The organism is Sphingorhabdus sp. EL138 (assembly GCF_945862485.1).
In the GTDB taxonomy this organism is placed as follows: domain Bacteria; phylum Pseudomonadota; class Alphaproteobacteria; order Sphingomonadales; family Sphingomonadaceae; genus Sphingorhabdus_B.
In genome coordinates this window covers 1-42287 of sequence record NZ_CAMAYF010000018.1, presented here as the reverse complement: position 1 = coordinate 42287, position 42287 = coordinate 1, and the positions used below count along the sequence as shown (strand labels likewise).

Annotated in this window: 38 protein-coding genes and 1 tRNA gene; 23 read left to right on the top strand and 16 right to left on the bottom strand. The window is 54.9% G+C overall.

The window, feature by feature from the left end:
- The first annotated feature begins 95 nt into the window (after positions 1 to 95).
- The 17 genes from rpsB (at position 96) to Q0O33_RS08060 (ending at position 18515) form a co-directional block, all read left to right on the top strand.
- A complete protein-coding gene (rpsB, locus tag Q0O33_RS08140) occupies positions 96 to 968 on the top strand; it encodes a 30S ribosomal protein S2 (RefSeq protein WP_295498088.1) in 873 nt (290 codons plus the stop codon).
- A gap of 151 nt (positions 969 to 1119) precedes the next feature.
- Positions 1120 to 2046 carry a translation elongation factor Ts gene (gene tsf / locus Q0O33_RS08135; RefSeq protein ID WP_295498086.1) on the top strand — a complete coding sequence of 309 codons (927 nt, stop codon included), beginning with the start codon at positions 1120 to 1122 and terminating at the stop codon, positions 2044 to 2046.
- A gap of 144 nt (positions 2047 to 2190) precedes the next feature.
- Positions 2191 to 2916, top strand: coding sequence for a UMP kinase (pyrH, locus tag Q0O33_RS08130; protein ID WP_295498083.1), 726 nt, complete (start codon positions 2191 to 2193; stop codon positions 2914 to 2916).
- Positions 2917 to 2919: 3 nt separating this feature from the next.
- Entirely contained in the window at positions 2920 to 3477 is a 558-nt protein-coding gene (gene frr / locus Q0O33_RS08125) for a ribosome recycling factor (RefSeq protein ID WP_125230387.1), read from the top strand.
- A gap of 41 nt (positions 3478 to 3518) precedes the next feature.
- A complete protein-coding gene (gene uppS, locus Q0O33_RS08120) occupies positions 3519 to 4235 on the top strand; it encodes a polyprenyl diphosphate synthase (protein WP_295498080.1) in 717 nt (238 codons plus the stop codon).
- Positions 4232 to 4969 carry a phosphatidate cytidylyltransferase gene (locus Q0O33_RS08115; RefSeq protein ID WP_295498077.1) on the top strand — a complete coding sequence of 246 codons (738 nt, stop codon included), beginning with the start codon at positions 4232 to 4234 and terminating at the stop codon, positions 4967 to 4969. The genes uppS and Q0O33_RS08115 overlap by 4 nt, the downstream gene beginning before the upstream one ends.
- 4 nt (positions 4970 to 4973) lie before the next feature.
- Positions 4974 to 6140, top strand: a complete 1167-nt coding sequence (locus Q0O33_RS08110) for a 1-deoxy-D-xylulose-5-phosphate reductoisomerase (protein ID WP_295498075.1) — start codon at positions 4974 to 4976, stop codon at positions 6138 to 6140.
- Positions 6130 to 7251, top strand: coding sequence for an RIP metalloprotease RseP (gene rseP / locus Q0O33_RS08105; protein ID WP_295498073.1), 1122 nt, complete (start codon positions 6130 to 6132; stop codon positions 7249 to 7251). The genes Q0O33_RS08110 and rseP overlap by 11 nt, the downstream gene beginning before the upstream one ends.
- Before the next feature lie 152 nt (positions 7252 to 7403).
- The gene (gene bamA / locus Q0O33_RS08100) at positions 7404 to 10025 is read left to right on the top strand and encodes an outer membrane protein assembly factor BamA (RefSeq protein WP_295498094.1); all 2622 of its coding nucleotides are present in this window, start codon (positions 7404 to 7406) and stop codon (positions 10023 to 10025) included.
- Complete coding sequence (locus Q0O33_RS08095; protein ID WP_295498071.1) at positions 10025 to 10720, top strand: OmpH family outer membrane protein; 696 nt, start codon at positions 10025 to 10027, stop codon at positions 10718 to 10720. Before bamA ends, Q0O33_RS08095 begins: the two co-directional genes overlap by 1 nt.
- Positions 10721 to 10725: 5 nt before the next feature.
- Positions 10726 to 11187, top strand: coding sequence for a 3-hydroxyacyl-ACP dehydratase FabZ (gene fabZ / locus Q0O33_RS08090; RefSeq protein WP_295498069.1), 462 nt, complete (start codon positions 10726 to 10728; stop codon positions 11185 to 11187).
- Positions 11188 to 11447: 260 nt separating this feature from the next.
- Positions 11448 to 11675: a 50S ribosomal protein L31 gene (gene rpmE, locus Q0O33_RS08085; protein ID WP_125230382.1), complete on the top strand. Its 228-nt coding sequence runs from the start codon at positions 11448 to 11450 to the stop codon at positions 11673 to 11675.
- Positions 11676 to 11770: 95 nt separating this feature from the next.
- Positions 11771 to 11847, top strand: a tRNA-His gene (locus Q0O33_RS08080).
- A 110-nt stretch (positions 11848 to 11957) separates the two neighbouring features.
- Positions 11958 to 12992: an amino acid dehydrogenase gene (locus tag Q0O33_RS08075; RefSeq protein WP_295498066.1), complete on the top strand. Its 1035-nt coding sequence runs from the start codon at positions 11958 to 11960 to the stop codon at positions 12990 to 12992.
- 517 nt (positions 12993 to 13509) lie between these two features.
- A complete protein-coding gene (locus Q0O33_RS08070) occupies positions 13510 to 15447 on the top strand; it encodes a potassium transporter Kup (RefSeq protein ID WP_295498064.1) in 1938 nt (645 codons plus the stop codon).
- 239 nt (positions 15448 to 15686) lie between these two features.
- Positions 15687 to 17357 (top strand): 2-isopropylmalate synthase, encoded by a 1671-nt coding sequence (leuA, locus tag Q0O33_RS08065; protein ID WP_295498062.1) that lies wholly within the window; start codon positions 15687 to 15689, stop codon positions 17355 to 17357.
- Between the two features lie 186 nt (positions 17358 to 17543).
- Positions 17544 to 18515, top strand: coding sequence for a nitronate monooxygenase family protein (locus tag Q0O33_RS08060; protein WP_295498060.1), 972 nt, complete (start codon positions 17544 to 17546; stop codon positions 18513 to 18515).
- 80 nt (positions 18516 to 18595) lie between these two features.
- Here Q0O33_RS08060 and Q0O33_RS08055 read toward each other — a convergent pair whose 3' ends face one another.
- The 5 genes from Q0O33_RS08055 to miaA form a co-directional block, all read right to left on the bottom strand.
- On the bottom strand, positions 18596 to 19225 hold the full coding sequence (locus Q0O33_RS08055; protein ID WP_295498058.1) for a YceI family protein: 630 nt from the start codon (positions 19223 to 19225) through the stop codon (positions 18596 to 18598).
- 78 nt (positions 19226 to 19303) lie between these two features.
- Positions 19304 to 20323 carry a ketol-acid reductoisomerase gene (gene ilvC / locus Q0O33_RS08050; protein WP_295498056.1) on the bottom strand — a complete coding sequence of 340 codons (1020 nt, stop codon included), beginning with the start codon at positions 20321 to 20323 and terminating at the stop codon, positions 19304 to 19306.
- A 99-nt stretch (positions 20324 to 20422) separates the two neighbouring features.
- Positions 20423 to 20938, bottom strand: a complete 516-nt coding sequence (ilvN, locus tag Q0O33_RS08045; protein ID WP_295498054.1) for an acetolactate synthase small subunit — start codon at positions 20936 to 20938, stop codon at positions 20423 to 20425.
- Entirely contained in the window at positions 20938 to 22680 is a 1743-nt protein-coding gene (locus tag Q0O33_RS08040; protein ID WP_295498052.1) for an acetolactate synthase 3 large subunit, read from the bottom strand. Before Q0O33_RS08040 ends, ilvN begins: the two co-directional genes overlap by 1 nt.
- A 104-nt stretch (positions 22681 to 22784) precedes the next feature.
- Positions 22785 to 23708 carry a tRNA (adenosine(37)-N6)-dimethylallyltransferase MiaA gene (gene miaA / locus Q0O33_RS08035; protein WP_295498050.1) on the bottom strand — a complete coding sequence of 308 codons (924 nt, stop codon included), beginning with the start codon at positions 23706 to 23708 and terminating at the stop codon, positions 22785 to 22787.
- On the opposite strand from miaA, the gene serB reads away from it, so the two are divergent.
- A complete protein-coding gene (gene serB, locus Q0O33_RS08030) occupies positions 23701 to 24591 on the top strand; it encodes a phosphoserine phosphatase SerB (RefSeq protein ID WP_295498048.1) in 891 nt (296 codons plus the stop codon). The two genes, miaA and serB, sit on opposite strands and share 8 nt — an antisense overlap.
- Positions 24592 to 24664: 73 nt before the next feature.
- Positions 24665 to 25204 carry a superoxide dismutase family protein gene (locus Q0O33_RS08025; protein ID WP_295498046.1) on the top strand — a complete coding sequence of 180 codons (540 nt, stop codon included), beginning with the start codon at positions 24665 to 24667 and terminating at the stop codon, positions 25202 to 25204.
- 2 nt (positions 25205 to 25206) lie between these two features.
- Here Q0O33_RS08025 and Q0O33_RS08020 read toward each other — a convergent pair whose 3' ends face one another.
- Positions 25207 to 25917: a murein L,D-transpeptidase catalytic domain family protein gene (locus Q0O33_RS08020; protein ID WP_295498044.1), complete on the bottom strand. Its 711-nt coding sequence runs from the start codon at positions 25915 to 25917 to the stop codon at positions 25207 to 25209.
- Between the two features lie 132 nt (positions 25918 to 26049).
- On the opposite strand from Q0O33_RS08020, the gene Q0O33_RS08015 reads away from it, so the two are divergent.
- The 3 genes from Q0O33_RS08015 to Q0O33_RS08005 all read left to right on the top strand — a co-directional run bounded on the left by Q0O33_RS08015 (position 26050) and on the right by Q0O33_RS08005 (position 29234).
- Positions 26050 to 26856 (top strand): L,D-transpeptidase family protein, encoded by an 807-nt coding sequence (locus Q0O33_RS08015; protein ID WP_366048464.1) that lies wholly within the window; start codon positions 26050 to 26052, stop codon positions 26854 to 26856.
- Between the two features lie 93 nt (positions 26857 to 26949).
- Positions 26950 to 27402, top strand: a complete 453-nt coding sequence (locus Q0O33_RS08010) for a MerR family DNA-binding transcriptional regulator (protein ID WP_295498042.1) — start codon at positions 26950 to 26952, stop codon at positions 27400 to 27402.
- A gap of 32 nt (positions 27403 to 27434) precedes the next feature.
- Positions 27435 to 29234 (top strand): acyl-CoA dehydrogenase C-terminal domain-containing protein, encoded by a 1800-nt coding sequence (locus Q0O33_RS08005; RefSeq protein ID WP_295498040.1) that lies wholly within the window; start codon positions 27435 to 27437, stop codon positions 29232 to 29234.
- A 61-nt stretch (positions 29235 to 29295) separates the two neighbouring features.
- Here the strand turns inward: Q0O33_RS08005 and cysK are convergent, their stop codons facing one another.
- The 6 genes from cysK to Q0O33_RS07975 all read right to left on the bottom strand — a co-directional run bounded on the left by cysK (position 29296) and on the right by Q0O33_RS07975 (position 36614).
- Complete coding sequence (gene cysK / locus Q0O33_RS08000) at positions 29296 to 30216, bottom strand: cysteine synthase A (RefSeq protein WP_295498038.1); 921 nt, start codon at positions 30214 to 30216, stop codon at positions 29296 to 29298.
- Complete coding sequence (locus Q0O33_RS07995) at positions 30213 to 31541, bottom strand: MFS transporter (RefSeq protein WP_295498036.1); 1329 nt, start codon at positions 31539 to 31541, stop codon at positions 30213 to 30215. The genes cysK and Q0O33_RS07995 overlap by 4 nt, the downstream gene beginning before the upstream one ends.
- A gap of 87 nt (positions 31542 to 31628) precedes the next feature.
- A complete protein-coding gene (locus Q0O33_RS07990; protein WP_295498034.1) occupies positions 31629 to 32774 on the bottom strand; it encodes an aspartyl/asparaginyl beta-hydroxylase domain-containing protein in 1146 nt (381 codons plus the stop codon).
- Between the two features lie 41 nt (positions 32775 to 32815).
- The gene (locus Q0O33_RS07985) at positions 32816 to 35131 is read right to left on the bottom strand and encodes a UvrD-helicase domain-containing protein (protein ID WP_295498032.1); all 2316 of its coding nucleotides are present in this window, start codon (positions 35129 to 35131) and stop codon (positions 32816 to 32818) included.
- An 89-nt stretch (positions 35132 to 35220) separates the two neighbouring features.
- Complete coding sequence (gene rsmD, locus Q0O33_RS07980; RefSeq protein WP_295498030.1) at positions 35221 to 35769, bottom strand: 16S rRNA (guanine(966)-N(2))-methyltransferase RsmD; 549 nt, start codon at positions 35767 to 35769, stop codon at positions 35221 to 35223.
- Positions 35769 to 36614, bottom strand: a complete 846-nt coding sequence (locus Q0O33_RS07975; protein ID WP_295498028.1) for a pseudouridine synthase — start codon at positions 36612 to 36614, stop codon at positions 35769 to 35771. The genes rsmD and Q0O33_RS07975 overlap by 1 nt, the downstream gene beginning before the upstream one ends.
- Positions 36615 to 36706: 92 nt before the next feature.
- On the opposite strand from Q0O33_RS07975, the gene Q0O33_RS07970 reads away from it, so the two are divergent.
- Complete coding sequence (locus Q0O33_RS07970; RefSeq protein WP_295498026.1) at positions 36707 to 38275, top strand: MFS transporter; 1569 nt, start codon at positions 36707 to 36709, stop codon at positions 38273 to 38275.
- On the opposite strand, the gene Q0O33_RS07965 is transcribed toward Q0O33_RS07970, so the two are convergent.
- The 4 genes from Q0O33_RS07965 to trpB all read right to left on the bottom strand — a co-directional run.
- Positions 38260 to 39600, bottom strand: a complete 1341-nt coding sequence (locus tag Q0O33_RS07965; protein WP_295498024.1) for a bifunctional folylpolyglutamate synthase/dihydrofolate synthase — start codon at positions 39598 to 39600, stop codon at positions 38260 to 38262. The two genes, Q0O33_RS07970 and Q0O33_RS07965, sit on opposite strands and share 16 nt — an antisense overlap.
- Positions 39601 to 39741: 141 nt before the next feature.
- Complete coding sequence (gene accD / locus Q0O33_RS07960; RefSeq protein ID WP_295498023.1) at positions 39742 to 40596, bottom strand: acetyl-CoA carboxylase, carboxyltransferase subunit beta; 855 nt, start codon at positions 40594 to 40596, stop codon at positions 39742 to 39744.
- Positions 40597 to 40598: 2 nt separating this feature from the next.
- Complete coding sequence (trpA, locus tag Q0O33_RS07955) at positions 40599 to 41384, bottom strand: tryptophan synthase subunit alpha (RefSeq protein WP_295498021.1); 786 nt, start codon at positions 41382 to 41384, stop codon at positions 40599 to 40601.
- 97 nt (positions 41385 to 41481) lie between these two features.
- The coding region (gene trpB, locus Q0O33_RS07950; RefSeq protein WP_295498019.1) for a tryptophan synthase subunit beta at positions 41482 to 42287 on the bottom strand (806 nt) is incomplete at its 5' end.

The following is a 42287-nucleotide window of genomic DNA, read 5'->3' as shown; positions in this document are numbered from 1 at the left end:
CCACATGGGAAACGCACATACCGGTGCTGATCTTTGCCTTTCAGGCAATAGTGACGTTCTAGTTTCCCAGAGGCTCAACCGGAAGGAGAAGTACCATGGCGGCACCTGTCGTTACCATGCAGCAATTGCTTGAAGCTGGGGCCCATTTCGGCCACCAAACACACCGTTGGAACCCGCGTATGAAGCCGTATATCTTCGGCGCGCGCAACGGCATCCACATTCTCGATTTGTCACAGTCCGTGCCATTATTTGCACGTGCGCTCGATTTCGTTGCCCAGAGCGTTTCGTCTGGCGGCAAGGTATTGTTCGTTGGAACTAAGCGTCAGGCCCAAGGCCCCATCGCCGACGCTGCCCGCGCATCGGGTCAGCATTTCGTCAACCATCGCTGGTTGGGTGGCATGCTCACCAACTGGAAGACAATTTCAAATTCGATCAAGAAGCTCAAGACCCTTGAAGAGCAGCTTTCGGGCGACACGCACGGTTTCACGAAGAAGGAAATCCTTCAAATGACCCGTGAGCGCGACAAGCTGGAAATGAGCCTTGGCGGTATCCGTGACATGGGCGGCATTCCTGACGTCATGTTCGTCGTTGACGCCAACAAGGAAGAGCTCGCCATCAAGGAAGCCAATGTTTTGGGCATTCCAGTGATCGCGATTCTCGATTCGAACGTATCGCCTGATGGCATCGCATTCCCCGTTCCTGCAAATGATGACGCAGCCCGCGCCATTCGTTTGTATTGCGACGCCGTTGCCACTGCGGCAACTAAGGGCAATGTAAATGCTAAGGTTGCCAAGGGTATAGACCTTGGTGCGGAAGTTGAGCCAGCGGCTGAACCGGCCTTGGTTGAAGAAGCTGCGCCTGTTGCAGAAGAAACTGCGCCCGTGGCCGAAGAAACTGCACCAGTAGCCGAAGAAGCTGCGCCTGAAGCGGAAGCTGCTCCAGCCGAAGCGCCTGCCGCAGAAGCGTAATCAATTTGTCGTCACCCCCGCGTAGGCGGGGGCCAACCCCTGACTTTGCATAGATCGTAAGCGCAGGTGTTGGATCCCCGCTTTAACGGGGGTGACGAACTTTAATGAGGTCGATTGGCCTCTCGCAAACCATATTCGAAAGGACAAATTTATGTCTGCAATTACTGCTTCAGCCGTCAAGGAACTGCGTGAGCTTTCCGGCGCTGGCATGATGGACGCTAAAAAGGCGCTTGAAGAAACCAATGGTGATATCGAAGCCGCTGTTGATTTGCTGCGCGCCAAGGGCCTTGCAACCGCTGCCAAGAAATCCAGCCGCACCGCGGCTGAAGGTCTTGTCGGTGTTGCTGTTGAAGGGACCAAGGGTACGGCCATTGAAGTCAACAGCCAGACCGACTTCGTCGCCAAGAACGAACAGTTCCAAGAATTTGTGGCTGCCGTGAGCCAAGTTGCCCTTGGTTTGGCTGCCAACGAAGCCGATGCCGTTTTGGCTGCGCCTTATGGCGGTGGTGAAACGGTGCAGGAGCGTCTGACCAACAATATCGCAACTATTGGTGAAAATCAGGTTATCCGCCGCGTGAAGTCGCTTTCGGTTAGCAATGGTCGTGTGGTTTCTTATGTGCACAACGCTGCGGCACCCGGCATGGGTGGCATTGGCGTTCTGGTGGCGCTTGAGAGTGAAGCTGACGCTGCGACGCTGGACGGTCTTGGTAAGCAATTGGCGATGCACATTGCCGCTGCATTCCCGCTGTCGCTGGACGAAACCGGCCTGGATGCCGAAACGCTTGAGCGTGAGCGCGGCATTGCCCGTGAAAAGGCATCGGAAAGCGGTAAGCCTGCCGATATCGTCGAAAAGATGGTTGAAGGCGCGGTAAAGAAATTTGCCAAGGAAAATGCTTTGTTGAGCCAGCCATTTGTGATGGACGGCAAGACACCGATTTCCGACGTTGTGGCGGCCGCTGGTAAAGAAGCTGGAAAGCCCATCGTGCTGAAGGACTATGTTCGCTTCCAGCTTGGTGAAGGCATTGAAAAGGAAGTGTCTGACTTTGCGGCTGAAGTGGCTGCTGCGGTCGGCGCATAACAACAAAAGTGCGGTTCGCATGCCGATCAAGCGGGGTGCGAGCAGAGTTTACATGTCGCTATTAAATTACGGCATAAGCACTTGGCGATGTGGCGCGCGGCTTCTATAGCTGGGCGCCATTATCGTATCAGGGTGAGGGACATTATGGGCGCGCACGGCTATCGTCGCATTCTGCTGAAATTATCAGGCGAAGTGCTTATGGGCGACCAAGCCTATGGCATTGACCCAGACACGGTCGCACGCGTGGCCGAAGAGGTAAAGGCGGCGCAGGATACTGGTCTGCAACTGTGCCTGGTTATCGGCGGAGGGAATATCTTCCGTGGGATGTCGGGCGCGGCCAAGGGCATGGACCGGGCGCAGGCGGACTATATGGGTATGCTTGCCACCGTTATGAACGCGCTGGCCATGCAGAACGCGCTGGAACAGCTTGGCGTTCCGACCCGTGTTCAATCCGCGATTGAGATGGACAAGGTCTGCGAACCGGTCATTCGTCGCCGTGCGGAACGGCATTTGGAAAAGGGACGCATCGTCATTTTCGCCGCCGGCGTTGGTGCACCATTCTTCACAACCGATAGCGGGGCTGCGTTGCGCGCGGCCGAAATGCAGTGCGATGCCTTGTTTAAAGGGACGTCGGTCGATGGTGTTTATGACGCTGATCCCAAAAAGGTTCCAACAGCAAAGCGTTATGAAACATTAAGTTATGATCGTGTCTTGGCAGATAATCTGAAGGTTATGGATGCCAGCGCGGTATCTTTGTGCCGTGACAACAACATCCCAATCGTGGTCTTTTCGATACGCGAGCAGGGCAATATTCTGAAAGTGCTCGACGGAAGCGGCACTTCAACTGTGGTAACAAGCGAAGGAATTTAATCCATGCCGCAATATGATAAAACCGATGTAGAGCGCCGGATGAAGGGCGCTGTCGAATCATTCAAAAGCGACCTTTCGGGCCTGCGGACGGGCCGCGCCAATGTGACCTTGCTCGATCCCGTAGTGGTGGAAGTATATGGATCACATATGCCATTGAGCCAAGTTGCAACGGTCAGCGCGCCAGAGCCGCGTCTATTATCGGTGCAGGTATGGGATCGGTCAAATGTGACACCGGTGGAAAAGGCGATTCGTTCCGCTGGATTGGGTCTTAACCCGATTACCGATGGTCAAACGCTGCGCCTACCAATCCCCGACCTGACCGAAGAACGCCGCAAAGAACTTGCAAAGCTGGCCGGCCAATATGCGGAAAAAGCGAAAATTGCGATCCGCAACGTCCGTCGCGATGCCAATGACGGGCTAAAGACGGATGAAAACAAAAAGGAAATCAGCGAAGATGACCGCAAACGGCTGGAAACTGAAGTCCAGAAAATGACCGATGAAATGATCAAGGCGGTCGATGACGCAGCAGCGCACAAGGAAAAGGAAATCCTGAGCCAGTGATTTTGGCTAACCCTGTACACTGCATCGGGTTTTGGTAACTAATGGCTGTCGCTGACGCTCAAGAGCGCATTGCCGCCGGAACCGGCAAAATGCCGCGCCATGTTGCAATCATCATGGATGGCAATGGCCGCTGGGCGAAAAAGCGCATGTTGCCGCGGGCGATGGGGCATAAGCGCGGCGTAGAGACCGTGCGGAATATTGTCCGTGCGGCCGCTGAGCTTGGGCTGGAAACGTTAAGCCTTTACGCCTTCTCCAGCGAAAATTGGAAACGGCCGGAGGATGAGATCAGCGATCTAATGGGCCTGATGCGCGATTTTATCAAATCTGACCTTGATGAATTTGCTTCTAATGATGTGCGCCTTAAAATTATTGGCAATTATAAGGCATTGGCGCCAGATATTGTTGAAATGCTCGATGAGTCTATCGCGCGGACGTCGCAGAATAGCCGCACGACATTGGTGGTTGCGCTAAATTATGGCGCACAAGACGAGATGGTCCGTGCGGCCCGTGCTGCCGCTGCCCAAGGCGAAATTAATGCGGCGAGCATTGAAGCCAATCTCGATACGGCCAACTTACCGCCGCTGGATTTGCTTATCCGGACATCGGGCGAACAACGGCTCTCCAATTTCATGCTGTGGCAAGCGGCATATGCTGAACTCTGGTTTACCGAAACCTTATGGCCGGATTTCAACAAGGATGAGCTTGCTGCCGCCCTCAACGAATTTGCGCGGCGTGAACGGCGCTATGGTGGTCGATGAACGATAAAGTCGCGACGCTGCTAAAGCCCCGCTCAGACTTGGGCATACGGACATTGTCGAGCGTCGCAATGATGACGGTTGCGATAGTTGCGATCTGGTTGGGCGGCTTTACCTTTATGGGCCTCGTTGTCGCGATAGGCCTTGGTGTTTTTTTTGAGTTTACCAAATTGGTACTTGGTTTTGCGCAAAGTCGGCAGGCGCAGATATTTTGGCTATTGGGCGGCCTGACCTATGTCGGCTTGGCCTGTTTCACCTTGATGCTGTTCAGCGCGCCTTTTTTTGGCATGACGCCCGCAATCATGCTGATCGCAGGGGTAATTGGCACCGACGTCGGCGCGTATTTTGCCGGGCGCAGCATCGGCGGAGCCAAGATCGCGCCACGGATTAGCCCATCGAAAACATGGTCGGGGCTATTCGGCGGCATGATTGGTGCTGGCCTTATGATGGTTTTAATTCAGGCAGGCATTTACGCCTTCAGGGGCGGTGAAGCTGGTGATGGCGATGTTTATCTGGCCTATGGCTGGTTTCGCCTGATGCTGACGGGGGCCGCGCTTGCGGTGGTCGCGCAAATGGGCGATTTCTTTGAAAGCTGGATGAAACGGCGGGCAGGGGTAAAAGATTCTGGCCGATTGATACCCGGTCATGGCGGGTTATTCGACCGGACGGATGGCCTGATCGCTGTCGCTTTTGCCGCCGGTGTCGTCACGCTATTTCAAAGTGTGGCGGGTAGCTGATCCCATGACCCGCAGCGTTTCCATCTTTGGCGCAACAGGCTCCGTCGGGCTATCGACACTGGATCTCATTCGCCAGCATCGCAGCAAATATCGCGTTGTGGCGCTAACGGCGAACGGCAATGCCGCTACCATAGCCCAGTTGGCGCGCGAATTTGATGCCGAACTGGCGGTCGTTGCGGATGAGACGGCCTATGCCGAACTGAAGGACGCATTGGTAGGGACGGGCATAGAAGCTGCAGCAGGCGCTGACGCGCTTGTGGAGGCCGCCAGGCGCAATGCCGATTGGACCATGGCCTCTATCGTCGGTTGTGCTGGATTACCCTCTACAATGGCTGCAATCGAGGCTGGGAAGACTGTAGCCTTGGCCAATAAAGAAGCATTGGTCTCCGCTGGCGCCCTGATGATGGCTGCAGTGCGCCGTTCGGGTGCAACGCTTTTGCCCGTCGACAGCGAACATAATGCGATATTCCAGTGCCTATCGGGCGGCAAAATTGACCAAGTACGCAAGATTACCCTGACCGCGAGCGGCGGACCGTTTCGTTCCTTCTCACTAGAAGAGATGCGCGGCGTAACGCCAGCGCAGGCCGTGGCGCATCCCAATTGGGACATGGGCGCAAAGATCAGCATCGATTCCGCGACAATGATGAACAAGGGCCTTGAGTTGATTGAGGCCTATCATTTGTTTGCTGTGGGCTTGGATAAAATCGATATCCTCGTCCATCCACAATCGGTCATCCATTCGATGGTCGAATATGTTGATTGTTCGACTTTGGCGCAGCTTGGATCGCCAGATATGCGCATTCCCATTGCCAGCGCGCTGGCATGGCCCGAGCGTATCACGACAAGCTGCAAACCTCTGGATTTAGCGACCATTGGCCAGTTGACCTTTGAGCAGCCCGATGTTGAGCGCTTTCCGGCGCTTCGACTTGCCCGCGCGGCTATAGCCGAAGGCGGAGCAAAGCCGGCCATTTTGAACGCTGCCAACGAAGTCGCTGTAGCGGCGTTTTTGGCAGGCCAAATTACATTCTTGGAAATTGCGGCGTTGGTCGAAGCGACATTGACGGTTTATGTGCCAGAGGCGCCTGCAAATTTGGAAGATCTGTTCAGCATCGATGCAGACGCACGGCAATATGCCCGTGCCGTATTGGAGAAATTGACGCGTGGCCACTGAATCACCCCATATTCTTTTGACGTTAGTCGCGTTTTTGGCGCTGATTGGGTCGCTTGTCGTGGTACATGAGCTTGGTCATTATGCCGTGGGCCGTTGGTTCGGCGTGAAGGCGGAGAAATTCTCTATCGGCTTTGGTCCGCAAATTTGGGGCAGGGTCGATAAACGCGGCACTTTGTGGCGCATCGGCCTGTTACCCTTGGGGGGCTATGTCCAATTTGCAGGCGACATGAACCCTGCAAGCCAAGCGGACGAAAGCTGGAAGCAGTTACCAGAAGAGGAACGCAACCAAACGTTCCAATCGAAAACCTTGTGGCAACGCGCGTTGATTGTGTTTGCTGGACCAGCGGTGAATTTCATCTTGGCGATCATGATCGCGATGGGTTTCCTATTGGCCTTTGGGAAATCTGTGACGCCGCCCGTGGTGGATGTTGTGCAGCCCAATAGCCCCGCCGCGGTGGCCGGGTTGCAGGTTGGTGACCGTATCCTGACATTGAATGACCGGACAGTCGAAACCTTCGACGCGATGGCTAACGAAGTCATTATGATTCCTGGCGAAAGAATCGTCATGGAGATCGAACGCAACGGCACGCGCCTGTCAAAGGAAGCGACGGTCGCTGCGGTTATCGAAGTTGATCGGTTCGGCAATGAATACCGTATTGGTCGCCTCGGCGTTGGGGCCAGCAAAATGGAAGTCCGCGAAGTCGGTCTGCTAGAAGCGCCATGGGCTGCGGTTCTGCAAACGGGCGATATTTTACGCCAACAAGTCATCGGCCTTGGTCAGATTATTTCGGGCCGACGGCCCATTTCCGAACTGGGCGGCCCTTTGAAAATCGCAAAAGTATCTGGCGAGGCCATGAGCCTAGGCATTCTGACTTTTATTAGCCTTGCGGCATTAATCTCGATTAACTTAGGGTTCATCAATCTGCTGCCAATTCCGATGCTCGATGGAGGACATTTGTTGCTCTATGCTGTAGAAGCTGTGCGTCGGCGGCCAGCCACGCCCGTAGTGCAGGAGTGGGCTTTTCGTGCAGGATTTGCGATGCTGGCGGCATTCATGATCATGGTCACATTCAATGACCTTGCGTCTTTCGGTCTTTTCGAAAGTGGTTAAGGGCATTGCATACTTGATTGCGCGCGCTGCATCGGGCAGGGACGCAAAACTATTTTAGCGAATAGGCCAACGCTCGGTGGGGGCGGACATCAGATCGGATGACAATGATAAGTAGACCTTGCGGCAACTTCAAAAGCTTTGGCCTATATTTGATGGGCTCGACGGCGCTTGCCGCGACGGGCACTATGACGCCCGCTTTTGCGCAGACCGCGCCGGCGGCACCCGCTGCCCAGCCTGAGGTGGGTGCAGCCGTTGAAACCATTCAATCTATCACTGTAGCCGGGACGCAACGACTCGAAGCCGATACTGTTCGATCATATATTCGCTTGCGCACAGGGCAGCCATGGACGCAGGTCGCGGCTGACCAAGCGTTGAAGGACCTGTATGCGACCGAATTGTTCGCGGATGTTGCTGTCCGCAATAACGCCGGTGCGGTTGTTATTGATGTGCGCGAAAACCCGGTGGTGAACCGCATCATTCTTGAAGGCAATAAGCGCATCAAGAATGACAAAATTGAACCAGAAATCAAACTTGCACCGCGCCAGATTTATTCGCGATCCAAAGTGCGCGCTGATGTTGCGCGCATTATTGAACTTTACAAGCGACAGGGCCGCTTTGCGGCGGTCGTTGAGCCTAAATTGGTTCAGCTCGACCAAAACCGCGTAGACATTGTTTTCGAAATTACCGAAGGGCCAAAGTCCAAGGTTCAGCAGATTAATATCATCGGCAACGACAAGTTTTCCGATGGCCAGTTACGCGGCGAGATGGTCACTAAGCAAGCCCGTTTTTACAAATTCTTCAGCTCCGGCACCAGCTATGATCCGGACCGCTTAGCGTTCGACCAGCAAAAACTGCGTCAATTCTACCTGACAAAAGGCTATGCCGATTTCCGCGTGGTTTCTGCAGTCGCCGAACTGACTCCTGATAAGCAGGACTTCATCATTACTTATGTGGTGGAAGAAGGTGACAGGTATAAATTTGGCGACGTCAAGGTTGAGAGCCAAATTCGCGATTTTGATTCAGAGCGGCTGACGATGACGTTGCGCATGAAAAAAGGCGACTGGTATGACGCCAAGATGGTGGAAGATACCGTTGAAAGCCTCTCGGAAACCGCAGGTCTTTTTGGGTATGCTTTTGCCGATGTAAACCCTGATTTCCAGCGGGACAAAGATACGCTGACGATGGGTATCACGTTCAACGTTGCGGAATCCCCGCGTGTGTTTGTGGAACGGGTCGACATTAACGGTAACACGTTGACTCAAGACAAGGTGGTGCGCCGCGAATTCCGCCTGAACGAAGGCGATGCGTTTAACAGCATTCAGGTAAAGCGGACTGCAGAGCGTATTAAGTCGCTGGGATATTTCCAAGAAGATCTCGAAGTTGAACAGGAACAAGGCAGCGGCCCAGACCGCATCATCCTGAGCACCAATGTGGAAGAAAAAGCGACAGGCGAATTGTCCTTGTCGGCCGGATTTTCATCGATCGAAAACTTCATCTTCCAAGGTTCTATCAAGCAGCGAAATTTCCGCGGTTTGGGGCAAGAGCTGCGGACGAATATTTCTTATTCGTCTTATTCCAAATCAGCAGAAATTGGCTTTACCGAGCCCTATTTGTTTGATCGTTCCATCGCAATATCGGGCGACATTTTTCGTCGTGATTTAAACAGCTTCAACTTCTTCAACAACCAACGCAATACGACCTATGAGCAAGCCACAACGGGTATACAGGTACGCGTTGGGGTGCCCGTGAACGAGTATATTTATTTTCAGGCGCGCTATGGGTTGAGCCAGGATGATATTTCGCTTGATGCGAATACCTTCTTCTCCGATCCAGATGGTTTAGGCCCACTTCCAGCGTCGTGTGACCCAATCATTGCCGGGCGTTTTCTGTGCGATGCACTCGGTAAGCGTGTGACGTCCTCCATTGGTTACACGTTACTTTATGATGATCGCGACAACCGCATCCGTCCAACGCGCGGCCAGAGCTTCGGTATAAGCCAAGATTTTGCTGGGCTTGGCGGTGACGTCAAATATGTAAAAACGCGCATTAATGCCGACAAATTTTGGAAGCCATTCGGTAATTTCGTTTTCGGATTGTCGATGGAAGGTGGGTATATCCATTCGTTGGAAGACCGCGGTTTGACCTCGCAGGGTATTGACGATGTTCGGCTGACCGACCGTTTCTATCTGGGTGAACCGCAAATGCGCGGTTTCGACATTCGTGGCATCGGCCCAAGGGTGCAGCGCGTGTTCTTCGAAAGTCAGATTGTAAACGGGGTAGCCGTGAATGCGCCGCTGACGGATCGTAACCAGATCCAAGACGATGCTATTGGCGGCCGTTTCTATTATCTTGGCCGCGCCGAACTTCAAATTCCGCTAGGCAGTGGCGCCAGAGAGCTGGGCTTACGTCCTTCCATGTTCGTCGATGTAGGTTCTGTGTTTGATGTGACACGACCTATTTTGCAGACGGTGCAACAGCGTGAAATTCTGTCCAACGGCACGCAAGGCGCGCCACTTTATTATTTCGTAGATTCCGCTGGTACGCTTCAAACATCCACCACAGCTAATAATGCCGATGGCTCGCCCCGCGTTGCCGCGCTGCGTTTCGAAGAACGCTTTTTCGGCGACAGTTGGAAGCCACGCTTGTCGGTTGGCTTTGGCGTAAACTGGAATTCACCCTTTGGTCCGTTCCGGATCGATATTGCCCGCGCTCTGCTCAAGCAGGAGGGTGACGACACAAAATTATTTACATTCAACGTAGGAACGCAATTCTAATGAAAATTCGCAAACACATTCTCGCCGCAGCCTCTTTGTCAGTCGCTGCCATTTCGGTACCAGCGTCGGCCCAAGTTGCAGGTATCGCAACCTCTGACACGGCCGTTGCAATCACCCGTTCTAAGGCGCTTGGTACTGCCTACCTGCAAATTGGCACCCAATATGCCAGCGTGGCGCAGCAATTGCAGGCCAAACGCGTAGAGATCAATAATCTGAATGCGCAGCTTGATATCAACAAGGACAAGGAACTGACTCAGGCCGAGTTGGACGTCGCTATTAAGGCGAACAGCCCCTTGCTGAAGCAGCTCGACGCAAAACAGATGGAATTGAACACACTTCAGGATCCTATCGTGCTTGCGCAGCTCTATGCCGTGGAGCAGATTGCGTTGAAATATGACGCTGCACAGCAAGCGGTCATTACCGCCAAGAAAATAAATGTCATCCTTGCGCCGGATGCGTTTGTATGGGCACCAGAAGCGGTTGATGTAACCCCTGCGATTACAGCTGAATTGGACAAGGTTGTTCCTTCTGTGTCGACCACGCCACCCGCTGGCTGGCGTCCGTCGCGCCAGATTGGCGCTTTGTATCAGCAGATTCAGCAGCTGATTAACGCAGCAACGCAGCAAGCCCAAGCTGCTGCTGCTGCGCAGGCACGTCCGGCTGCAGCCCCAGCAGCGCAGCCTGAAAGCCGCTAGACTTTATGTCCGGGGGCGATTTCAGCAACTATGATGTGCGCCGGGTCATGGCGGTGCTTCCGCACCGCTACCCCATGCTTTTGGTCGACCGCGTAGAAGAGCTTGTCGTTGATGAGCGTATATGCGCGGTCAAAGCCGTGAGCATGAATGAAGGATTTTTTCAGGGACACTTCCCCGGAAGGCCCATCATGCCGGGTGTTCTGATTGTTGAAGCACTGGCCCAAGCGGCTGGTGTTTTGGCGATGGAAAGCCTTGGGTTGATTGGTTCGGGTAAGCTTGTGTACTTCATGTCCATAGACAATACCAAGTTCCGTGCGCCGGTTGAGCCGGGATGCCTGATGCATTTACATGTTGAATTTATGCAGAAACGTGCCCGTGTTTGCAAATTTGCCGGACGCGCTATGGTTGGTGATCAAATTGCTGCTGAGGCCGAATTTATGGCGATGATTGCCGAGCCACCTGCTTGATGTATTGACACCGAACTCTCTCTCGTAATCCCTAACTTGGTTCGGGATGACGCGCGCACTTGGCCTGTTATCCTGAACCAAGTTCAGGATGACGAAATTGGGGTTAGGATAACGAACGGGTGAGCGACGAGTTGTAAATCCGCCACACCCGCATTCTGCAATATTTCCATGTTGCTATCGCGCCCACTCCCCGCTATGCGCGGCGCTTCCGAATTTAGGGTTACCGGTCGGAAACCGGTGACTGAACAAAGGATTTATGTATGAAAGCCGACATTCACCCCGATTATCACATGATCAAGGTGCAGATGACCGATGGTACCGTCTTCGAAACACGCTCGACTTGGGGCAAGGAAGGTGACACACTCGCTCTGGATATCGATCCGACGTCGCACCCAGCATGGACTGGCGGTTCGGGCCGTATGCTTGACACTGGCGGCCGCGTTGCCCAGTTTAACAAGCGTTTTGGTGGCCTCAGCCTCAAAAAGTAAGATTTTCATTGTGCTGGGCTAAGGCTCGGCACAGTAAATATTAAAGGTCTAAACTTAGACCGAAAAGGGATCGCGCCTGCCTCAGTGGCGCTATGGCGACCGTAGCTCAGTTGGTTAGAGCGCTGGTTTGTGGTACCAGAGGTCGGGGGTTCAAGACCCCTCGGTCGCCCCATTTCTTCCACGCCAATATCTGTGTGACATTTGCTAGGCGTAATATTATTACGCTTGAACGTAATATGATTCCGAGCGCCCAAGGGCCAGTTTCGCACAAGGAAATATATCATGCCCGCCATTTGGGACCTGCCTGATTTTGACTCGCACGAGGCGGTGCACGTCTTTGACGACAGGGTGACGGGGCTAAGGGCCATTATCGCCGTGCATTCTACCCATTTGGGACCAGCAGCCGGCGGAACCCGTTTTTGGCATTATGGCGATTCCCAAGCGGCGATTACCGACGCGCTGCGCCTGTCGCGCGGCATGAGCTACAAAAATGCGATGGCGGGGCTTTCTGCCGGAGGGGGCAAAGCAGTAATTCTTGCCAATCCTGCCCGCACCAAAAAGCAGGATATGCTCGACGCCTTTGCGCGGGCTGTGGATTCGCTCGGCGGGAAATATATTACGGCACAGGATGTCGGTATGTCTGAAGCAGACATGGTTTCCTTGTCGAAGGTTACGCCGCATGTTGCCGGACTGCCCGGACAGGGCGGCGATCCGGGCCCTTACACAGCGCGGGGCGTATTTCTGGGCGTTCAGGCCGCTGCAAAGCATGTGCTTGGTACAGATAGCATGTCGGGCGTGCATGTCGCTATTCAGGGCGTGGGCAGTGTTGGCGGCGGTCTGGCGCGTTATCTTGCGGAACAAGGGGCAAAGCTGACATTGGCCGATGTCGATGCGCAACGTGCCGCCGACCTGGCTGCGGAACTGGGCGGCACCAGCGTCCCTGCCGACGCGATCATGACCGTCGATGCAGATATCTTCAGCCCCTGTGCTTTGGGGGCCATACTTACGCAAGCCAGTGTGAACGCCTTAAACGTTCGTGCCATTGCTGGCGGGGCGAACAATCAATTGGCCACAGGGCCAGAGGGCCGGATGCTGGCGGATAGGGGTATCCTCTACGCGCCAGATTATGTCATTAACGCAGGCGGCATTATCAACGTTTTGCGCCACATAGAAAATGCCGATGATGCGGAAATCAACAGCCGCATCGACGCCATTCCGGCTCGTCTTTCTGCGATCTGGTCAGAAAGTGATTCAACCAGCCTGACTCCTGCCGAAGTTGCCGACAATATGGCACAAAAGCTTATTGGCAGATTATAGCAAATCCGTTGGGGTAACGCTTTTGCCTTGCTAAAGGCGCTGCCTAATCATGCATCGCGTTGCCAATCCTGACCTATTCTTGGGTATTGTAAAGCCGCTTACGCCGGCATTACTCAGGTCAGAGAAGGACAAATGCCGCCGCCGGCACAATTGGCTTTCGGTAATGCGCGAGCAATTTGACCCAATTATCCTGCGTCATATAATTTTGCCGGGTTCGCGCGCTTGTTTGCCGGGGACCTTGATAGGGCGATTGTGCTCTAGGAAAAAACCCGTTTCACCGGCAACGCCGAATGCCAAATGGAAACCGCGGATTGAGTCGCAGCTGCAGGCGGCAAAGGCCCTGCAAGCGCGAGCAGCACAAGCAGTATCAAATTCTACTTCTAAATATATGATTATATGATATTTTTTTAGTTATTGAGTGCGGCAATGCTGTGTTGTGAAGGGCCGTGCTCCATGCTATTGCCCGCGCCCCAGTCACGGATAAAGTGGCGTTTGGGACAAAAGCCGGGGAAACAATATGGTTGGACCGCAAGCAGACGATTTCGGTCATAGTGACCAGGATCACCATCACAGCCATGCCCCAAAAGGTTCGCTGCTGGCTTTATGCGTGGGCACAATTGGCGTTGTCTTCGGCGACATCGGCACAAGTCCGATTTACGCGTTCCGGGAAACCTTTGCCGGCCACCACCCGATAACCCCTGACCCGATGCACATCAAAGGCGTTTTGAGCCTTGTGTTCTGGTCAATGATGATCGTGGTGACGTTCAAATATGTCTTCACCATCATGAAAGCCGATAACAAGGGCGAGGGCGGAAGCCTTGCCCTGTTGGCGCTCATTAACCGGCAGACGGCTGGCGCGAAATGGACCGCGCCTTTTGTCATGCTCGGGGTGTTTGCAACCGCACTATTTTATGGCGATTCCATGATTACACCCGCCATGTCGATCTTGTCAGCGGCCGAAGGTCTAAAATATGTGCACGAAGGCTTCAGCGCATGGATATTGCCAATATCGGTTGTGATTATCGGCGCGCTATTTGCATTCCAGTCACGCGGGACGGCTAAGGTGGGAGCTTGGTTTGGGCCGATAATGTTGATCTATTTCGCAACATTGGCGGGCTTGGGGCTGATGCATCTGACTAAGATGCCGATGATCATCTTCGACGTTTTGAACCCCATGAACGCGTTCTATTTTTTCTATATTGATGGTTTTCGGGCCTTTGTAGCGATGGGCACGGTTGTTCTTGCTGTGACGGGTGCAGAGGCGCTGTACGCCGATATGGGCCATTTCGGACGGCGACCCATTAAGTTTAGCTGGCTGTTCTTCGTGCTGCCCGCGCTGATGCTCAATTATATGGGGCAGGGGGCAATGATATTGTCCATGACACCCGAAGAGGCACAGGTTGCCATTCGCGACCCGTTCTTCCTTATGGTGCCAGAATTGATCAGCACGCCGGTTATTTTCCTTACGATTATGGCGGCCATCATTGCCAGCCAGGCTGTCATTTCCGGCGCGTTTTCGTTGACGCAGCAGGCGATTCAGTTGGGCTTTATGCCACGCCTCAGCATATTACACACCAGCGAAAAAGCGGCTGGGCAGATATACATTCCGGCGATTAACTGGGGCCTTGCGGTTATGGTTTTGCTGCTGGTTTTATTCTTCCAGTCATCGTCCAATCTTGCCGCAGCTTATGGCATTGCAGTGACGGGCGCTATGTTCATCGACACCTGTTTGATTGCGGTCGTCTTGCTGTCGTTGTGGAAATGGCCAAAGTGGAAAGCGCTCCCTATCCTTGCTTTGTTCTTCATCGTCGACTTTGCCTATCTGGGCGCCAATTTGTTGAAGGTGCCATCGGGCGGATGGGTGCCTTTGGTCATTGGTTTAGTTATCTTCACCTTATTGACGACTTGGTCGCGTGGCCGCGCTTTGATGCGCGAGCGCATGGCAGAGAGCACGATGCCCATGGAGATTTTCATAAAGTCTGCCGCCAACAGCGCGACCCGCGTGCAAGGAACGGCGATTTTCATGGCATCGGCGGCCAGTGGCGTGCCATCGGCCTTGCTTCATAATATTAAGCACAACCGCATCTTGCATGAACGCGTCATCATCCTGACCGTGCAGATTGAGGATGTGCCCTATGTCGTCAGCACTGACCGCATAATCTGTAAGGATTTGGGGGAAGGTTTTTACCGCGTAAAAATGCGCTTTGGCTTTTTGGAAGAAACCAATGTGCCAGCGACGCTCGACTTGGTTGATTTGTGCGGTCCCAAATTTGACATGATGCACACCAGCTTTTTCCTGTCGCGTCAAACATTGATAGCATCCAAAATGCCCGGCATGGCGATATGGCGGGAAAAAATATTTGCATGGATGTTGCGCAATGCTGCCAATGCTATGGAGTTTTTCAAATTGCCAAGCAATCGCGTGGTCGAATTGGGCAGCCAGGTTGAAATCTGATCTACCTTAGCTTTCGCAATTAAATTTCTGCCAAGCATTTTAAGACTGGACGGATGTTGCTCGATATGGCTATTCCCGCCCTGTAATGAAATCGCGCAACGCCCTTTCGCTCCTCCTACTACGACTTACACGCCCTTAGGCGTGCCTGTTTTGCCGACCATGTTCGGCAACCCGCCTAAGGGCTTTCCCACCGCCAAATTTAGCCCCCAAACCGGGCGTCTCAGCGAAGTTGCCATATCATGATGCTTTCCGACCCATCGCGTAAATACCGACCTTTCCCCCAAGTGGACCTGCCCGACCGCATATGGCCGACACGGACCATAGACCGCGCGCCGCGCTGGCTTTCCACTGACCTACGCGATGGTAACCAAGCGCTCATCGATCCCATGGGGACGGAAAAAAAGAAGCGATTTTTTGACCTGCTGCTGAAGGTTGGCGTGAAAGAAATTGAGGTTGGCTTCCCAAGTTCGGGCGCTACAGATTTCGATTTCATTCGCGGGCTTGTCGACAGCGGGAGCATTCCGGATGATGTTACAATCCAAAGCCTGACGCAGTCACGACGTGATCTGATTGAAAAAACGTTCGAGAGCATGGCAGGCGCGCCGCGCGCAATTGTGCATGTCTACAATGCCGTCAGCCCTGCGTGGCGCGATATCGTCTTCAACCTCGACAAAGCCGGCGTGAAGGCGATCGCGATCGAAGGCGCGCATATCCTGAAAGAGCAAGCGGCGAAATATCCGCAAACCGATTGGCATTTTGAATATAGCCCCGAAACTTTCTCGACAGCTGAACTCGAATTCAGCCTTGAAGTGTGCGAGGCGGTGATGGATGTGCTGCAGCCCACGGCGGCAAAGCCACTGATCCTCAATTTGCCAGCGACGATTGAGGCGGCCATGCCCAATGTCTATGCTGATCAGATCGAATGGATGTGTCGCAATATCAGCGCGCGGGATCATGTCGTCATCAGCCTGCATCCGCACAACGACCGGGGCAGCGGCATTGCCGCCGCCGAGTTTGGCTTGCTGGCGGGCGGAGACCGCATCGAAGGTTGCCTGTTCGGCAATGGTGAGCGCACCGGCAATGTCGATTTGGTGACGTTGGCGCTGAACATGTATACGCAAGGGCTGCACCCCGGCCTCGATTTCAGTGACATTGATGAGGTCATTCAGACCGTCGAATATTGCAACCAGTTGCCCGTGCACCCGCGACATCCCTATGCTGGCGAATTGGTATTCACTGCCTTTTCAGGATCGCATCAGGACGCGATTAAAAAAGGGTTCACGGCTCAAGAACGGCAGAATGACGAAATCTGGCGCGTGCCCTATTTGCCAATCGATCCCGCCGATTTGGGCCGCAGTTACGAAGCCGTCATCCGCGTGAATTCGCAAAGCGGCAAGGGCGGCGTCGCTTGGGTGATCGAGCAGGACCAAGGTTTGAAGTTGCCCAAACGGATGCAGGCGAATTTTTCGATCACCGTGCAGTTATTGTCGGACACAACGGGGCGGGAGCTGACAAGTGCTGACATTTGGGAGGCGTTTGAAAAGCGCTATCATCTAAAGGGGGATGGCCGGTTCCGGCTCATCGATTTCCACGAAACCCAAAGCCAGCGGCAAAAGGACGAGCGCATCTTTGCGGGCAACATCCGGATAGATGGCGTCGAACAAAGCGTCAGCGGACGTGGCAATGGCCTGATTTCTAGCCTTGCCAACGCATTGCAAGACGCGCTGGGCGGGCCGCTCGATATTATCGACTATAGCGAGCACGCCATTGGCCATGGCACCGATGCCCGCGCCGCCGCGTTTGTCGAATGCCGCGTTGGCGACGGTCCAATTTTATTTGGTGTCGGCATTAGCCAGGATGTTGCTACAGCATCTGTTAGAGCCATTCTAAGCGCAGCTAACGGGGCTTAGTGTCTATGTGCGCTTGAATCTCTGGTAGCCTTCACCTGAACTTAACTCAGGCATTGGGCGCTATAATGCCCGTGCGTTGCAGCACCTTCCCCTACGGAACAGCCCGCTCAAAAAGGTGGGTTTGACAGCCGCGACGCGCTGTGGCTAACCCACGTGCAACTGATGAATTAATAAGGGATTCGACGCATGGCACTTCCGGCAATTTTCGATAATCTTCGGCTACCAGTGATTGGCTCACCGCTGTTCATCGTGTCTGGGCCCGATCTGGTGATCGCGCAGTGTAAGGCTGGCGTGGTTGGCTCGTTTCCGGCGCTCAATGCGCGCCCCGCAAGCCAGTTGGACGAATGGCTACACCAGATTACCGAAGAGCTGGCGGCACATAATCGCGACAATCCTGAACGTCCCGCTGCGCCTTATGCGGTGAACCAGATTGTCCATAAGTCAAATAACCGGTTGCAGGAGGATATTGCTATTTGTGCCAAATGGCAGGTCCCAATCACCATCACATCGCTTGGCGCGCAGGAAGAATTGAACAAAGCCGTCCATAGCTGGGGCGGGATTGCGTTGCATGACGTCATCAATGACCGGTTCGCACGCAAGGCGATTGAAAAGGGCGCCGATGGCCTCATTCCCGTTGCGGCTGGCGCTGGCGGCCATGCGGGCGTGACGTCGCCTTTCGCCTTGATGCGCGAAATCCGCGAATGGTTTGACGGGCCTGTCGCTCTGTCCGGCTCTATCGCGCATGGTGCCTCGGTACTCGCGGCGCAGGCCATGGGCGCAGACTTTGGCTATATCGGCAGCGCGTTCATTGCCACTAAGGAAGCAAACGCGGTTGACGGTTATAAAGAGAATATCGTTGAGGCGAAGGCCGCCGACATTGTTTATTCCGACCTCTTCACGGGCGTCAGCGGCAATTATCTACGCCAGTCGATCGAGCGCGCTGGCATGGACCCTGACAACCTTCCCCAAGGCGATATTTCCACTATGGACTTCGGTTCCGGCGGCAACAGTGAAGCCAAGGCATGGAAAGACATTTGGGGTTCAGGCCAAGGCATTGGTGCGGTTAAAGCTGTGAAAACCGTTGCTGAATTCGTTGACCAGCTTGAGGCCGAATATCGCGCAGCGAAAGCCAGCCTTGATGCCCGTTATTTGGGGTAATCGCGCTTCGATAATTGAGCGTACAGACCATGCCCCCCGATCAAGTCGGGGGTGACATGTGTCTTTGATTTCCTAAAGCTTTAGCTTGCCTTTTCAAACGCGACGCTGATGTCGAGCGTTACGTCATCCGAAATCATCGGAACGGCATAGCTTATGCCGAATGCGCTGCGCTTGATGACGGCTGTGGCGTGAAAACCAACGGTGGCCTTCTTGTTGAAAGGGTTATTACCAGCCCCTGAAAATTTGGTGTCGAGAACGACTGGCTTGGTGACGCCGTTCAACGTGAGGTCGCCGGTGATTTTTGCAGTGGTCCCACTTGCAACGACACTGGTTGAAACGAATTTGGCATCCGCCGGGGCTGGACCAAAAAAGTCGGCTTTGCCGCCGTCCTTGCCAGCGCGCAGCAGATGGCCGGTCAGGCCAGTACTTGCCGTTGTGACCTTGCCGACGGGAATAGTGATATCCACCTTGGCGGCATTTGGATTGGCGGGGTCAAGTGTCAGTGTTCCCGTCGCATCGCCGAAAATGCCGAAATAATCGTTGAAACCAAAATGGCTGACGCGCCAGCCGATCAGCGTATGGCCGGGGTCAGTGTTGTACGTCCCTGCAGTGACACGGGCGACGTCCATTGTTCCGGGCATTTGCGGGGCGCTTTGCGCGATCAATGGCACAGCGAATAAGAGGGGGAGGGCACATAAAAGCTTACGCATAACTTTGCTCCAGATAGCAAAAAGGGGAAGCATCAGTGTCGATGCCTCCCCTAAAACTGTCAAGCTAGGAAAAAGGGTTCAGTTCTTTGCTTGATCCACCAACTTATTCTTGGCAATCCAAGGCATCATCGCGCGCAGCTTTGCGCCCGTTTCTTCGATGGGGTGCGCCGCAGCAGCCTTGCGTGCGGCTTTCAATTCTGGCTGACCCGCGCGGTTATCGAGCACGAAATTCTTGACGAAACGACCCGATTGGATGTCCGCAAGAACGCGCTTCATTTCCGCCTTGGTTTCGTCGGTGATGATACGTGGACCCGTGGTGATATCGCCATATTCTGCGGTATTCGAAATCGAATAACGCATGTTTGCAATGCCGCCTTCGTACAAAAGGTCCACAATCAGTTTGGTTTCATGCAAGCATTCGAAATAGGCCATTTCTGGTGCATAGCCTGCCTCGGTCAATGTCTCGAAACCAGCTTGGATAAGGTGCGTGATACCGCCGCACAAAACGGCCTGTTCGCCGAACAAATCGGTTTCGCATTCTTCGCGGAAGTTGGTTTCGATGATGCCGCTGCGTCCGCCGCCCACGCCGCTGGCGTACGCTAGAGCGATGTCATGGGCGTTGCCGCTGGAATCCTGTGCAACTGCGATCAGGCACGGTACGCCGCCACCCTTTTGATATTCGCTGCGTACGGTATGGCCGGGGCCTTTTGGCGCGATCATGATCACGTCAATGTCGGCACGCGGTTCAATAAGGCCGAAATGGATGTTGAGGCCATGAGCGAACGCCAAAGCCGCGCCGGATTTCATGTTTGCGTGCAGATCATCGGCGTAAATTGCGGCCTGATGCTCATCGGGTGCCAGCACCATAAGGATATCGGCCCAAGCGGCCGCATCAGCATTCGCCAAAACCTTGAAACCAGCGGCTTCCGCCTTTTTGGCTGTTGCCGATCCGGCACGCAGGGCAATCGCGACATCCGCTACGCCGCTGTCACGCAGGTTTTGCGCATGGGCATGGCCTTGGCTACCATAGCCTACAATCGCGACCTTTTTGTCTTTGATAAGGCCCAAGTCGCAATCGGCGTCATAATATACTTTCATTCTTCCGTCCCTTTATCTTTCTCGTCATGCTGAACTTGTTTCAGCATGACGCGCTTTGGTTTGTTATCCTGAAACGCGTTCAGGATGACGATATGGTAATTAACTGACCCCGGCACCCCGCATAAGGCCAACAATACCGGTACGGCCAACTTCGACCAGCCCGACTTCGCGCATCAAAGTTACAAACGTGTCGATCTTGTCAGGGCCACCTGTGATTTCAAAAATGAAGCTGCTGACCGTGGCATCGATGACGCGTGCGCGATAAATGTCGGCAAGGCGCATCGCTTCAACGCGTTGATCGCCCGTACCGTTGACTTTGACCAAGGCAAGTTCCCGCTCCACATGCGGCCCAGCCTCGGTAAGGTCAGTGACTTTGTGGACGGGAATGAGCCGCTCGCATTGCGCGATAATCTGGTCGATCACGGGCGGCGGGCCTTTGGTAACGATAGTTATCCGGCTGGTCGTGTGGTCTTCGCTAATATCGGCCACGGTAAGGCTATCGATATTGTAGCCCCGCGACGTGAACATGCCGGCGATGCGAGCCAGGGTGCCCGCTTCATTATCGACGGTGAGGGTCAGCACGTGCCGTTCGGTAAGTTCTTGCTTAATATGCATTATACGAGCGCCTTTGCTTCGTCATCCATGGTGCCCGATACTTGGTCTGCTTTCAGGATCATGTCCGTATGGGCTGCGCCCGATGGGATCATCGGGAAACAGTTTGCCGTTTTGTGTACACGGCAATCGAACATCACTGGCCCGTCATGCGCAAGCATCTCGGCAATGGCATCATCGAGCTTGGCCGGGTCAGCACAACGAATGCCTTTCCAGCCATAAGCTTCGGCCAGCGCGACGAAATCAGGCAGGCTGTCCGAATAGCTTTCGGAGTAGCGGCTTTCATAGGTCAGCTCTTGCCACTGGCGGACCATCCCCATCCATTCATTGTTGAGGATGAAGACCTTTACCGGCAAACGATATTGCGTTGCTGTTGCCATCTCTTGAATGTTCATCTGGATCGATGCTTCACCGGCGATATCGATCACGAGCGCATCTGGATGCCCCATTTGCGCACCAATTGCCGCAGGCAGGCCATAACCCATCGTACCAAGTCCACCGCTTGTCAGCCATTTATTTGGCGCATCAAAGTGAAAATGCTGCGCCGCCCACATTTGATGCTGGCCAACCTCAGTCGTGATGATCGGGGCTTTGTCCTTTGTGGCTTCAAACAGGCGCTCAATCGCATATTGCGGCATGATTTCCTGCGTGCTGCCGGGGTAATTTAGGCACCCAACGGCGCGCCATCCAGCGATACGTGACCACCAATCGTCCAGCGGCTGTTTTTTGTATTTCCGGCCTTTCCAGACATCGATCATCTGACGCATGGCCGTGCCAACATCCGCAACGATGGGTAGGTCAACGCGGACGGTCTTGTTCATTGAGCTGCGGTCTATGTCGACATGAATTTTGACGCTGTCCGGTGAAAATGCGTCCAATCGGCCCGTTACGCGGTCGTCAAAGCGGGCGCCGAGGCAGACCATGACGTCGCATTGGTTCATGGCCATGTTGGCCTCATATGTGCCGTGCATGCCCAACATGCCCAACCAAGCGTCGCCGGAGGCGGGATAGGCGCCAAGGCCCATCAACGTCGATGTCACCGGCGCTCCAGTCAATTCTGCCAACTCACGCAGCGCTTCGCTTGCGGCAGGGCCCGAATTGATGATACCGCCGCCCGTATACAAAATCGGTGCCTTAGCATTGGCAATCAATTCCACCGCGCGGTTGATTTCGGCATAGTCGGCCTCACCCGCATAAGTGAAGCGCGAACGGGCAGGGCGCTTCACATCGGTACTTGCCGTTGCCACCTGCACATTTTTGGGAATGTCGATGACAACCGGACCGGGGCGTCCTTTAGTAGCGATGGAGAAAGCCTCCCGCACAATAGTTGCGAGTTCGGCCGGGTCCTTCACCAGATAATTATGCTTGGAACAATGGCGCGTAATGCCGACGGTATCTGCTTCTTGAAAGGCATCTGAGCCGATCAAATTGGTCGCGACCTGGCCTGTCAGGACGATCAAAGGGATAGAATCCATAAACGCGTCGGCAATGCCGGTAACAGCGTTGGTCGCACCGGGGCCGGAGGTGACTAGCACAACACCTGGCTTACCCGTTGCACGGGCATAGCCCTCCGCCGCATGGGCAGCGCCCGCCTCATGCCGGACGAGGATATGCTTAATCTTCTTCTGCTGAAATAAGGCGTCATAAATAGGCAGAACTGCGCCACCGGGATAACCGAATACGGTATCCACGCCCTGTTCAACCAGGATATCAATCAAAATTTCTGCGCCGGATTTTTCGGGCACTGGACAGTCCTTATAAGTTAAGCCGCTTCCCCATGTTGCACTGCAATAGGGTAAGCAAGAGCGGGCTAGCTAATGATTAGAAAATGACTTGTCAAATACATTCATTAAAATATTATTTCAAAATCACCTATATTTGAATCATTTATTACTGCACTTGCGCGGTGCCAATCCGCAGGAGCTTGATTGCGAAACCAAGTAAACTGCCGCTTTGCATATTGTCGGGTGGCAATTTGGCCGCGCGCAATCGCTTCGTCCCGATTCATCATGCCTTTAAGATAGGCCGAAATCTCCGGCACGCCGATGGCGCGCATAACGGGTGCATCTTGCGGCAGATTGCGGGCAAGCAACGCCTCCACTTCATCAATTGCACCATGCGCCATCATTTGTTCAAAGCGAGTGTCGCAGCGCGCGTATAGCCAATCGCGTGGGGGTAAGAGCAACAAAGGACGCAAAATGATGTCCGCTGATATGCCGCCAATCTTGGTTGCGCGCCATGCCAAGATGCTGCGCCCGGTGCTTTGCACGACCTCAAGTGCACGGGTGATGCGACTGACATCCGTGGGGGCCAAGGTTGCGGCAACCGGCGCATCATATGTTTGAAGCGCGGCATAAGCTTCTTCCACTGGCATCGCGCGGATTGCGGCCCGCAATTCAGGGTCAACTTCCGGTATGGGCGCAATGCCGTCCAGCAAGGTGCGTAGGTAAAGGCCGCTACCGCCGACCAATATCGGCGTGGCGCCTGCGGCATGGGTGCGCGCAATAGCCTGCTTGGCATCTTTGGCCCAGCGCGCGGCGGAGCAGGGGTTGACGCCATCGATATAGCTAAAAAGATGATGGGGAGCTCTGCGTTGTTCATCGGCAGTGGGCTGCGCGCTCAATATCGGCAGATCAGAATAAACTTGCGCGCTATCGGCGTTGATTATCTCGAAATTGCCAGATCGGGCCAGATGCAGCGCTAATGCCGTCTTGCCGCTTGCTGTCGGACCCGCAATAAGCGCGACCATATTTTGAGGATTCGATATGCCCATTTGCACTCTGATAGCAGCAGACAATCTGGAAAGCGGCAACTTTTCCGAGGCGAAGGATCGATTGGCCGAAGCCGGCTGTATCCCCAAGGCTTTTGACTGGCTCGCAGAAGGCAAAGCAGCCGACATATTGTTTGAAGGCGACCTATCCGATGGGCGCTTGGCCCTCGCGGGTATTGAGGACCGTTTTGATATTGCCATCCAGCATGAGGGGAGCCGCCGAAAAATGTTGTTGGTGTCCGATATGGACAGCACCATGATTACGGTCGAATGCATTGACGAATTGGCGGACTATGCCGGCATTAAGCCAGAGATTGCCGCGATTACCGAACGCGCAATGGCCGGTGAGCTCGATTTTGCCGAGGCTTTAAAGGCGCGGGTCGCTCTGCTGGCGGGGCTGGACGAGGATGTCATTGCGCAGTGCCTGCGCGAACGCGTGCAGCCAATGCCGGGAGCCGATATCCTCGTGCGTACGATGACCGGATGGGGCGCGCATGCGGTACTCGTGTCGGGTGGGTTTACAAGCTTTACGGGTCCTGTGGCTGATAGGCTGGGCTTTCATGAGGTGCATGCCAATCTTCTGGAGATTAAAGACGGACGCCTAACGGGGGCACTGGCGGCCGATATCGTGGATGCATCGACAAAGCGTATCGTGTTGCACGCCGCGGCAGAAGCACGCGGCGTTGACCTTGAGGCGGCGCTGGCGGTTGGTGATGGCGCGAATGATTTGCCAATGATCGCTGCAGCGGTGTCCGGCGGGGGCCTTGGTGTTGGCTATCATCCGCGCCCGCAATTAGCGCAAGCAGCAAACTTTTCCGTACGACATAATGATCTAACAGCGTTGCTCTTTGCGCAGGGCGTTAAGCCCGACAAATGGGCCGACTGAACGCATGAAACAAATTGAGTGCCGCATGGTTGATGTTATGTTGCGCTCGCACAGCCAGATTTAGGAGAAGAATATGCTTAAGTTTCTGCCGATTTTTGTTATTCCCATCCTCGCGAGCTGTGCGACCATGCCAGCTACAAAGGCAGTTGAGGCGTCCGAAGTTGTAACGGCTGATCTTGCCCGTGCCGACGGCAGCTGGGCCGGTGTTGCGACCATATCGCAGCGGCGCGATGGTGTGTTTTTAAGCCTGTCTGCCCAAGCGCCTGCGGCCGGAACATTTGGCATGCATCTGCATGCCGTTGGGAAATGTGAAGCACCTGACTTCGCCAGCGCGGGGCCGCACTGGAACCCGGATATGAAGCAACATGGCCACGACAACCCCATGGGCGCGCATGATGGTGATTTGCCCAATGTGAATGCGGGCGCTGATCGGAAAATCATATTGGAGTATAAATTGAAGGATATAATGCTGTCAGGACCAACCGGTCTGTTGGATGCCGATGGCGGCGCGCTTGTCATCCATGAGAAAGCCGATGACTATAAAACCGATCCAAGCGGCAATAGCGGCAAGCGGATTATCTGCGGTGTGTTTAAGTCGGGAAACCGGAGCTGAGCTTACACCTTATCAGCGAATAAGAGGCATCCTGGGGCCACGCGCTCCAGGATCACGTTGATATCATCCTTCGCAAAAGCAAAGCAGCCTTGGCTTCGGCCAATCTTGCCTTGGTCGTAAATGAGCGAACGGTTCACATACCAAGCAGGGTGAATGACAATCGCGCGGGCCTCGGCTTGGTCATTCTGCGGATCAAGCCCGATTAACCGGCGGGATTCGCCATATTGACCAATATAGGTCTCACCGACGAGATAGCTGCCCGCCGATGTAGCCTCCGACCCACGCACGTTGGAAAAATGTTGGACCCAGCCGCTATGGCTTGGGTCTGAACCCTTGCCATGGGCGACCAAGAATGTGTCGGATTTTCCACTACGCAGATCGACAACATAAAAGCGCGGATCGCGCGATGGCTTGGAAAAGTCCGCTATGGCCAGCAAATCATGGTTGTGAATGCGCGCCTTATGCGCCGCCAAAGCGGCCTTTGCGCGATCAAGCAATAAAGGCGATGGGCCGCCCGGTTCGGTGCCTGTGCCTGGCCGAAAGACGATGTCGGCCGCCTTTGATGGAACCGTAAGTAAGCTCGCGCCTAAAACCGCCGAATGAATGAATTGCCTGCGTCCTATGTTCATGAAGGCAAGATAGGGCTCAACGCTGGCGATAAATAGGGCCTTTAAGGCATTTGAGCGCAAAAGCAGGACGGTTAAGCGCATCATGTCGGAACCTATGGGTCCCGGCCTAATTTATACCGGTGCGGAAAAATTGACGTCGAATTTTTAAGCGGATGATGGTATGCCCATTAAGATGCTGTTTTGTACGGCGCAATATCCGGCAGTTAGGGCAATTTCATGGGTTTCGGCGCGGGCATCCGCACATTGCAGGGCATAATCGCGCTTTTGTTGATGAGTGCAGTGCCGGCCATGTCTGGAGCGCAAGTATTGGAGCAGGCGCCGCCTGCACCTATCCAGCAAGGTCAGAGGCCTGAAGTCGTTCCGGCGGATCCCTCGTCGGCCACGCCACCGCAATCGGTAGTCCCGCCGCCTGTGGCAAACCCACCTGCCGCGAAAACCCCTATTGCAACGCCCACACCAAAGCCCCGCAAAAAAGGGCCTGTTGACGCGCTGAAGCCCGGACAGTTTCGGTGGGCAAAGCAGGAGGTCTATACAGGACCGATGAAAATCGTCGTCGTGCTCGATATTCAGCGGATTTATGTGTTTCAGAATGATGAGTTAATTGGCTTCAGCACTATTTCGTCGGGGAAAAAGGGTAAGGAAACGCCGACAGGTGTTTTCAATATTCTGCAGAAAAATGTGGACCACAAATCCAACCTCTACAGCAACGCGCCGATGCCATTTATGCAGCGGCTGACCTGGGATGGTATTGCCATTCACGGGGGTGATTTGCCCGGATATCCGGCATCACATGGCTGTATCCGTTTGCCCTTAGTTTTTGCCAAGAACTTGTTCGGCGTCACACAAATGGGGCAAGAGGTCGTCGTTCTTCAAGACACGTCAACGCCCGTCAAGCGGCCGGAGCCCCCGCCAGCCACAGATGCTTTGGCTGGACCAGAGGATGCCACCGTCGATCCCACACTGCCTCCACCAGTACTGGCACCAAAGCCCGCAGAAGCATTTCCGCCCGAGCCATCCGTTTAACCTGCTTTATTCCTACCGCAACCGTCACGTCCCCGATTGACGTTTACGCTAACGTAAACTAGTGACGTTAGGGCAACGAAGAGGGAGGGCGCAATGGAATCTGTAACGCGCGAAGAAAAGCGGGCCGATGCGACCATCGACACGCCCGACGCATATAATCGGGATTCGTTTACGATATCCGACCTATCAGTCGAATTTGAGGTAACCGCGCGGGCATTGCGTTTTTACGAAGATCAGGGGCTGATTTCGCCGGAACGTATGGGCTTGGCGCGCATTTATTCAAAACGGGACCGGGCGCGGTTGGCATGGATATTGCGGGCAAAGCGGGTCGGGTTCAGCCTGGCAGAAATCCGCGAGATGATCGATTTGTACGACCTGAATGACGGTCGCAATATTCAACGCCGTGTGACTATTGAAAAATGCCGCGACCGGATCAATCTGTTAAAGGCACAGCGCGACGACATTGAGAGCGCAATTAAAGAGCTGACCGAATTTGTTTCAACGGTGGAACAGGTCGAGGCCGCGGAAAAATCTGCCGCGGCGTAACGCCCTATTCACCGCTATCTAAAGGACCGAAAATGCCAAGCTATACCGCCCCCGTTCGCGACACGCAGTTCATCCTTAACGAAGTTTTGGGCGTTGAGCGCTACGCCAATCTGCCTGGTTTTGAAAATGCCAGCGCTGATATGATTGATGCGATCCTCACCGAAGGCGCAAAGTTTGTGGAAAATGTGCTGTTTCCTTTGAACCAAGTCGGTGACCTGCAAGGCTGCACACGCCATGAGGATGGCAGCGTGACCACGCCCGACGGTTTCAAGGACGCCTATAAGCTATATTGCGAAGGTGGCTGGGGCACATTGTCGAGCCCCGTGGAGTTTGGCGGGCAGGGCATGCCGCACATCGTCTCCATGGCCTTTGAGGAGCTTATGGCGAGTTCCAACATGGCGTTTGCGATGTACCCCGGTCTGACACAGGGCGCGGTGTCCGCGATTTTGGTCAAGGGCAGTAACGAGCAGAAGGCCAAATATGCCCCAAACATGATTTCGGGCAAATGGGGCGGAACCATGAACCTGACCGAGCCGCATTGCGGAACTGACCTAGGCCTTATCCGCACCAAGGCAGAGCCCAATGGAGATGGCAGCTTTGCCATTTCGGGGACCAAGATTTTCATCTCGTCGGGTGAGCACGATCTGACCGAGAACATCATTCATTTGGTGCTCGCAAAAACACCCGGTGCACCAGACAGCGTGAAAGGCATATCTTTGTTCATCGTGCCGAAATTCCTTGTGAATGACGATGGGTCGCTTGGTGCACGCAATGCTTTATCCTGTGGTTCTATTGAACATAAAATGGGTATTCATGGCAACGCCACCTGCGTCATGAATTATGACGGTGCTACCGGATTTTTGGTCGGCGAAGAGAGTAAAGGCCTCGCGGCCATGTTCATCATGATGAATATCGCGCGGCTTGGCGTGGGGCAGCAGGGCTTGGGCATTGCCGAAGTCGCTTACCAAAATGCAGTGCATTATGCGCAAGACCGCCGTCAGGGCCGCGCACTGACTGGACCGCAGGATTTGGAGCAAAAGGCCGACACGTTGTTCGTCCACCCCGATGTGCGCCGTATGTTGATGGACGCAAAATCGTTTACCGAGGGTATGCGTGCCTTGTGCCTATGGGGCGCGTTGCAGGCCGATTTGCTGCATCATGCGCAAACCGAAGAAGAGCGGCAGACCGCTGATGATCTATTGTCTTTGCTGACACCCGTCATCAAGGGCTATGGCACGGACAAGGGCTATGAAGTCGCAACCAACGCCCAGCAAGTCTATGGCGGCCATGGCTACATCGCCGAATGGGGCATGGAGCAATATGTCCGCGATGCCCGTATCGCGATGATCTATGAAGGCACAAACGGCGTACAAGCCATGGATCTCGTCGGCCGGAAACTCGCGCAAAATGGTGGCCGCGCCATTCAGGCGCTTTTCAAAATTGTGGACGAAGAATGCGCTGCTGCCAAGTATGGGCCGTTGGCGGATTTGGCTGGTCGCCTTGAGAAGGCCAATGGCGATTTGAAGGCGTCAACGATGTGGTTCATGCAAAATGGCATGGCAAACCCGAATAATATCGGCGCTGGTGCGCATCATTATATGCACATCATGGGCATCGTTGCGCTTGGCCTGCAATGGCTACGCATGGCGCAAAGCGCACAGAAGTCGCTGGATGCAGGGACAGGGAACGCATCATTCTATCAAACCAAGCTGGTGACAGCGCGTTATTTTGCGGAGCGTCACATGCCGGATTGCGGCGCGCTTCGTCGCAAGATTGAAGCAGGCAGCGAGGCCATTATGGCACTTACGCCGGAAATGTTCGCAGCGGCGTAACCGCGGCTTGTTCCCCCTGAGCCAACAAAATGCCGGGAACATGTGTCCCGGCATTTTTGGTTTACTCGACTGGTAAGAAATCCGGGACTGACAGATAACGTTCGCCAGTATCATAATTGAAACCAAGCACGCGGCTTCCTGCGGGTAGTTCGGGCAGTTTCTGCGCAATCGCAGCCAGTGTCGCGCCCGACGATATACCCACTAACATGCCCTCTTCGCGCGCGGCGCGGCGCGCGGTTTCTTTGGCTGCTTCGGGATCAACCTGAATTACACCGTCAAGCAAAGCCGTGTGCAAGTTTGCCGGTATAAACCCTGCGCCAATCCCTTGGATCGCGTGCGGACCCGGTTGGCCGCCGCTGATGACGGGGGACAGTGTTGGTTCAACTGCAAATACTTTCAGATTTGGCCAAGCCTTTTTCAAAACTTCGGCGCAACCCGTGATATGCCCGCCCGTGCCAACGCCAGTGATCATCACATCTACAGGGGTGTCGGCAAAATCCTCTAAAATCTCCAGCGCGGTTGTGCGCACATGGACGTCGATGTTAGCGGGGTTTTCAAATTGCTGTGGCATCCATGAATTTGTGGTTTGTGATACCAGTTCTAGCGCACGTTCAATCGCGCCTTTCATACCCTTTTCCCGTGGGGTGAGGTCGAACGACGCGCCATAGGCCAGCATCAAGCGGCGACGCTCCAGAGACATGGATTCCGGCATGACGAGGATAAGTTTGTATCCTTTGACCGCCGCGACCATCGCAAGGCCGACGCCAGTATTGCCAGATGTTGGCTCAATGATTGTGCCGCCGGGTTTAAGGCTACCGTCCTTTTCCGCCGCTTCAATCATCGCAAGCCCGATGCGGTCCTTAATCGATCCGCCGGGGTTTGACCGTTCCGATTTAATCCAGACCTCTGCATTCGGGAACATACGTCCCATGCGAATATGCGGGCTGTTACCAATGGTTTCGAGGATCGATTGCGCTTTCATGGACTTTTTCCTCTATATTGTGGTTCGAACGTGCGGGCGTTTTTGAGTTCGGGAAATAACCCCGCCCAAATAGCTGTAACAAATATGGCACCAGCGCCACCAAATACAACCGCGCCGACCGGACCAAGCACCGCTGCGGCCAAACCAGACTGTAATTCGCCCAATTCGTTCGATGCGGAAATGGCGAGGCCAGATACCGAGCTGACACGGCCGCGCATCTCATCGGGCGTGTTGAGTTGCACCAGGGATGAGCGCACGTAAACGGACAACATGTCCGATGCGCCGAGCACGACCAGCATGACCAAAGCTACCGCCATTCCTGCGCCCATGTTCAGTAAACCAATGCGCGCGTCTCCGAAGACACGGGCCCCTATTTCATGGCTGAGGCCAAAGCCGATAGTCGCCATACCAAATATGACCACAGCCCAAAGCATTTTTGCGCCAACATTATGGCGCAGCGGCCGGAAGGTAAGCATGAGTGCCACCACTGACGCGCCGATAGCAGGTGCAGCGCGCAACTGTCCAAGACCATCGGGCCCCACCATCAAGATGTCGCGCGCATAGACCGGGAGCATGGCCGTTGCGCCCGCCAGCAACACCGCAAACAGGTCAAGCGTAATAGCACCGAGCAAAAAACGTTCCGACCAAGTGTAACGCATACCATCGACCATTTGGCGGATAGGGTGGATTTTCCTTTCCATCGGCGGCGGATAGACGGGTCGGACGAAGCTGAGGCTGACCGTCGCCATAAGCATGAGGCCAGCCGAGGCAAAATAGGGCAGTGAAGGGTTTGCTGCGAACATCAGGCCGCCTGCCGCAGGACCAATCACCGAACCAATTTGCCAAGCAATGGAGCTTAAGGCAATCGCGCGGGGCAGGGATGCGGGGGGCACGATGTTAGGCGCAATCGCCGACATAGACGGCCCAACAAACACCCGTGCGACGCCGTGCAAGGCTGCAAACAGGAAAAGGAGAGGGAGGGTCAGTCCATCCACATAAGTGAACCAGCCCAAAGCAAGCGCAACCATCATGTCGATGCTATTGGCGAGCCGCGCTACCGTCCGCCGCTCCCATCGATCTGCGGCCCATCCGGCTACAGGCGTTAGCAGCGCGAGGGGAACAAACTGCACCAGCCCTAACAGGCCAAGTTGTAACGACGCCTCGCGAATGGACATGCCATAATCGCTGCGCGCGATGTCATAGGCTTGGTAACCGATGACGACGACCATCCCCATTGTTGCCAGCACCGCCATAAAGCGTGCGAGCCAGTAAAAGCGAAAGTCAGCGATTTTTAACGGATGGATTTCAGTGGGCGTGTCGGACATATTCTGTGGGCCTATCGGCTTGCGCAAGCAAGTGCAAGGCAGGGGCGTCTATTCGGCGACAACGCTGCGTTTTGTATGCGGCGCAGACTATCCCGCATCTTCCGGCACGCCATGATAATTATTGATCGTTTCAAATATCGTTGTCAGCGCGGCGCGTTCGTCCAACGATATTTCTGGGCGCCATATCTCGAATAGCAAGATCACGCGTGTGTCGTTGCTTTTATTCCACGCCTCATGTTCAAAACTGTCATCGAAAATCAGCGCTTCACCCGCACGCCAGCTGCGCGTTTCATTGCCGACCCGAATGGCGCAGCCCTGCGGGACGATCAACGGAATATGGCAGATAAGGCGGGTGTTTAACAGGCCATGATGCGGCTGGATATGGGTATCGGGTTTCAGTAACGACCATAACGCAATCGGCGACCTCTGGTCGATCAACGGCATCGGCGCATGTGTTAAAGCTTGCATGGTCACCGGACAGCGCGCAGCGTTTTCTGGGACGATTGTACCATTGCGCCAAAAATAATACGCCCCCCATTTGGGATCGTTCATCAACGGATTGGCCGCAAGCGGTCGGTCAGCATTTGCCTCCACATAAGGTGCGAAGTCCTGGTCATCCGCCAATACAGCGCACAGTTCAGCTTGCATTGCTGGCACAGCGGCTTCGATTTCCATCAGCCACGGGAACTCTTCGCGCTCGTAAAATTGCCGTTGCGGCAGTCCCGGAAAATAAAAGCTTGAAGGCTGCTGCACATAGAGCTGCTTACGGCCAAGCAGCATATCGACTGCAGTGCCGACCCGTCCATCACGCGTGAGGCCTGCCTGTTTCAGACCGTCAATCAAGTGCTGTTCAAACTTGACCTGCACTTGCCCGATAAATTCACGCGCACGGTGGAGCATTGGGTGAAGGGCGGAGGGCACGTTCGGGGTGGCTGCCGCTTGATTGAGCGCCGCCTGAAAGAAGGAATTGGCGGCGCGGTCATCACCCATCCGCGCCTTTAACTCGCCCGACAAGATTAACGCAGGCAAGTTGCGTGGTTCCAACGCAAGCAGCCGCTGTAATGCTGCCTCTTCGTCTGCGACGTTGCCGAGTAGGTTGCAAGTTTGCGCCAACAGCAGCCAAGGCATTTCGCTTTCCGGAAGCTCTGCCAACAAGCGCTGCGCAAGCGCGCCATCGCGCCGCTGGAGCGCCGCTCTGGCATCGGTGATGATATTGGAAGCCCCCGCATTCATGCTTCACCTTAATCGCAAAAAATGGTCCTTTACCAGCCTTATCATGAGGGTGCCGATCCTAAACTAACAAAGCTGTCCATGACGCGCTTACGGCCAGCTTGCTCAAAATCGATCTCCAGCTTGTTGCCTTCAATCAATGCAATGACGCCATAGCCGAATTTTTCATGGAACACGCGCAGACCAATGCTGAGGTCGCTTCGGCCCTTATTACCTAGGCTGACGGCGCTGCGCGTGTTTTCGGCTATGCGCTGAGGACGCGGGTTGAAACCGCCCGAGGTGGCGGCGCGTTGCCAGCCTGGGCCTCGCGCATTGCTGCGGCCTTGGTTGGCGGCGGCCAGATGCGCGAATGGGTCAGTTTGCTCGCTCCAGTTGGCGCGCCATAAGGATGCGCCGCCTGTCATTGTCTGTTCGGCCTCGATATGGTCGAGCGGCAGTTCTTCAATGAAACGGCTGGGGATGCTGCTGGTCCATTGGCCATAAATCCGTCGATTTGCGGCATGGATGATGGTGCATTTGCGCTTGGCGCGCGTAATCGCGACATAAGCTAAGCGGCGTTCTTCTTCCAACGCGGCAAGGCCACCTTCGTCCAACGCGCGTTGCGACGGGAAAATGCCTTCTTCCCACCCGACTAAGAAGACATTGTCATATTCCAAGCCCTTGGCGGCATGGATAGTCATGATCGTGACGCTCGCGCCGGTGTCGCCGCGGTCATTATCCATGACCAAACTCACATGCTCCAGAAACTCGCCAAGCGTTTCATATTCTTCCATCGCGCGGGCAAGTTCGCTGAGGTTTTCGAGGCGGCCCGATGCCTCCGTACTACGCTCGGCCTGTAAGACTGCGGTATAACCGCTTTCGTCCAGTATTAGACGCGTTAGATTGGCAGGTGACATCGTCGCTGCCTCGTCCCGCCAGCGCGCAATATCGACCACAAGGTCCGCAAGTGACTTGCGTGCCTTACCGGTCAGTTCGTCGGTGCCGACCAGACGCGCGGCGGCGACGGACAAGGGGGTGCGTTCTGCGCGCGCCACAATATGCATTTTTTCGACAGCCTTGTCGCCAATGCCGCGCTTGGGCACGTTGACAATCCGTTCAAAGGCAAGGTCGTCGGCGGGCTGATTGACGATGCGCAAATAGGCAATGGCATCGCGAATTTCGGCACGCTCGTAGAAACGAAAACCACCGACTATCCGATAGTTGACACCGATTTGTATGAAACGGTCTTCAAATTCACGCGTCTGGTGCTGGGCACGTACGAGTATCGCAATATTGTCCAGGCTTTCACCTTTATACTGGATTGCTTCGATTTCGTCACCGACGCGGCGCGCTTCCTCGGGGCCATCCCAAACGCCAATGATCCGAACCTTTTCGCCGTCGTCCAATTCGGTCCATAATGTCTTGCCAAGCCGTGCGCTGTTGGCATCAATCAGGCCCGATGCAGCGGCAAGAATATGCGGCGTGCTGCGGTAATTTTGTTCTAGCTTGATTGTCTTGGCGCCCGGAAAATCCTTTTCAAAGCGCAGGATGTTCGCAACCTCCGCCCCGCGCCATGAATAGATGCTTTGGTCATCATCACCGACGCAGCAGATATTCTTGCGCTTCTGCGCCAGCAATCGCAGCCAAAGATATTGGACGGCGTTGGTATCCTGATATTCGTCGACAAGGATATATTTGAACTGCGCTTGATATTTTTCGAGGATGTCGCGGTTGTTCTTCAGCAGGTTCAGACCATGCAACAACAAATCACCAAAGTCGCAGGCGTTCAACGCCAGCAACCGCGCCTGATACAGTGCATACATATGCCGCCCTTTGCCATTGGCAAAAGCTTCATTGTCAGCAGCGTCCAAATCGGCAGGCGATTTGCCCGCATTTTTCCATTTGTCGAGTAAGCTCGCTAGTCCGCGTGCAGGAAAGCGCTTCTCGTCCAAATCTTCGGACTGGATAAGTTGCTTCAACAGCCGAAGCTGATCATCCGTATCAATAATCGTGAAGTTGCTCTGTAGGCCAATGACTTCGGCATGACGGCGCAGCAGTTTTGCGCCAATGCTATGAAAGGTGCCAAGCCATGGCATCCCTTCTACCGCTGATCCCACCATTGCGCCAATGCGCTCGCGCATTTCGCGCGCCGCCTTGTTGGTGAACGTGACGGCCAAGATTTCCGACGGCCATGCTTGGCGTGTGTACAATATCTGCGCCATACGCGCGGTTAGGGCGGCCGTTTTACCAGTGCCAGCGCCCGCCAGCAGAAGCACAGGTCCTTCGGTCGTAAGCACGGCTTCACGCTGCGGCGGGTTTAACCCACGCAACCAAGGCGGTTCCGTTTGCGAAGGATCGGACTGGACCTGAATGTCTGACATATGCGAACAGTTAGGGAACAACGCAAGGAACCGCAAGCGCTGTTCGGTCCTGAGGTGGAACTATAATAAGGCGTAAAGTGCGCGCGCCGTTAAAGCGCCGCAGGCCGCAATAATGTGAGTTTTGCTTTGCCGACATTGCGGACCGTGTCGATCGTGAAGCCCTTCACCTCGACATCTTCCTTGATGCTCGTTTCAACGCTAATCCACGCCGAAGGCGCAAACCAACCAAAGCGACCCAATTTATCCAACGCCACAGAACCCGCGCCACTCAAATAGGGTGGATCCATTAAGACGATATCCGCAGGCTTTATTGCGGTACCGAGCGACAGTACTGAGGATTTACGCACATCGCTTTGGTCTTTTGCGCCCAGCTTATGGATGTTCGCTGCAAGTGCGTCGAGCGCTGGCGCATCCTGCTCGACGAAGGTGCAATGCGCCGCGCCGCGCGACAAAGCTTCAAGCCCGAGCGCGCCAGATCCCGCAAATAGGTCAAGCACGCGCAAATCTTCAAACGACCCCAGCCGACTTGTCAGCATGGAGAATAATGTCTCACGCGTGCGGTCTGCCGTCGGGCGGGTTGTGTCGCCTTTCGGCGCAACAAGCGGCCGCGAGCGCCACTGGCCGGAAATGATACGCATTATTTCAACGTCTTTCGAAATTCGATAAGGTCCACGCGGCGCACTTCGCCGACAGTGCCGGGCGCGAGTTCGCCCAGAACGAACGGGCCGTAGCGGGTGCGAATGAGGCGGCTGACTTCAAGACCTAAATGTTCCAGCACGCGGCGGACTTCACGGTTTTTACCTTCCGTCAGCGTCATTTCTACCCAGCCATTGCGGCCCGTGCGGCGTTCCAGATTGGCGTCGATTTTGCCATATTTTACGCCTTCAATCTCAATGCCGTGGATCAGTTCCTCCAGTTGTTCCTGGCTGACATCCCCAAAGCAACGCGCACGATAAGTGCGTTCAACACCGGTCGATGGCAATTCCATCTGGCGCTTGAATTCGCCATCATTGGTGAGCAACAACAAGCCTTCGGTGTTCAAATCCAGCCGCCCAATGGGCATCAGGCGGGGTAAATCCTTTGGCAGCACGTCGTATATTGTCTTGCGCCCGCTAAAGTCGCGTTCAGCCGTCAGGCAGCCTTCGGGTTTGTGGAACATGTATAATTGGGTTGGGGCGGGCTGTCCCACCGCCTTGCCATCCACAGCAACGCCACGGAGTGACTTTAATAGGGTTGCAGGCGTTTCAACCTTTTCATTGTTCAGCGTGACTCGGCCATCGGCAATCATGCGTTCGATTTCGCGCCGCGACGCGACGCCAGCGCGCGCGAGCAGCTTTGCAATGCGCTCTTCACCATCCTGACGTTCCAACGCGCCTTTGCTAGGGCCGGCATTTGGGTTGGGTTTACGCGACGGTTTGCTGTCCCAACGCAGACGCGGTGGCTTGGTTGGACGGACAGGAGCTTTTGACGGAGGTTTAACCATGTCCGCGCCTTTGACGCATATTGCTTTAAAAGTCACTGGCCATTCAGGAAAATGGCGTTAGTCATCGTCGCAATAATTTTGGAGGGGGCCAAATGTCAGTCGATTTGCTGCGTTTTATCATTTTTGCGGGCATTTTGCTCGCTTTGCCATTGATCGCGCTGACTGTTCCGGCTTTCCGGCCATATTTACGCAAAAACCCCGTCATTACCTTTCTGCTGGGCATTTCGAGCGGCTTTCCGCTGACATTGCTTGTCGCGACAATGACATTTTGGTTGGCGAAGGTGGGTATCGATACGGCAACCATCGGTTTTGCCGTGGCATTGGGCATTCCGTACACGATAAAATTCCTCTGGGCGCCTTTGGTGGATAAGCTGCATCTGCCGGTTTTGACCAAATTGTTCGGGCAACGCCGCAGTTGGTTGTTCTTCGTGCAAGCCTTGCTTTTCGTGTCGATCTGGCAATTAGGCGCGAGCAATCCGCAGCCTGGTGACATGGGTCTATTTGCGATTTGGGCGCTCATCACAGCGTTTCTATCGGCCACGCAGGATATCGTTATTGACGCCTATCGTATCGAAATATTGGAAGAAGAAGAATTCGCGCACGGCACGGCGACAAACCAGTTTGGGTATCGCACGGGCAATTTGATTGCGGGTGCAGGAACCATCTATTTTGCCTCCCAAGAGGGTCTGGGCCTTGGATGGTCAACGGCCTATGGCCTGACCGCATTTTGCATCATTCCGGCCATCATTGGCGCCTTATGGGCCGGGCCGGGCAAGTTTGTGGATCGTTTCGCCCATGTGGAGGGTATGAAGCCGAAGCAATGGCTGACAGAGGCGGTAATCAACCCGTTCCGCGAATTTTTAACGCGGCATGGGGCGTTCCTCATCCTTGGCTTTGTCCTTGTGTACAAGGTCGGCGATGCCATGGGGCAGGCGATGTTAAGCCCGATGATTGTTGATCTTGGTTTTTCCGATCTCGATTATATTTCCGCCAATAAATTATGGGGCTTCGGCGCGTTGATTGTGGGGTCGGCCTTGGGCGCGCCATTTATCTTGTGGCTCGGCATGGGCCGCGCTTTGCTCATCTCGGGCCTCTTGATGATGTTCTCCAACATCATGTTCATGATCTTGGCCGCTACGGGCAATAGTTACTGGATGATGGTTGCGACCATTTGCACGGAGAATTTAACGAGCGGTATTGGTCTCACGGTTTTCGCGACCTATTTGTCGGGTCTATCGAGCATTGCCTACACCGCGACGCAATTTGCGTTGCTGTCGTCCTTTGCGGGCGTTGGCCGGACCTTTATGGCAGGGCCAGCGGGCATTGTTGCAGAAAATGTAGGTTGGGTCGGCTTTTGGGGCTTTACCGTAGTCGCCGCGATTCCGGGCATGATCTTGCTCTGGCTGCTTTGGAGCAAAGGCTATGTCGTGCAAAGTATCCAGCAGGTTGCGGCTGTCGATGAAAAGGCGATGAAGGATCCGGTCGGGCCGATACGTATCTTTGGCTTCTTGCTGGTCGTCGCCGGACTGATCGGACTGCTCCTCTCAAAACCATTAGAGTTCGCAAATGATATTACATGGTCGTTTGCGGCATTGCTGGTGGTAGGCGGATTGCTTGCTTGGAAGGGGCAGTCGAAGCGCCTGCCTCAGTCCGGCACCTGATCGTTCAGGCGTAACACTTCACCCGCCAAATATAGCGAGCCGCAGATGAGGACATTGACTGGGGCTTGCTGCCCAGCCATGCGCTTCAGCGCAGTTACAATGTCGCCTGCTGGCCGTGCGTTAGTGATGTGCAGTTCGGAACGCGCCACTTCGCAAAGCTCGGTTGGCAGATGATGTTCATGGCCCGGAATCGGCATGGCCGTCAGCGTTGCAATTTTCGATGCAAACGGGGTCAAGAAACCAAGCGCGTTCTTATTCTTCAACATGCCAATAATGACATGCACTGGCGCTCCGTTTTCCAGCGTTCTGGCAATTGCTGCCCCTGCGTCGGGGTTGTGGCCGCCGTCCAGCCAGATATGCGAACCATCAGGCAATAATTTGGTCAGGGGCCCTGCCGATAGTAATTGCATTCGTGCGGGCCAGCGCACCCACTCCATCGCGGCGGACAAAGCCGCTTCGGGAACAGAAATCGCCGATTGATGCCGCAGCATTGCCACCGCCAAGGCCGCATTATCCGCCTGATGCACGCCCGGCATGCTGGGCAGGGGCAGGTTCAGCTTTCCAGCGGCATCGCGGTAATGCAGGCGGCCATCATATACCGCGGCATCCCAGCCTTCACCGCGCGCATGTATGTCTGCGTTGTGCACAGACGCTTGCGCAGCAACGGTGTTTGCCATCGACGCGCTATATTTCTGCGTGACTAATGGCGAACCGGACTTGGCAATGCCCGCCTTTTCAAACGCGATCCGGTCCAGCGGGGGCATGTCGGGAACGCCATCTTCTGCCGCCAACAAAAATGCCTCATGATCCAACCCCAGCGAGGACATACCGCACGCTACAGGCTTGGTCAGAACATTGGTCGCGTCAAGCCTGCCGCCAAGGCCAACTTCGACAATGCACGCATCCGCCTTCGTCCGTGCAAAGGCGCAGAAGGCTGCGGCGGTGGTAACTTCGAAAAAGCTCGCTTGTAGCCCTTCTGCATGGTCGAGAACTTCGGATAGCAGTGCGGACAAGCTAGCATCGTCAATCAACCGCCCCGCGACCCGTATGCGCTCGTTAAAGCGCACCAGATGTGGACTGGAATAGACATGTGCCGTGAGCCCCGCCGCCTCAATGGCACCGCGCAGAAAGGCACAAGTCGAACCTTTGCCATTGGTCCCAGAAACGTGGAAGACGGGTGGAAGATGATGATGCGGGTTACCAAGCCGATCCAGCAAGGTTGCGATGCGTTCAAGGCCTAACACGTCCTTGCCGGGTGACAACATCGTCAGCCGATCAAGCTGCGCCTGAACGGCAGGATCATTGGAGATTGCGTGGTCAGGCATGCGTATTCCCCGAACACCACAAGTCGTCACCCTGAACTTGTTTCAGGGTCCATCGCGCGGCAAAAACCGGCGGCCTATGCGTCCAAATAGACCCTGAAACAAGTTCAGGGTGACGATGAGGCGGCATCACAAACTGCTTTATCAAGCCGCCTTCTTCTCCGGCGCGAGATAGCCGATGAGCTGCGACAACACAGCGCGCAGGTCGTGGCGATGGGTCACCATGTCGATCATACCATGCTCCAGCAAATATTCAGCACGTTGGAACCCTTCGGGGAGTTTTTCACGGATCGTCTGCTCAATCACGCGCTGCCCAGCAAAGCCGATGAGCGCACCGGGTTCGGCAATTTGTACGTCCCCAAGCATGGCGTAAGATGCGGTGACGCCGCCCGTGGTTGGGTCGGTCAGCACAACGATATAGGGTAATCCTGCATCGTGCAGCATCTGGATGGCTACCGTCGAACGGGGCATTTGCATCAGGCTCAGTATGCCCTCCTGCATACGTGCGCCGCCCGCCGCGGTGAAGATGACATAAGGGCATTTCGCACGGATAGCGGCCTGAACCGCGTCGATGAACGCTTCACCCACCGCCATACCCATGGATCCACCCATGAAGGCGAAATCCTGCACGCTGACCACAACAGTCTGGTCATTAATCTTGCCGCGCGCGGTCTTCATGGCGTCGGTCTCGCCCGTGGCTGCGCGCGCGGCCTTGATCCGGTCGACATATTTTTTGGTGTCTCTGAACTTCAAAGGATCTTCGCCCACGATCGGCGGTTTGAGAATCTCATAGCTCTCATTGTCGAATAAAGCGTCAAAGCGTGCAGCGGGGCCAATGCGGCCATGATGATCGCATTTGGGACAGACGGACTGATTTTCCTCAAATTCGCGCAGGAAGATCATCGCCTCACAACCCTTGCACTTGTGCCAAAGCGTTTCGGCGGTCTCGCGCTTGGCTATGAAGGGAATGGCGTTACGGACGCGGGTGACCCAATTCATGTTCAGACCTTTCTGGCGGCAATAATGGCTTGCTTTAGGGATGCCACATAATCGCGGACAGGGCCAGCTGCGCTTCTTCCATGTTCAGCGACAAGTTCGACAATGGCGGAGCCGACGACAACGCCATCAGCAACGCGCGCGATGTTGGCGGCTTGTTCAGGCGTGCGGACGCCAAAGCCCACCGCGATGGGCAGGTCGGTATGCACTTTTAGGCGCGCGACGGCTTCATCAATGCTGGTCTGTGCTGCGACTTGTAGGCCGGTGATGCCAGCGACGCTGACATAATATAGGAAGCCCGACGCGCCATTGAGGACCGTGGGCAAACGCGCCGCGTCGGTTGTTGGGGTTGCCAAGCGGATAAGGTCAATGCCTGCATTGCGCAAAGCAGGGCCAAGCTCCGGATCTTCCTCGGGCGGAATATCGACGCAGATCACGCCGTCGACGCCCGCCTTGTTGCATTCCGATGCAAACCAATCACCACCGCGGATCGTCATGGGGTTGGCATAGCCCATCAATACTAATGGCATGTCGGGATGGCGCTTGCGAAAGGCGGAGGCGAGGGCGAAGATATCTTCCGTCTTGGTCCCCGCGTTCAAGCTGCGGATATTCGCCTCTTGAATAGCAGGGCCGTCAGCCATCGGGTCGGTGAACGGCATGCCGAGTTCAATCACATCTGCCCCGCCCGCGACGAGTGCGTCTAGATTAGCGGCGGTTTCGCCATCACCTGCAGTGATGAAGGCGACGAGCGCGGGATGGGGCTTGGAAAAGGCGGCGGAAAGGCGAGTCATACAAGCACCTTTTCGTCATCCCGAACTTGTTTTGGGATAACAGGCAACGGTAACGCGTTATCCTGAAACAAGTTCAGGATGACGAATGTTTGGGTGTTCATATCGTCGTCCCCAAAGCCTCAGCGACGGTGAAGATATCCTTGTCCCCACGTCCACATAGATTGGCCAATATGATCTGGTCGCGGTCCATCTTCTTCGCTTCGCGTTCTACTGCTGCAATGGCGTGGGCAGGTTCCAGCGCGGGAATGATGCCTTCCGTGCGGCAGAGCAATTGGAATGCGGCAAGGGCCTCCACATCGGTCACGCTGTCATACCGCACGCGGCCAATTTCCTTGAGCCAGCTATGTTCGGGGCCAATGCCGGGATAATCGAGCCCAGCGGAGATCGAATGGGCCTCGGCAATCTGGCCGTCATCGTCCTGCAGCAAATAGGTTTTGTTACCATGCAGCACGCCGGGGCGACCGCCGGCAAGACTTGCGGCATGTTCGGCGTCAAGTCCATGACCCGCCGCCTCAATACCGAGCATTTCAACGTCTTTGTCATCCAAAAAGGGATGGAACAGGCCGATGGCGTTTGATCCACCGCCAATCGCCGCAACAAGCAAGTCGGGCAGGCGATTGATGCGCGACAGCATTTGTGCGCGCGCTTCCTTGCCGATGACGCTTTGAAAATCGCGGACCAGTTCGGGATACGGATGTGGGCCAGCCGCCGTGCCGATAATGTAGAATGTGTCATGGACATTGGCGACCCAGTCGCGCAGCCCTTCGTTCATCGCGTCCTTTAACGTGCCTGCACCACTGGTGACGGGAATGACCTCTGCGCCCAAAAGGCGCATACGGAACACATTGGGCTGCTGCCGCTCAATGTCTTTCGCGCCCATATAGATGAAGCAGGGCAGGCCAA

Bases quoted from the DNA above. Each gene is read 5' to 3' on its own strand.
- rpsB (WP_295498088.1), top strand. From the start codon at position 96: ATGGCGGCACCTGTCGTTACCATGCAGCAATTGCTTGAAGCTGGGGCC.
- tsf (WP_295498086.1), top strand. From the start codon at position 1,120: ATGTCTGCAATTACTGCTTCAGCCGTCAAGGAACTGCGTGAGCTTTCC.
- pyrH (WP_295498083.1), top strand. From the start codon at position 2,191: ATGGGCGCGCACGGCTATCGTCGCATTCTGCTGAAATTATCAGGCGAA.
- frr (WP_125230387.1), top strand. From the start codon at position 2,920: ATGCCGCAATATGATAAAACCGATGTAGAGCGCCGGATGAAGGGCGCT.
- uppS (WP_295498080.1), top strand. From the start codon at position 3,519: ATGGCTGTCGCTGACGCTCAAGAGCGCATTGCCGCCGGAACCGGCAAA.
- Q0O33_RS08115 (WP_295498077.1), top strand. From the start codon at position 4,232: ATGAACGATAAAGTCGCGACGCTGCTAAAGCCCCGCTCAGACTTGGGC.
- Q0O33_RS08110 (WP_295498075.1), top strand. From the start codon at position 4,974: ATGACCCGCAGCGTTTCCATCTTTGGCGCAACAGGCTCCGTCGGGCTA.
- bamA (WP_295498094.1), top strand. From the start codon at position 7,404: ATGGGCTCGACGGCGCTTGCCGCGACGGGCACTATGACGCCCGCTTTT.
- Q0O33_RS08095 (WP_295498071.1), top strand. From the start codon at position 10,025: ATGAAAATTCGCAAACACATTCTCGCCGCAGCCTCTTTGTCAGTCGCT.
- fabZ (WP_295498069.1), top strand. From the start codon at position 10,726: ATGTCCGGGGGCGATTTCAGCAACTATGATGTGCGCCGGGTCATGGCG.
- rpmE (WP_125230382.1), top strand. From the start codon at position 11,448: ATGAAAGCCGACATTCACCCCGATTATCACATGATCAAGGTGCAGATG.
- Q0O33_RS08075 (WP_295498066.1), top strand. From the start codon at position 11,958: ATGCCCGCCATTTGGGACCTGCCTGATTTTGACTCGCACGAGGCGGTG.
- Q0O33_RS08070 (WP_295498064.1), top strand. From the start codon at position 13,510: ATGGTTGGACCGCAAGCAGACGATTTCGGTCATAGTGACCAGGATCAC.
- leuA (WP_295498062.1), top strand. From the start codon at position 15,687: ATGATGCTTTCCGACCCATCGCGTAAATACCGACCTTTCCCCCAAGTG.
- Q0O33_RS08060 (WP_295498060.1), top strand. From the start codon at position 17,544: ATGGCACTTCCGGCAATTTTCGATAATCTTCGGCTACCAGTGATTGGC.
- Q0O33_RS08055 (WP_295498058.1), bottom strand. From the start codon at position 19,225: ATGCGTAAGCTTTTATGTGCCCTCCCCCTCTTATTCGCTGTGCCATTG.
- ilvC (WP_295498056.1), bottom strand. From the start codon at position 20,323: ATGAAAGTATATTATGACGCCGATTGCGACTTGGGCCTTATCAAAGAC.
- ilvN (WP_295498054.1), bottom strand. From the start codon at position 20,938: ATGCATATTAAGCAAGAACTTACCGAACGGCACGTGCTGACCCTCACC.
- serB (WP_295498048.1), top strand. From the start codon at position 23,701: ATGCCCATTTGCACTCTGATAGCAGCAGACAATCTGGAAAGCGGCAAC.
- miaA (WP_295498050.1), bottom strand. From the start codon at position 23,708: ATGGGCATATCGAATCCTCAAAATATGGTCGCGCTTATTGCGGGTCCG.
- Q0O33_RS08025 (WP_295498046.1), top strand. From the start codon at position 24,665: ATGCTTAAGTTTCTGCCGATTTTTGTTATTCCCATCCTCGCGAGCTGT.
- Q0O33_RS08020 (WP_295498044.1), bottom strand. From the start codon at position 25,917: ATGATGCGCTTAACCGTCCTGCTTTTGCGCTCAAATGCCTTAAAGGCC.
- Q0O33_RS08015 (WP_366048464.1), top strand. From the start codon at position 26,050: ATGGGTTTCGGCGCGGGCATCCGCACATTGCAGGGCATAATCGCGCTT.
- Q0O33_RS08010 (WP_295498042.1), top strand. From the start codon at position 26,950: ATGGAATCTGTAACGCGCGAAGAAAAGCGGGCCGATGCGACCATCGAC.
- Q0O33_RS08005 (WP_295498040.1), top strand. From the start codon at position 27,435: ATGCCAAGCTATACCGCCCCCGTTCGCGACACGCAGTTCATCCTTAAC.
- cysK (WP_295498038.1), bottom strand. From the start codon at position 30,216: ATGAAAGCGCAATCGATCCTCGAAACCATTGGTAACAGCCCGCATATT.
- Q0O33_RS07995 (WP_295498036.1), bottom strand. From the start codon at position 31,541: ATGTCCGACACGCCCACTGAAATCCATCCGTTAAAAATCGCTGACTTT.
- Q0O33_RS07990 (WP_295498034.1), bottom strand. From the start codon at position 32,774: ATGAATGCGGGGGCTTCCAATATCATCACCGATGCCAGAGCGGCGCTC.
- Q0O33_RS07985 (WP_295498032.1), bottom strand. From the start codon at position 35,131: ATGTCAGACATTCAGGTCCAGTCCGATCCTTCGCAAACGGAACCGCCT.
- rsmD (WP_295498030.1), bottom strand. From the start codon at position 35,769: ATGCGTATCATTTCCGGCCAGTGGCGCTCGCGGCCGCTTGTTGCGCCG.
- Q0O33_RS07975 (WP_295498028.1), bottom strand. From the start codon at position 36,614: ATGGTTAAACCTCCGTCAAAAGCTCCTGTCCGTCCAACCAAGCCACCG.
- Q0O33_RS07970 (WP_295498026.1), top strand. From the start codon at position 36,707: ATGTCAGTCGATTTGCTGCGTTTTATCATTTTTGCGGGCATTTTGCTC.
- Q0O33_RS07965 (WP_295498024.1), bottom strand. From the start codon at position 39,600: ATGCCTGACCACGCAATCTCCAATGATCCTGCCGTTCAGGCGCAGCTT.
- accD (WP_295498023.1), bottom strand. From the start codon at position 40,596: ATGAATTGGGTCACCCGCGTCCGTAACGCCATTCCCTTCATAGCCAAG.
- trpA (WP_295498021.1), bottom strand. From the start codon at position 41,384: ATGACTCGCCTTTCCGCCGCCTTTTCCAAGCCCCATCCCGCGCTCGTC.